Raw genomic sequence first — 47,024 nt, 5'->3', positions numbered from 1 at the left:
TTGAGGTACACGCCCCCTCGAGAGGCCGAGCGCAGGTTCTGCGCAGTGGGCAACCCGGCATGGATGCCGGGTTAGCCGCCCCCGGCCATGGATGGCCGATGGCGGCGGGCCCACGGAGCAGGACCGGAGCGAGGGCATGGCGAGCCTTAGCGAGCCACCGAACGAAAGGGGCAAAAGCGCTTGGTTACTTGGCGCTTCTCCAAGTGACTCGCCGTAAGGGCGAAACCCATATCAGCCGTCACCAAACCAATGGATATGTACACCAACCAAAACCCGTGCAACCCAGAATCCCCCACAACCCCAGCATTAATTCGAAACAATCTCGTCGCTCTTAACCGGCTAAAGTAGTCAAAATGCCTCTTTTTTGACCGCCATCCGAGTCGAGATCCCTCCATGCGAACCCATCTGCGTCTGGTCGCCCTGAGCGCCCTGTTCATTTCGTCCCTGGCCCAGGCCGCCGACCTCATCCCCATCGAGGTCCACCGCGATGCCAACTGCGGCTGCTGCAAAAAGTGGATCAGCCACCTGGAGGCCAATGGCTTCAAGGTCGAGGATCACGTCGAAGCCAACATGAGCGAATTCAAGCAACAACACGGCGTGCCGCCACGCCTGGCGTCCTGCCACACCGGTTTGATCAACGGCAAATTCGTCGAAGGCCATGTCCCGGCCGATCAGGTGCTGGCCTTGACCAAGCGTGACGATCTATTGGGCGTGGCCGCGCCCGGCATGCCGATGGGTTCGCCCGGCATGGAAATGGACGGCATGAGCGACGCCTATCAGGTGATCGGCCTGAAAAAGGACGGCGCTGACGTGGTGGTGGCGGACTACCCCGCCGCCCATTGATGTCTGCGGCGTACATCGGGCTGTTTTTCGCCGCATTCGGTGCGGCGACCCTGCTGCCGTTGCAGTCCGAAGCGGTCCTGGTGGGGCTGTTGCTCAGCGAGCAGTACTGGCTCTGGTCGCTGCTGGCAGTTGCGACGCTGGGCAACGTGCTCGGCTCGCTGCTGAACTGGTGGTTGGGTCGCGGTATCGAACGGTTTCGCGACCGGCGCTGGTTTCCGGTCAGCCCACGCCATCTGGACAAGGCCCGCATTCATTATCAGCGCTACGGGCATTGGTCGTTGCTGTTGAGTTGGGTGCCTGTCATCGGTGACCCACTGACGCTGGTCGCCGGCGTCATGCGCGAACCGCTGGGGCGCTTCCTGCTGATCGTGACGCTCGCCAAAGGCGCCCGTTACGGCGTGCTGGCCCTGGCGACTTTGGGCTGGATCGGTTGAACCATCACCCGCCGCGATGGCCTGTGCTTAATGCCGCCCTAATCATGCCGATCCAGCATCGCCGATTTCCTCTGGAGTTCCCCATGCCCCTCGCACGCTCCCGCTGGCTACCGAGCCTGCTGCTGACCGCCGCACTGCCGGCCATCTCGGCCGAAGGTCCGGAATATGGCCCCGAACTGCAAGGCTTCGAATACCCCTATACGCTCAAGCATTTCGCCTTTGAGTCCCAGGGCCAGTCACTGCAAATGGGCTACATGGACGTCGCCGCGCACGGCAAGGTCAACGGGCGCAGCATCGTGCTGATGCATGGCAAGAATTTCTGCGGCGCAACCTGGGACACGTCGATCAAGGCCTTGAGCGACGCCGGTTACCGGGTCATCGCGCCGGACCAGATCGGTTTCTGCACCTCCAGCAAACCGGACAATTATCAGTACAGCTTCCAGCAACTGGCGGCCAACACCCAACAACTGCTCAAAGCCCTCGGCATCCAGAAAGCCAGCCTGCTCGGGCATTCCACGGGCGGCATGCTCGCCACCCGCTATGCGCTGCAGTATCCCGAGCAGGTCGAACAACTGGCGATGGTCAACCCAATCGGTCTGGAGGACTGGAAAGCCCTCGGCGTGCCCTATCGCACGGTGGATCAATGGTACGAGCGTGAGCTCAAGGTGACGGCGCAAGGCATTCACGACTATCAGCGCAACACTTATTACGACGGCCGCTGGAAACCCGAATTCGACCGCTGGGTAGACATGTACGCAGGCATGGCCAAAGGCCCGGGCAAAACCCGGGTGGCGTGGAACTCGGCACTGATTTACGACATGATCTTCACCCAGCCGGTGTACTACGAATTCAAGGACCTGAAGGTGCCGACGCTGTTGCTGATCGGCACTGCCGACTCCACGGCCATCAACAAGGACATCGCCTCACCCGAGGTCAAAGCGAAAATCGGTCACTACGACGTACTCGGCAAACAGGTGGCGAAACTGATTCCTCACTCGACGCTGGTCGAATTCCCCGGCATGGGCCACGCGCCGCAAATGGAAGAACCGGCAAAATTCCACCAGGCCCTGCTCGCCTGGCTGAACAATTCCAACCCCGTTCATTGATGAGGTAAGGCGGATGGCTGTGCAGATTGCGGTACTCGATGACTGGCAGGATGTGGCGCGGCAGGTGGTTGACTGGTCGGCGCTGGACGCCATCGGCCAGGTGAGTTTCATCCATGACTATCCGGCGGATAACGAAACGCTGGCAGCACGGCTGGCCGGGTTTGAAGTGATCTGCGTAATGCGCGAGCGCACCCGCTTCGATGAAGACCTGCTGCGTCGGCTACCGACCCTCAAACTGCTGGTCACCGGCGGCATGCGCAACGCTGCCCTCGACCTGAAAGCCGCTGCCGCGCTTGGCATTCAGGTCAGCGGCACCGACAGTTACAAACACGCCGCGCCGGAACTGACCTGGGCGCTGATCATGGCCGCCACCCGCAACCTGGTCGTGGAAGCCAACGCCCTGCGTGCAGGTAAATGGCAACAAGGGCTGGGTGGCGACCTGCACGGCAAGACCCTGGCGATTCTCGGTTTGGGCAGCATTGGCCAGCGAGTCGCCCAGTTCGGCCAGGTGTTCGGCATGCGGGTGATCGCCTGGAGCGAAAACCTCACAGCCGAACGCGCCGCCGAAGTGGGCGTGACCTACGTCAGCAAGCAGGCGTTGTTCGAACAGGCCGACGTGTTGTCGGTGCATCTGGTGCTCAGCGACCGCAGTCGCGGCTTGGTCGACGCGCAAGCGCTGGACTGGATGAAACCCACCGCACTGCTGGTCAACACGGCTCGCGGGCCGATTGTCGATGAAGCGGCGCTGATCAAGGCGTTGCAAAAACGACGGCTGGCCGGTGCGGCACTGGACGTGTTCGAGCAGGAACCCTTGCCCGCTCATCACCCGTTCAGGACGCTGGAGAATGTGCTGGCGACGCCGCATGTCGGGTACGTCAGCCAGCAGAACTACCATCAGTTCTTTTCGCAAATGATCGAGGACATTCAGGCCTGGTCCGCTGGAGAGCCGATCCGGTTGCTCAGCTGAGACCCGGTCATCGTTCATCGCCGGCCAGCCGGCGATGAACGCACTACAAATCTAACTGGCCTTCATCGCGACAAACGCCGCCGTCACATCAGGCACCGTCACCACGTCCTTGCCCCGCAATTCGGGCTCAGCGGCGATCAGCACGCGAATTTGCCCATCCACCTTCGCCCTTCCTGCGCTGATAAAGCCGCGACAAAACGGGTGGACACCCAGATCGACCACGAACCTGTGCGCGCGTGCCTCGAAAAGACTGCCCGAAAGAAATGAATAATTGTTCACCCTGCGGTGTTCATGACAGCGAAGACTCATCATTTCGGCCTGCGGGATAACACCTTGCGTGCATGTTGCCGGGGCGTGGTTGAACTGAAACGAATAAGCCAGTGGAGATCATCCATGAATACCCGTCTTACTGTTTTTACCGTTCAGCTACTGCTCGCCTTTGCGTTGTCCGCTACCCTTGCATTGGCCAATGGTGACGATGACGCACCGGCCAGGCCCAACTGCCCGAAAGGCCAGGTCTTCGACTCCAGGTCGCAAAAATGCGTAAGGCAGACCAGCGGCGAGGTGTCCGATGCCGACCGTACCGATTACGCCTATCGGCTGGCAAAGGACGGTCGCTACGAGGAAGCCCTGGCACTGCTCGACACGCTGAAAGAACCCGACACCGCCAAGGCGCTCAACTATCGCGGCTACGCTACGCGTAAACTGGGGCGCACCGACGAGGGCATCGGTTACTACCTGCAATCGGTCAAACTCGACCCGCAATACGCGCAAGTCCGCGAGTACCTCGGCGAGGCGTATGTGATCAAGGGTCGGCTGGATCTCGCCCAGGAGCAGTTGCAGCAGATAAAATCGATCTGCGGCAGCACCTGCGAGGAGTACCAGGACCTGGCTGAAGCCATTAACGATTCATCGAAAACCTGACAGGACGGAGGTCGCCATCGCCAGCGATCAGGCAATACGGGCAGAGCTGGGCCAGCACCTGGCGCGCTTATGGCGCTACGGCCTGCTGCTGTCCCGGCAGCGGCATGTCGCCGAAGACCTGGTGCAGGCCACCTGCGTGCGGGCGCTGGAGTGTGCCGGGCAATTTGTCCCCGGCAGCCGCCTGGACCGCTGGCTGCTGAGCATTCTGCATTCGATCTGGCTCAACGAAGTGCGCTCGCGCCGGGTGCGTCAGGGCCAGGGGCTGGTGGATGCCGACAACGCCTTGTCGTTCGACGGTGAATACGCCGCGCAAACCCATGTGCTCGCCACGCAGGTGATTCGGCGCGTCGATGCGCTGCCTGAAGCGCAACGCGAAACGGTATTTCTGGCCTACGTGGAGGGCCTGTCCTATCGCGAAGTCGCCGAAGTCCTGGACGTGCCCATCGGCACGGTCATGAGCCGCCTGGCCGCGGCGCGGGCGAAACTGGCCGAGTACCCGCCCTTGCACGCGGTGTCGAACCCTTCCACAGGAGAACGTCGATGAACGATCACACGATGCCTACGGACGAGCAACTGGTGGCCTACCTCGACGACCAACTCGATAGCGATCAGCGCAGCCGCATCGACGCAGTCATCGCCCAAGACTCGATGCTCAACCTGCGCCTTCAATGGCTGGCCCGCAGCAGCCTGCCGTTCAAGGCCGCCTACGACGAACTGGCGCAACAGGCGCCCGTGGACCGCCTGCAAGCGATGCTCGACACCTTGCCCTCGCCTGCCCGGCCCGCGATAAATCGGCGCCGGTTCCTCGCGGCGGCAGCCGGCCTGGTGTTGAGCGGCGTGCTCGCGGACCGGTTGTTCCTTGGCTGGCAGGCGAGCCAGCACAAATCCAGCTGGCGAGGGCTGGTGGCGGACTACATGTCGATGTACGTGCCGCAAACCCTGGAACACTTGCCCAGCGACGAAGCCACTCAACGCGCGCAATTGCACACCATCGACGCACGCCTGGGGCTGCGCCTTTTGCCGGCACAATTGAGCCTGCCACGCGTTGAGCTCAAACGCGCACAAATCCTCGAATACGACGGCATGCCCATCGCCCAGATTACGTATCTGGACCCCGCGCACGGCCCCATGGCGTTGTGCGTCACCCGCTCAAACAGCGGCAGTCGCCACTTCGCCCACGAGCGTCGGCACGGAATGAACGTGGTGTATTGGGCGGACATGGAACATGCGTGGATGCTGATCGGACACAACCCGGCGTCGGAGCTGGAGGAGATGGCGAAGGTGTTGCGCAGTCGGCTAAGCGCGTGACCTGTAGGAGCCGGCTTGCTGGCGATGGGGCTATCAGACATTGCGTTGAATTCAAGGACGCCATCGCCGGCAAGCCGGCTCCTGCACAGGTTTTGCGGCGGTCATCAGGCCGGGACCGGTAACCACAAACGGAACCGTGCGCCGCCCAGCGGAGACGGTTCGACGGTGAGCGTGCCGCCCTGTGCCTCCAGCGCCCGCCGACTGATCGCCAATCCCAGGCCAAAGCCGCCCGTCGCCCGATCGCGACTGCGATCCAGTCGATAAAACGGCTCGAAAATCCGCTCGCGCTCGTCATCGGGAATGCCGATCCCATCGTCATCGACCCAGATTTCACACCCCTTGGCACAGACCTGAACCCCGATCTGAATACGCTTCTCGCAGTAGCGCATCGCGTTGCGCAGCAGGTTCTGAATCGCCCGGGCAGTCAGCCGTGGATCGAGTGTGAAGCGTTCGAGCTGGCCGTGAAGCAGCACGTCGATCACGATTTCAGGGGACTCCAGCTCCTCATCGACACTGCCCAGAATGCTGTCGATGAACTCATCCAGCGACACTTCCACCTGTTCCGGTAGCCGGGCCGGGTTTTGCAAGCGGCTATAAGACAACAGCTCCAGCACCAACTCATCCAGTTCACGAATGTGCGCGACCAGCCCTTGCAGGCGCTCCCGACTGGCCGCCGGCAAATCGTCGGACAGTGCCAGCGCGAGGCCAAAATCCAGGCGGGTCAGCGGTGTACGCAGTTCGTGAGAAACCGCGTTGAGCAAATCCCGCTGCTGGTTCAGCAGGTTTTCGATATCGCCGGCCATGGTGTCGAAAACGTTGGCCAGGCTACCAATGTTGGAATGGGTGGGGATCTGGGTTCGCTCGCTCAAATGCCCCTTGCCGAAGCGTTCAGCCGTGCCTTTGAGCCGCTCCAGGTCGCGCCAGTGCGGGCGCAGCCACAGCAACAGGCACGCGAGCATGGTCGCGCCGATCAGCACGTTGATGCTCCAGTACAGCAAATTCACGTCCAGCGGGTCCGGCGGCACGACCATTTGCACGACGGTTTGCGAGTTCAACGGTGCCACCGCCAGCGTGCGCCAGCCCCAGTCGCCGATGCGCACGACGTTCTCGCCACGCTGCAAACGTTTCTGTTCCGCCAGGGTCAGACCGTCATCGTCATTGCGGCTGAGGACGATGTGCAGCGGGTTGAATTCCTTGTCCATCTCCGCCGCCAACGCTGGCCACTGCGTTTCGGGCACGGCGTGAAACTGCTTGACGATCAGCGACTGCAACCCGCGCGAGTAATCGAGGTTGTAGGTGACAAAGCGCTCCTGGAAGACCTTGATCACCACGTCCGGCACCAGATAGATCGCCGCGCTGTACGAAATGATCGTCACCAGGTACAGGCGAAAGAGGATTCTGAACATCGCCTCAGCATTCCCACTCGGAACGGCTGAACAGGTAACCCTTGCCCCAAACAGTCTTGATCTTGCGCGCCTCGCCGGCGTGGTCGTCGAATTTGCGCCGCAGCTTGGAAATCGCCACGTCCACCGAGCGGTCGGTGCCGTTGAATTCGATGCCACGCAGGCGTTGCAGAATCTGGTCGCGGCTCAACACTTCGCCGGCATGTCGGGCCAGCACCACCAGCAAGTTGTATTCGCCGCTGGACAGCTCGACCAGTTGCTCACGCCAGGTCACGGTGCGTTCGGACAGGTCGATGCACAAATTGCCCATGAGGATGCGGTCGTTGGCGGTCTGCGGTTCGCTGAGGCTGCTGCGGCGCAACAGCGTACGAACGCGGGCCAGCAACACGCGGGGTTCGCAGGGTTTGGTGACGTAGTCATCGGCGCCCATTTCCAGGCCCAGCACCTGATCGTGGCTGTCGTCGCGGGCGGTGAGCATCAGGATCGGCAGCGTGGCCGAATCCGCGCGCAACAAGCGACAGACTTGCAGGCCGTCGAGCCCCGGCAACATCAGGTCGAGGATCACCAGGTCCGGCGGATTGACCCGCGCACGCTCGCGCACGTGGTCACCGCGGCTGATCACGCTGACGGAGTAGCCGTTGCGTTCCAGGTAGCTGGAAATCAACTCGGAGAGCGCGGTGTCGTCTTCGACCAGGAGGATGTTGGGCATGGGTGTTTCCAGAGAGTGCAGTGGCGGCTGTTATTCCGCCATCGCTAGCAGGCTAGCTCCCACAGGGGTTCAGTGGTGTTCACAATGTTTGTGTCCATATGAGATCCCTTGTGGGAGCTAGCCTGCTAGCGATGACTGCCTGACAGGCGCAATAAATTTCAAGCCGTGAAGGATATACGCCCTCACCCGTGCCTGAGCAAAACCATTACACAATTTCACACAGCACCAACAAAGCTTCACCGCTACCCTCGTCGCCTCCCCGTAGGATGCGGGAGTTCATTATTGGGGTATTTACATGTCAAAGAACCTGCTTGCCAAGCTCAGCCTGCTTGCCCTGGCGTTGTCGCTGAGCGCGTGTGACAAATCCACGAACGCTGAAGAGCAGGCGCCGCTGGCCACCGTGCGCATCGAGACCATCAAACCCCGGCCCCTGTCGATCACCAGCGAACTGAGCGGACGGATCGCCGCGCCACGGATTGCCGAAGTGCGCGCCCGGGTCGCCGGCGTAGTGTTGCAACGCGCCTTCCACGAAGGCAGCGACGTGAAAAAAGGCGATGTGCTGTTCCGCATCGATCCGGCACCGTTCAAGGCTGACCTGGACAGCGCCGAAGCCTCGCTGCGCAAGGCCGAGGCCAACGCCTTCCAGGCCAGGCTGCAAGAACAGCGCTACGCCCAGTTGATCGAAGGCAATGCCATCAGCGGCCAGGATTACGACAACGCCCGGGCTGCCGTACGGCAAACCGCCGCTGAAGTCGCGGCCAATAAAGCCGCCGTGGATCGAGCGAAATTGAATCTCGGGTACGCCACCGTCACCGCCCCCATTTCCGGGCGCATCGGCCGCGCACTGGTCACCGAAGGCGCATTGGTCGGGCAGAACGAAACCACGCCGCTGGCATTGATCCAGCAGTTGAACCCGATTCATGCCGACCTCACCCAGTCGACCCGCGAACTCAACGACCTGCGCCGCGCCTTCCGTTCCGGCCAGTTGCAGGAAGTGGGTCAGGGTCAGGCCAAAGCCACGCTGATTCAGGATGACGGCAGCCTCTATCCGCTGCCGGGCAAGCTGCTGTTCACCGACATCACCGTCGACCCGGGCACCGGCCAGATCATCCTGCGCAGCGAGTTTCCCAACCCGGACCTCGACTTGCTGCCGGGCAGCTTCGTGCGGGTGCGCCTTGAACAAGCGGTGAACCAGCAAGGCATCAGCGTGCCGCAACGCGCCATCCAACGCGACAGCGCGGGTGTTGCGCAGGTGCTGGTGCTCGATGCGGAATTGCGCGTCGGCCAGCAAACCGTAGAGCTGGGCGCCGTGCAAAACGATCGCTGGATCGTCACCGCAGGCCTCAAGTCTGGCGACCGCATCGTCATCGAAGGCCTGCAACACGCCAAGCCCGGCGAGAAAGTGCAGATCGACGACTCCCCTCTTCCACTTGCCCAGGTTTCTGGTCAGTAAGCAGGACGCTTTTCTATGCCGCAGTTCTTTATCGACCGCCCGGTGTTCGCCTGGGTGGTTGCCCTGTTCATCCTGCTGGCCGGTGCCCTGTCCATTCCGCAGTTGCCGGTGGCGCAGTACCCCGATGTCGCGCCACCGCAGATAGAAATCTACGCCGTGTACCCGGGCGCCTCGGCGCAAACCGTGGACGAAAGCGTGGTCAGCCTGATCGAGGAAGAGCTCAACGGCGCCGATCACCTGTTGTATTTCGAATCGCAAAGCAGCCTCGGCAGCGCCACGATCAAGGCGACTTTTCAACCGGGCACCAACCCGGAGATGGCCCAGGTGGATGTGCAAAACCGCCTGAAAGTCATCGAGTCGCGCCTGCCGCAAGCGGTCAACCAGCAAGGTTTGCAGGTGGAGAAAGTCTCCGCCGGTTTCCTGTTGCTGATCACCCTGACGTCTACTGACGGCAAACTCGACGACGTGGCGCTCAGCGATTACCTGGCGCGTAACGTGATGAACGAGATCAAGCGCCTGGACGGTGTCGGCAAGGCCCAGCTGTACGGCGCCGAGCGGGCGATGCGGATCTGGATCGACCCGCAGAAACTGATCGGTTTCAACCTGACACCGGCCGACGTCAACGCGGCCATCGTTGCGCAGAACGCCCAGGTTTCGGCCGGCAGCATCGGCGACCTGCCGACCCGCACCACCCAGGAAATCACCGCAACCGTTCTGGTCAAAGGCCAGCTGTCGACCCCGGAAGAATTCGCCGACATCGTGCTCAAGGCCAATCCGGACGGTTCCACCGTGCGCATCGGTGATGTGGCGCGGGTCGAGATCGGCAGCCAGGAATACCAGTTTGGCACGCGTCTGAACGGCAAGCCGTCCACCGCCGTCGGCGTGCAATTGTCGCCCGGCGCCAACGCCCTCAGCACTGCGACGCTGGTGCGGGCGAAGATGGATGAACTGGCGCGCTACTTCCCGGCCAATGTGGAATACAAGATCCCGTACGACACCTCGCCTTTCGTCAAAGTCTCGATCACCAAAGTGGTTTACACCCTGATCGAAGCGATGGTGCTGGTGTTCGCGGTGATGTTCCTGTTCCTGCAAAACTTCCGCTACACGCTGATTCCGACCCTCGTGGTGCCAGTGGCGCTGATGGGCACCTTTGCGACCATGCTCGCGCTGGGGTTCTCGATCAACGTACTGACCATGTTCGGCATGGTGCTGGCCATCGGCATTCTGGTGGACGACGCCATCGTGGTGGTGGAAAACGTCGAACGGATCATGGCCACCGAAGGCCTGTCGCCCAAAGAGGCGACGCGCAAAGCGATGAAGCAGATCACCGGGGCGATCATCGGCATCACTCTGGTGCTGGTCGCCGTGTTTATTCCAATGGCGTTCATGCAGGGTTCGGTCGGGGTGATCTACCGGCAATTCTCGCTGTCGATGGCCACCTCGATTCTGTTTTCGGCCTTCCTCGCCCTGACCTTGACCCCGGCGCTCTGCGCAACGCTGCTCAAGCCGATTGCCAAGGGTGAGCATCACGCCAAGGGCGGCTTCTTCGGCTGGTTCAACCGACGCTTCGAGCAACTGACCGAGCGCTATCAGGGCTGGGTCGCTTATGCGCTGAAACGCAGCGGTCGTTACCTGCTGATCTACGGCGTGCTGCTGATTGGGCTGGGGCTGTGCTTCAGTCGTCTGCCCTCTTCGTTTCTGCCGGTGGAGGATCAGGGTTACACCATCACTGACATTCAACTGCCACCCGGCGCGAGCAAAAATCGCACGGTGCAGGTGGTCGAGCAGATCGAAGCGCACAACGCCACCGAACCGGGCGTCGGCGACAGCACGGTGATTCTCGGCTTCAGCTTCTCCGGCAGCGGGCAAAACGCGGCGCTGGCGTTTACCACGTTGAAAGACTGGTCGGATCGCGGCAGCGACGACTCGGCGAGTTCGATTGCCGACCGCGCCAACATCGCGCTGAGCCAGATCAAGGACGCCATGGCGTTCTCGGTCCTGCCGCCGCCGGTGGACGGCCTCGGCACCTCCAGCGGTTTCGAGTTCCGCTTGCAGGACCGTGGCGGCCTCGGCCATGCCACGCTGATGCAGGCGCGTACCGCGTTGCTGGCGGCCGCCGAGAAAAGTCCGATCCTGATGAACGTGCGCGAAAGCGCGCTGGCCGAAGCGCCGCAAGTGCAACTGATCGTCGACCGTAAACAGGCGAATGCGCTGGGGGTTTCGTTTACCGACATCGGCAGCGTGCTGTCCACCGCAGTCGGTTCGGCTTACATCAACGACTTCCCCAATCAGGGGCGGATGCAGCGGGTGGTGGTTCAGGCTGAAGGCGATCAACGCAGTCAGGTCGCCGACCTGCTGAAGATCCACGTGCGCAACAGCAGCGGGAAAATGGTGCCGCTGTCCGCCTTCGTCCAGGCCAAATGGACTCAGGGCCCGGCGCAGTTGACCCGTTACAACGGCTATCCGGCAATCAGTATTTCCGGTGAACCGACGCCAGGTCACAGCACCGGTGAAGCCATGGCGGAAATCGAGCGACTGGTCGCGCAAGGGCCAGCGGGCCTGGGCCAGGAATGGACCGGGTTATCGCTGCAGGAACGGCTGTCCGGCAGCCAGGCGCCGATCCTGCTCGGGTTGTCGCTGTTGATCGTGTTCCTGTGCCTGGCAGCGTTGTATGAGAGCTGGTCGATTCCGACTTCGGTGCTGCTGGTGGTGCCGCTCGGAGTGCTCGGCGCCGTGTTGGCCGTGACCTTGCGCGGGATGCCCAACGACGTGTTCTTCAAGGTCGGGCTGATCACCATCATCGGCCTGTCGGCGAAGAACGCGATCCTGATCATCGAGTTCGCCAAGAGCCTGTACGACGAAGGCCACGACCTGATCGACGCCACCCTGCAAGCCGCGCGCCTGCGCCTGCGGCCAATCGTCATGACGTCCCTGGCGTTCATCCTCGGTGTCGTGCCGCTGGCGATCGCCACTGGCGCAAGCTCGGCAAGCCAGCAAGCCATCGGCACCGGGGTGATTGGCGGGATGATCACCGCGACACTGGCGGTGGTGTTTGTGCCGGTGTTTTTTGTGGTGGTGATGAAACTGGTGCGTAAACGCCACAAGAAAACCTGACCGCACACATCCCCCTTGTAGGAGCGAGGCTTGCCCGCGAAGGCGCTGTAACAGTCAATACTTCACTCGACTGACACACCGCCTTCGCGGGCAAGCCTCGCTCCTACAGGGAATTGTGTGGGCCCGACGGTCCACGCTGGGCTAAGGTGTTTGCATACACTGGCCCATCGAGTTCACATGCCCTTCCTCGCCCGCACCCACCCTCGCCTGTCCGCTGCTGCGACCCTCGGTGTTGCGGTGGGCATTCTGGCTCCGGCCGATTCGATCATCAGCAAAATCCTCTTCGGCTGGAACGCCGGGGTCTGGTCGTATCTGGTGCTGATGCTCTGGCTCGCCGCCCGCGCCAAAGCGCCGGATGTGAAACGCATTGCCGAAGTCGAAGACGAGAACGCCGGGCTGGTGCTGTTCGTGGTGTGCATCGCCGCCATCGCCAGCCTAGCGACCATCACTTTCGAACTGGCCGGCAGCAAGGACCTGGAAACCACCCGCAAGCTGTTGCATTACGGGTATACCGCACTGACCGTCATCGGTTCATGGCTGTTGATCGGGGTGATTTTCAGCGTGCATTACGCCCGCCTGTTCTACACCTGGGCCGGCAAAGACCCGGCTTTGCGCTTCGCTGAAGGGCTGACCACCCCCAATTATTGGGACTTCCTGTATTTCTCGTTCACCATCAGCGCAGCCGTGCAGACCTCCGATGTCGGCGTGGCCACTCGGGAATTGCGCAAGATTGTGCTCGCGCAGTCGCTGATCGGTTTTCTGTTCAACACCGCGATTCTCGGGTTCTCGATCAACATCGCTGCGGGCCTGTTCAACTGAGCCGTGCACAAACGTTCTAGGCATTGCCCTCGCCACGGGCGTTAAATAACCCGGCAATCCGTCTCGCAGGTGCAGCATGACCACTCACAACTGGATCGACCTGGCCCAGGACGCCGACACCGGCATCGAGACGCTGCGCGCGCATTTCGAGGGCCACGCCTACGATCCGCACTGGCATGACAGCTATCTGGTGGGCGTCACCGAGCAAGGGGTGCAGCAATTCAACTGCCGGCGGGCCCGGCACCAGAGCACGCCGGGCAAGGTGTTTTTGCTCGAACCGGGTGACATCCATGATGGCGAAGCACCGACGGCAGACGGTTTCACCTACCGCATGCTGTACCTCGACCCGCAATGGTTGAAGCGCGAACTCAGTGCCGTGTTCGACAACGCGCCGGACAACAGTCAATTGAGCTTCGCCAATACCCTGGCCACCGACGTGCGCCTGGCCCACGCCACCAGCCTGGCGTTTCAGGCCCTGCACAACGGCGAGCTGAAAATCGTCCGCCAGACTGCCCTCGACGGACTGCTCGAGCGCCTCACCACTCACCTGCACTGGCGTGCCCGTTATGGCGAAGACCCGCGATTGCCGTTGGTGGCGCAGAAAGCTCGGGAGTATCTGCACGCCCATGCCCACGAGGACATCGGCCTCGACCAACTGGCCGCCGCAACGGGCGTCGATCGCTTTCGCCTGACCCGCGCCTTCAAGGCTGCTTACGGCATCGCCCCGCACGCCTATCTGGTGCAATTGCGCCTGGCCACGGCCCGCAGAATGCTGGCCCGAGGCGAACAACCGGCCACGGTGGCCATGACGCTGGGGTTCGCCGACCAGAGTCATCTGGGCCGTTGGTTCGTGCGGGCCTACGGCCTGACGCCCGCGTTGTATCGCAAGCGCTGCTCAAATCTTCCAGACAGTTGACCGTGGAATTGTGAAGATCGACTTCAAAGATCTTCACCGGAGTTTGCCCGCGATGCTGTCCACTTTCCCGACGTTACTGCCCTTCCTGTTGTTTGCGTTCGTGGCGTCGATCACGCCCGGCCCGACCAACATTCTGGTGTTGAGCAACAGTGCCCGATACGGCTTGGTGGCCGCCGTGCCGATCATCTTCGGCGCCTGTGCCAGCGCCGCGACAATTGTGTTGTTGGTCGGCAGCGGTGCCGGAGCGTCGTTGACCGCTTGGCCCTTCGTGCAAACCGCCATGCAGTGGATCGGCGTGGCTTGGCTGAGTTACCTCGCCTGGCAAATTTTCAACGCCCCGGCAGAAGCCGTCACCACCCAAGATGCCGACGCCCGGCTCGGTCTTTTGGGCGCTGCCGGCCTGCAACTGATCAACCCGAAAACCTGGATGATGGCGCTGGCGGTTGTCAGTGTCTTTGCCGGGGGCGGCGAACAGCGCCTGGCCCATGTGATGGTGTTGTCGCTGGCGTTCTTTCTGATTTCCCTGCCCTGCCTTGGGGTCTGGGCGTTGCTCGGCGCGGGCTCCACGCGCTGGTTGCGCTCACCTCGCTCAATGCAACGCTTCAATCGCTGCATGGCCCTGTTGCTGTTGGGATCGGCCTGGTTGAGTCTTTGGGCCTGAATCCCATTCGTCGGCCATTGTCGGACAATCGACGATGCGGGGCTTGACGGCGTATTTGCTTTTGGTGTCTTCTGAAACCGGTTTCAGTGCGATCTCAAACGCACGGACCTTATAACTCCAATAAGAAGGTTTCAGACCGTGAACGATTTCTCCGCCGCCCAGCGCAGCCGCGTGACCATGCTTGATGTCGCCGAACACGCCAAGGTCTCCAAGGCCAGCGTGTCGCGGTTCATCGGCGAGGATCGCGCCTTGCTGTCCGATGCGATTGCGTTGCGCATCGAACAGTCGATTGCCGAACTGGGCTATCGCCCGAACCAGATGGCTCGCGGTCTGAAACGTGGACGAACCCGCCTGATCGGCATGCTGGTCGCCGACATCCGCAACCCTTATTCGATTGCCGTGATGCACGGGGTGGAAACCGCCTGCCGTCAACACGGCTACAGCCTGGTGGTGTGCAACACCGACCGCGATGACGAGCAGGAATGCCAGCACCTGGCCCTGCTGCGCTCGTACAACATCGAAGGGCTGATCGTGAACACCCTCGGCCACCACCGCGACGAATTGCAGGAACTGCATCGCGAGATGCCGCTGGTGCTGGTGGACCGCAAGGTCGAGCACCTCGAAAGTGACATGGTCGGGCTGGACAACCCGGCAGCGGTCGAGATCGCCATCGCCCACCTTGAAGAACGCGGATACCGCGATGTGCTGCTGGTTACCGAACCGTTTGACGGCACCAGCTCACGGATCGAACGAGTCAGCAGTTTCAAGGCGCAGATCGCCCGGCGTTCGGCGCTGCGCGGAACGATGAGCGAAACCGGCAGTGACCTCACGGCAAATCTCAAAACCTTTCTCGATACACCCGGCCCCGGCCCGAAGGCGCTGTTCTGCGCGAACGGGATTGCGGCGCTGGCCGCGACCCATGCGTTGCGCGAATTGCAGTGCACGTTGTTCGAGGATGTCGGCTTGATCGCCCTCGATGACCTGGATTGGTACCCGCTGGTGGGCAGCGGCATCACCGCCCTCGCCCAACCGACGACCGAGATGGGTGCGAGTGCATTTGAATGCTTGCTCAAGCGTTTGCGCGGGGATGACGGGCCGGTGCGGACGATGGATTTTTCGGCTCGGTTGATTGTGCGTGGGTCGACCCTGGGAAATTCTCGGTGAATGTTTCGGCCCCTTCGCGGGCAAGCCTCGCTCCTACAGAGGCTCGCGATACCTCTGTAGGAGCGAGGCTTGCCCGCGAAGGGGCCCAAAAGATCACCACAAAACCTCATCCTTTTTTTTGAACAAAAATGAAACCGGTTTCAGAGGTCCATGACAATGCATAAACCACCCGTTTCCATCAGCCTCTCCAGCTACGGCGCCGACCTCGTCCGCCAGCGCGGTCAAGGCAGTTTCATCGATATCCTCGCGGCTGCGGGCGCCAGCCACATCGAATGGCGCGAAGAACTGCTGACCGTTGAAGACCCCGCCCAACTGGCCGATGCCACCCAGGCGCAAGGCCTCGAAAGCGTGTATTCCTCGCCGATGGAACTGTGGCTGGCCGGCCAGTCGAAACCCAATCCGCAACTGATCACCGCCCTGCAACGCGCCCAGGCCTTCGGCGCCAAATGGCTGAAGGTGTCCCTCGGTTACTTCACCGACACCAGCGACCTGCAAACCCTCGCCCGGATCCTGGGCAAAAGCGCCGTGCAACTGTTGGTGGAAAACGATCAGACCCTGCACGGCGGTCGCATCGAACCGTTCCAGCGTTTTTTCGCAGCGGTCGAGCAACACAATCTGCCGATCAAAATGACCTTCGACATCGGCAACTGGCACTGGCAGGACCAGTCCGCCAGCAGCGCCGCGCGCCTGCTAGGGCGCCACGTTGGCTACGTGCACTGCAAAGCCGTGTCGCGCCGGGCCGATGGCAAACTGGTCGCCATGCCGCCTGCTGCCAGCGACCTGCATTCGTGGGAACAACTGCTGCGGCACATGGCCCAAGGCGTGATGCGGGCCGCGGAATATCCACTGCAAGCCGATGACCTGGTGCAGCTCACCACCGAGCATGTCGCCGCCCTCGCCCACTTGGGGCAAGCACGCCTGGAGAGCGCTCATGTCTGAGATCGATATCCTGTCGTTCGGCGAAACCATGGCGATGTTTGTCGCCGATCAAAATGGCGACCTCGCCAACGTCGACCACTTCCACAAACGCATTGCCGGGGCCGACAGCAACGTCGCCATCGGTTTATCGCGACTGGGGTTCAAGGTGACGTGGCTGAGCCGGGTCGGTGACGACTCTCTGGGGCACTTCGTGATCGACACCTTGAAAAAGGAAGGCCTGGATTGCAGTAACGTTGCCCTCGATGCCGCACACCCGACCGGGTTTCAGCTCAAGTCACGCACCGACGATGGCGACGATCCCAGGGTCGAGTACTTTCGGCGCGGCTCGGCGGCGAGTCATCTGTCGCCCCGGTCGATCATCCCCGAACTGCTCAAGGCGCGGCACTTGCACGCCACCGGCATTCCTCCGGCGCTCTCGGAAACGGCGCGACAGATGTCTTTCGAACTGATGACGCGCATGCGTGAAGCCGGGCGCAGCGTGTCCTTCGACCCGAACCTGCGCCCGAGCCTGTGGGCCAGCACGCAACAGATGATCAGCGAAATCAACCGCCTCGCCGCCCTCGCCGACTGGGTGCTGCCGGGTTTGAGTGAAGGTCGCTTGCTGACCGGCTATGAAGACCCGGCTGACATCGCCGCGTTTTACCTCGACCAGGGCGCCGAAGCGGTGGCGATCAAGCTCGGCCCGCACGGCGCGTATTACCGCACGCATCTGGATGACGGTTTCGTGGCGGGCGTGCCCGTGGAAACGGTGGTCGACACGGTCGGTGCCGGTGACGGGTTTGCCGTCGGCATGATCAGCGCGCTGCTGGAAAACCACAGCGTTGCCGACGCCGTGAAACGCGCCAACTGGATTGGTAGCCGTGCGGTACAGAGTCGTGGGGATATGGAGGGTTTGCCGACCCGATCCGAAATGTCCATCGAATTCGAGACCGCTATCGCCAGCAGGCTGGCTCCCACAGGGGATTTGTGTCGCCTATAGATCCAGTGTGGGAGCTAGCCTGCTAGCGATGAGGCCCGCTCAATCACCGAAGATTTAAACCCGTTACCTGCTGCGACAAAAACAACAAGCTCAGGAGCACCACTCATGAAAACCGCAACGCTCGCCACCCGCCGCTGGTGGTACATCATGCCCATCGTATTCATCACCTACAGCCTGGCGTACCTGGACCGCGCCAACTACGGATTCGCCGCCGCCTCCGGGATGGCCGCCGACCTGATGATCACGCCAGGCCTGTCGTCGATGCTCGGCGCACTGTTCTTCCTCGGCTACTTTTTCTTCCAGGTGCCCGGCGCGATCTACGCGCAAAAACACAGTGTGAAGAAACTGATTTTCGTCAGCCTGATCCTCTGGGGCAGTCTGGCGACGCTCACCGGGATCGTCTCCAACGCCTACTGGCTGATAGTCATTCGCTTCATGCTCGGCGTGGTCGAAGCCGCGGTGATGCCGGCCATGCTGATCTACCTGTGCCACTGGTTCACCCGTGCCGAACGCTCGCGGGCCAACACTTTTCTGATCCTCGGCAACCCGGTGACCATGCTCTGGATGTCGGTGGTGTCGGGCTATCTGGTGCAGCATTACAGCTGGCGCTGGATGTTTATCATCGAAGGTTTGCCGGCAGTGCTCTGGGCGTTTATCTGGTGGCGCCTGGCGGATGATCGTCCGGCCCAGGCCAAGTGGCTCAGCGACGCCGAAAAGCACGATCTGGAAAGCGCCCTCGCCGCCGAACAGGTGGGCATCAAGGCGGTGAAGAACTACGCCGAGGCCTTCCGCTCGCCGAAAGTGATCATCCTGGCCCTGCAGTTTTTCTGCTGGAGCATTGGCGTCTACGGCTTCGTGCTGTGGCTGCCGTCGATCCTCAAGGCCGGCGCGCAAATGGACATGGTCGAAGCCGGCTGGCTGTCGGCGCTGCCGTATCTGGCGGCGGTGATCGGGATGCTGCTGGTGTCCTGGGGCTCGGACAAACTGCAAAAGCGCAAACGCTTTGTCTGGCCGCCGCTGCTGATCGCCTCGATTGCGTTCTACGGATCATACGCGCTGGGCGCCGAACATTTCTGGTGGTCGTACACCCTGCTGGTGATTGCCGGGGCCTGCATGTACGCGCCTTACGGACCGTTCTTCGCGATCATCCCGGAAATCCTCCCGGCCAACGTCGCCGGTGGCGCCATGGCGTTGATCAACAGCATGGGCGCGCTGGGCTCGTTTGGCGGCTCTTATCTGGTCGGTTACCTGAACAGCTCCACCGGTTCGCCGGGCGCGTCGTACCTGCTGATGAGCGGCGCGCTGATGTTTTCGGTGGTGCTGACGATTCTCCTCAAGCCCGGCGCCAGCGACCGGGAACGTCCTGCGGTTGCGCAAACACGCCCGACCGCCGCCCATCCTTGAATTGATGCAGAGATGAATACGATGAAAAAGCAGGTCGTGCTGTACAAGAAACTCTCGCCGTTGCTGATGGCTCGCCTGCATGAGCAGACCGACGTGACGTTGATCGACAACCTCGACGCCGATGGCCTGGCGCAACTGCGCGAGACCCTGCCCCGCGCTCACGGGTTGCTCGGTGCCAGTCTGAAACTGGACGCGGGCCTGCTGGATCTGGCGCCGAATCTACGCGCCATTGCCAGCGTTTCGGTGGGCGTCGACAACTACGACATCGACTACCTGACCGAGCGGCGAATCCTGCTCAGCAACACCCCGGACGTGCTCACCGAAACCACCGCCGACACCGGTTTTGCGCTGATCCTCGCGACGGCCCGGCGCGTGGTGGAACTGGCGAACATGGTTCGTGCCGGCCAGTGGAACCGCAACATCGGCCCCGTGCATTTCGGCAGCGATGTGCACGGCAAAACCCTGGGCATCATTGGCATGGGGCGGATCGGCGAAGCGTTGGCCCAACGCGGGCATTTCGGTTTCGGCATGCCGGTGATCTATCACAGCCACTCGCCGAAACCGGCGGTGGAACAGCGCTTCAATGCGCAATACCGCAGCCTGCCGGAGCTGTTGCAGCAGGCCGATTTCGTTTGCCTGACGTTGCCGCTGACAGTGGAAACCGAGGGGCTGATCGGTGCTGAACAGTTTGCGCTGATGCGTCCAGAGACGATCTTCATCAACATTTCACGGGGCAAAGTGGTGGACGAGACAGCGCTGATCGAAGCGTTGCGTTCCGGGCAGATTCGCGCAGCGGGGCTGGATGTGTTCGAACGCGAACCGCTGAACCCGGACTCGCCGCTGTTGCAACTGAACAACGTGGTGGCGACGCCGCACATTGGCTCAGCGACCCATGAAACGCGCGAAGCGATGGCGACGTGTGCGGTGGACAATCTGCTGGCAGCGTTGGCGGGTGAGCGGCCGAAGAATCTGGTGAATACCCGGGCGTGGAAGGATTAAGAGATGTAGCGCCTGTCAGTCAGTCTTCGCGGGCAAGTCGAATCGTCGCACCGCTCGCTCCTACAGAGGAATCGCGAACTTCTGTAGGAGCGAGGCTTGCCCGCGAAGAGGCCCTCAGGCGCGCCGGGCCTCCAAAAGATCCGCCGCACACAACGCAATCCGCCGACACGCATCCGCCAGTTTCCGTTGATCCACCACCAACCCGATCCGGATGTGCCCCGCAGCGCTCGGCCCGAACGCTTCGCCGGCCAGCACCGAAACGCCATAGCCCTCCAGCAGCCGCTCGGCGAAGTGCTGGGCAGACAACCCGGTCTGGCGCACATCGACCATCACAAACATCCCGCCATCGGGCCGAACCGCCCGCACCCCCGGGCACGCACTCAGGCTCGCGCACACCAGGTCACGGCGTTGACGGTATTCTTCGCGCATCATCGCCACTTCCGGCAGATCACCCTCCAGCGCAACTTGCGCCGCCTTCTGCACAAAGTCCGGAATGCCGAACAGCATGCACAACGACAGATGTTCCAGATGGTCAATCAAGGGCTTGGGCCCGATCACCCAACCGACCCGCCAGCCGCTCATGGCGTGGGATTTGGACAGGCTGTTGAGCGTCGCGGTGCGCTCGGCCATGCCCGGCAGGCTGGCCGGGCTGATGTGCTCGCCCTCGTACAACAGATCGCTGTAAACCTCGTCACTGATCAGCCACAGGTTGTGCCGAATGCACAGCGACGCCAGTTCCTGCCAGATCTTCAGCGACAGACTGGCACCGGAAGGGTTGTTTGGACTGTTGAGCAAAAGCGCGCGGGTTTTCGGCGTGATCAGCGCCGCGACATCCGCCGGATCAACGCGAAAGCCGTTCTCCGGACGCACCGCCACCGGCACCGCTTTCGCCCCGCAGGCGCCGAACACGCCTTCATAAGTCACGTACATCGGTTCGGCGACGATCACTTCATCGCCCGGATCGAGCAGGCATTGCACGACCGAATACACCCCGCACTGGGCGCCGGGCGTCACAATCACCTGATCCGCATCGACCTCCTGACCACTGCAACGCCGGTGACGGTTGACGATGCTGTCGCGTAGCCCGCGACTGCCGCGCACTTGCGAGTAATGCGTGTCGCCAGCCAGCAGGCTGTCAATGCACGCCTGGACGATGGGACGCGGCGTATCGAAGTCCGGATCGCCCACCGACAACAGCAACACATCGACGCCCTGCTCTCGTAATTCCAATGCTCGGTAATGAATCTGCCAGGCCGCAGCGCCGTCTCCGGCAATTCGTTGGGTCAAGGCTGAATAGCGCATGTATTTCTCCAATCGCGCGTGTTCCTAGTCTCAACCCTATCTCAAATCACGAAACGCGCCACCTGCGCGGCATCACCGCGCACTGTGACACCCCTTGCAGAAAACGACCACCTGTCATATCTGACAGTAGACGGGTGCCACGCTATTTCGTTTAACTGGCCTCGATACCTCTGCAGTCGAGACGTGAGGTTCCACTTACCTTTTACTCAGAGCACTTAAATGTCGAATTTAAATCTGCAAATACAAGAACTCGAAGCCCCTGGAATTCTGGGTGCACTGCCAGATCTTCCCGGCGGCCAGGAAAACCTGCTGCCCGTCGAACAGCTTTACAAACCCCTTCTTATGTCAGTTCCTGACTGGGATGGAGTGTTTCCAACGCCACCAAACCAACGAGTACGTTTGGAGCTGCTAGTAAATGATGTTCGCGTCTATCAATTTGATTTCATAACACCCATTGACCCAAAAATATTCCCTCTCCAGCTTCCAATCGAGCCAAAGTACTTCATGGCCGAGGGCCGTTACAAAGCGAGCTACTCCCTGACCATCTCAGCAAGCTCGATGTTCTCCCAAGCGAGTTTTTTTACCGTTGATAAAACACCGCCAAACGCAGGAAACCCGGGCCAACAGGTGGGTATTCCAGATGAAGTCGAACAAAACGGAATCACCACTGCATACTTGGCTGAAAACAATGATTCAGTACCGATCGTCGTTTCTAAATATATTGATCAGCGAGCCGGCGATGTGATTTCACTGCACCTGGGTAACTTCGCCAGCCCTCCTGTAGTGAATTGCACCGTGCATGACTCGAATTCCGACACGGTCATACCTGTGAAAGGAGAAATTATCCGCGTGATCGGTAATGGATTACATTACTTTTTTTACAGCCTGAAAGACCGTTCTGGACACGTCGGCCCGATCTCTCAGTACCGTGCTGTCAACATTGTTTTGGATCAAAAATAGAAATCGCATTGCAGATGGCATTTGGCACTGGTTGCTTCCATGATGTGGCGGAACCGCCAGTGCCACGCAGCGATTCAAATCACAAACCGCGCCACCATGGCATTCAAATCAACGGCCAGGCGCGACAGCTCGTGGGTGGCAGCGCTGGTCTGATTGGCCCCGGCAGCGGACTGGGTCGCCAGGTCGCGAATGTTCACCAGGTTGCGGTCGACTTCGCGGGACACCTGCGCCTGCTCTTCGGACGCGCTGGCGATCACCAGGTTGCGTTCGTTGATCAGATGGATCGACTGGGTGATCTGCTCCAGCGCGACACCGGCGGCTCGGGCCATTTCCAGGGTGCTGTGGGTGCGCTGATTGCTTTGCTGCATCGACGACACCGCCTCCCCCGTACCGTTCTGGATGCCGGCCACCATCTTCTCGATTTCCTGAGTCGATTGCGCCGTGCGATGCGCCAGCGCCCGCACCTCGTCCGCCACCACCGCAAAACCACGCCCGGCTTCACCGGCACGGGCCGCTTCAATCGCGGCGTTCAGTGCCAGCAGGTTGGTCTGCTCGGCAATGGCGCGAATCACGTCCAGCACCTTGCCGATGTCCCGGCCCTGAGCGGCCAGGCCTTCGATCATCAGCGAAGTGTTCTGCACGTCGTGGGTCATGGTCTGGATCGCATCGACGGTTTCCACCACGCGGTCGCGACCTTCACGAGCAGCCTGGGTCGACTGGTTCGAGGCTTCGGAGGTCGACACGGCGTTGCGCGCCACCTCTTCCACGGCAGCGGTCATTTCGTTGACAGCGGTGGCGGCTTGTTCGATTTCATTGTTTTGCTGTTGCAGACCGCGGGACGCTTCTTGCGTGACCGTGCTCAGCTCTTCGGCAGCGGCGCCCAACTGCGTGGCGGAACCGGCGATCTGCTCGATGGTTTTGCGCAAACTGGCCTGCATCGCGGACAACGCGCCGAGCAAACGGGCCGGTTCATCCTTGCCATCGACTTCGATGACGTTGCGCAGGTTGCCGCCCGCGATGGTTTCAGCAGCCTGCAATGCACGGTTCAGCGGGGTGACGATGCTGCGGGTCAACAGCCAGGCCAGCAACACGGTCATCAGTGCGGCAATCACCGCAACGACCACGATGCCGGTGATGGCATTGCTGTAGTGTTCGCCCGCTTCGGCCGATGCGGTCTTGGCATCGGTGGTGTTGAGTGCCACCAGTTTATTGAGCTGCTCGCCCATCTGGTCGGTGCCGTCCTTGATCCGCGTATTGATCAGGGTGCGCATCTCATCCAGCTTGTTCTGCCGCGACAGTTCCATCATCTGGTTCTGCGCTTGCATGTAGTTGTCGAGGGTGGCCATGAACGTCTTGTACAGCGCGGCTTCTTCTGGCTGGGCGGGCAAAGCTGCGTAGCTGGCCTGAGCGCTGCGCAGCTTGTCGGTGAGGACGCTGATGCGAGTCTGGGCTTCCTGCAACGCGGCGGGTTCGCGGTTGACCAACACCCGGAACGAGAGGATGCGCATGCGCAGGACGTTTTCCGTCATGTTGCCCAAAAACCCGATGCTGGGCAGTTGCGTCGTCTCCATATCGACCGATGCCTGGCGAATGGTCGTCATGCGGCTCACGGCAAATACACCCAGCACGATGACCAGCAAGGCAATGAAAGCAAAACCCAGGAAAGCTCGAGGCGCGATGTTCAGATTACGCAGGGACATAGGACGATACTCGGGTGATTGAGTCTTCGAGCGTCCTTGCCGTGATCACTGGCGGGCGGGCATTGAGGCGCACCGCTCAGGCTGGCGCCACTGTTGTAATAGGTTTGTGTGCGCCTGATATCTGTATCGGCTGGGGTTGAGGATTTTTGCGGGGATTTGCGAAATATATTTCAAGGGATTACGAGTGTTTCATCCGTGAAACACTGATCTTTGGTTCGCCGCATCCCCCTGTAGGAGCGAAGCTTGCTCGCGAAGGTCGTGAGGGCAACGCGTTCATACAGACAACCTGCGTCATCGTTGACGTCCTTCGCGAGCAAGCTTCGCTCCTACAATGGCCGTGGGGTATCAGGTTTTGCGTTTGGCGATACGCCAGACCCGGGCGATGTCGCTCGCACGCTCACGCAACAACCGTGGCGCCTCGGTGCACGCCTGCTCCAGGGTCATCGGCCCGCTCGCCAAGGCAAACGCGGCGTCGATGCCATGCGCGTACAGGGCCTGATAGCTCTCGCCCAAGGTGCCGGCGATGACGATGACCGGCACGCCGTGTTGCCCGGCGATGCGTGCGACACCAAACGGTGTCTTGCCGCGCAGGGTTTGTGCATCGAAGCGGCCTTCGCCGGTGATCACCAGGTCGGCGCCCTTGACCGCATCGGCCAGGCCGACCAATTCGGCGACCACTTCAACCCCGGCCTTGAACTGCGCGCCCAGGAAGGCCTTGGCGGCAAACCCCAGGCCACCCGCCGCGCCGCTGCCCGGCTCGTCACGCACGTCATTGCCGAGGACCTGGGCGCAAAGCCCGGCGAAGTGCCCGAGGGCGCGATCCAGCTGCTCGACCTGCGCAGGCGTTGCGCCTTTTTGCGGACCGAAAATCGCAGAGGCGCCGTGGGGGCCGCACAGTGGATTGTTGACGTCGGCGGCGATGTCGAAGCGCACGTCGGTCAGACGCGGATCGATGCCACTGAGATCGATGCGCGCCAGTTGCGCCAGTGCCAACCCGCCGGGTTCCAGGGTTTGGCCTTGTGCATCGAGCAGTTTCACGCCCAGCGCTTGCATCGCCCCTGCACCGCCGTCGTTGGTGGCGCTGCCGCCAATCGCCAGGATCACCCGTTGCGCTCCGGCGTCGAGTGCCGCGCGGATCAACTCACCGGTGCCGAAGGTGCTGCTGATGCACGCATCGCGTTGCCCCGGCGGAACGAGTTGCAGGCCGCTGGCCTCGGCCATCTCGATGATGGCGGTGAGGCTCTGGGGCAACCAGCCCCACGCGGCGTCGACCGTTGTGCCCAGCGGCCCTTTGACGCGGGTGCGACGCAGTTGACCTTCGCAGGCGGCCAGAATCGACTCGACCGTGCCTTCGCCCCCATCGGCCATCGGGCATTTGACCAGTTGCGCATCGGGCCAGACTTCAACCAGACCAAGGGCAATGGCATCGGCCACGCCTTGTGCGCTGAGGCTGTCCTTGAACGAATCGGGGGCGATGACGATTTTCATGCGAATTCTCCAGTTCCAATGCCCCCATGCTGCCAGCCGGCCTGAACAATAACGCCGGTCCGCTGCACAAGTGGCACGGAGGATTATTGTTCATTTTCACAAAACGACAGGTTTACGCATCCCCTGTAGGAGCCGGCTTGCTGGCGATTGCGTACGACGCGGTGGATCAGGAACACCGCGTTAAGTGGATCGCCAGCAAGCCGGCTCCTACAGGGGCGGTGTTGTTTCGGTTTGTGGGAGTAGCTGCACGCCGAGGTACAGCGCCAGCATGCCATCGAGGCGCAACGGGTCGACGCCGCTGAGCTCGGCAATCCGCTCCATCCGGTAACGCAGGCTGTTGCGGTGAATGCCCAGCGCATCGGCGCAGGCCTGGCTCTGGCCGTCGTGATCGCACCAACTGCGCAACGTCGCCAGCAATTGGCCGTTGCCGTCCTTGGCGATGACTTTGCGCAAGGGCTTGAGTAATTCGTCCAGCGCATCATCGTTGCGATGGCGCCAGAGCATCACCGGCAATCGATAACGGGTCAGCGTCAACAGACGAGAATGCGGCAGCACATCGCGCCCATAGGCCAGCAAGTCGCCGACCCGCCGATAGCAACGGCGCAAACCCGACAAGCCATCGGCCTGTCCGCCCACGGCGATGCGCAAGATATTCCAGCCGAGGCCGTCGAGCTTTTCCAGCAAGCGGTCGTTCTCGATCGCCTGGTTGGCCGGCCGGCACCACAGCAACGACGACTTGGCCGAACTCACGCACCAACTGTCCGGGTAGCGCGAGGTCAGCCAGGCGCTGAGTGCGTCGACGGTTTGCCCCGGACCGTGCTCCATTCCCAGCTCGAACAAATACGGCACCCGCGTCAGTTGCGGTTTGAGCCCGAGCTGTTGCGCCTCATCGATCAAGCGCGGCGAATCCCCTGCCTCGCTGAGCAGCAACGCCAGCAAATCATCGCAACGCTGGCGCCGCCATTGCTGCTCGGCCTGCTGATTGCGCTGGCCCACCAGCATCTCGGCGGTCATGCGCACCAGTTCGGCGTAGGTGCGCAATTGCTCGGGTTCGCCGGTGATGCCGAGCACGCCAATCAGCCGTTGATCGAGCAACAGCGGCAGGTTGATGCCCGGTTGTACGCCCTTGAGGTGGATAGCGGTTTGCGCATCGATTTCCACCACCCGCCCGTTGGCCAGCACCAGTTGCGCGCCTTCGTGCCGGGTGTTGACCCGCTCCGGTTCACCACTGCCGAGAATCAACCCCTGGCTGTCCATGACGTTGACGTTGTAAGGCAGGATGGCCATCGCCCGGTCGACGATGTCCTGGGCCAGGTCGTGATCGAGTTCGAACATTGTGGTGGTCCTTCAAAGCGCGGTTGTTCACCCGCACAGGGCTTGGTTGCAAACCCTGTGCTCAGGCACAAAGACAGCAGCCCTGAGGGTGGTCGAGACTCTCAGGGCGATCAACGTTACCCTTTGCATCGCAAAAAATCATAATAAAGAGAGAGCCCGCCATGTCACAGAGCGCCGCCGCTACCCAGGCCATCGTTGACGAAAAAAACGCCGTCTACAAACGCATTACCCTGCGTTTGATCCCCTTCATCTTCATCTGCTACCTGTTCAACTACCTCGACCGGGTGAACGTTGGATTTGCCAAGCTGCAGATGCTCGACGCGCTGAAATTCAGTGAAACCGTGTACGGCCTCGGCGCCGGGATCTTCTTTATCGGCTACGTGCTGTGCGGCGTACCGAGCAACCTGGCGCTGACCAAGTTCGGCCCGCGCCGCTGGATCGCGCTGATGATGATCACCTGGGGCACGCTGTCGACCTGCCTGTTGTTCGTCACCACCCCGACCGAGTTCTACACCTTGCGCCTGTTCACCGGCGCGGCCGAAGCCGGGTTCTTCCCGGGCGTGGTGTTGTACCTCTCGCAGTGGTTCCCGACCTTCCGCCGTGGCCGCATCATGGCGCTGTTCATGTCGGCGATCCCGGTGTCCGGCCTGCTCGGCAGCCCGTTCTCTGGCTGGATCCTCAACCACTTCGCTGCGGGCCAGGGTGGCCTGGCCGGCTGGCAGTGGATGTTCCTGCTGCAAGGCATCCCGACCGTGATCCTCGGCGCCCTCGCCTACTTCCTGCTGAGCGACAGTTACGCCAACGCCAAATGGCTCACGCCGTTCGAACGCTCGGTGCTGGAAGCCGACCACGCTGAAGACCTGGCCAACAAACCGAAAACCACCACCGACTCGCTGCTGGCGGTGTTCAAGAACCCGGCAATCTGGGCGTTCGGTTTGATTTACTTCTGCATCCAGAGCGGGGTCTACGCGATCAACTTCTGGCTACCGTCGATCATCAAGAACCTGGGCTTCAACGATAACCTGGTGATCGGCTGGTTGAGTGCGATCCCGTACCTGCTGGCGGCCGTGTTCATGTTGATGGTCGGCCGCTCGGCGGACTTGCGCAAAGAACGTCGCTGGCATTTGGTGGTGCCCATGTTGATGGGCGCAGTGGGCCTGCTGATCGCCGTGAACTTCGCCACCACGCCAGCCATTGCCATCCTTGGCCTGACGATCGCCACCATGGGCGCCCTCACCGGCCTGCCGATGTTCTGGCCGGTGCCGACCGCACTGCTGAGCGCCGGCGCGGCTGCCGGTGGCCTGGCGTTGATCAACTCGATGGGCCAGATGGCCGGCTTCCTCAGCCCGTACCTGGTCGGTTGGGTCAAGGACACTACTGGCTCGACCGATGCCGCGTTGTACTTGCTGGCGGGCGTGATTGTCTGCGGCAGCCTGCTGGCGTTGCGCATGACCCGCACCCTGCGCGTCTGACACCTGTCCCCTGTGGGAGCGAGCCTGCTCGCGATAGCGGAGTGTCAGTCAACATAGCTGTTGAATGTTGAACCGCAATCGCGAGCAGGCTCGCTCCCACATTTGATTGTGGGGGGGGGCAATAATTGTGTTTGCCCCATGCGGTTGTTCTGGTATTTGATTGAGCCTTTCCCACTGGTAAAAGGATTTCGTCATGAGCTACCGCACGCTGGGTCACTCGGGATTGCAGGTGTCCACCCTGACCCTGGGGACCATGATGTTCGGCGAACAGACCAGCACCGAAGATTCCCTGCGGATCATCGACAAGGCCTGGGACCAGGGCATCAATTTCATCGACACCGCCGACGTCTACACCAACGGTCGCTCTGAAGAGATCGTCGGCGAAGCGATCGCCGGCAACCGCCACGAATGGGTGCTCGCCACCAAGGTCGGTTTCGGCCCGGTGGACGGTGTGCCGAACCGCAGCGGCCTGAGCCGCAAGCACATTTTCAATGGCATCGATGCCAGCCTCACGCGCCTGGGCACCGACTACGTCGACCTTTATTACCTGCACCGCGAAGACCACAACACGCCGCTGGAAGTGACGGTGTCGGCCATCGGCGACCTGATTCGCCAGGGCAAAATCCGCAACTGGGGGTTGTCGAACTACCGTGGCTGGCGCATCGCCGAGGTCATTCGCGTGGCGGACAAACTGGGTGTCGACCGCCCTGTCATCAGCCAGCCGCTGTACAACATCGTCAATCGCCAGGCCGAAACCGAACAGATCACCGCCGCGCAGAACTACGGTTTGGGCGTTGTGCCTTACAGCCCGCTGGCGCGCGGCGTGCTCAGCGGCAAATATGCGCCGGATGTAAAACCGGATGCCAACAGCCGCGCCGGGCGCGCCGACAAACGTATTCTGGAAACCGAATGGCGCGTCGAATCCCTGCGCATCGCCCAGCAGATCCAGCAATACACGCAAGATCGCGGCGTCGGTATCGTCGAATTCGCGATTGCCTGGGTGCTGAACAACAGCGCCGTCACCTCGGCCATTGTCGGGCCGCGTACCGAAGAGCAATGGGATGCCTACACTAAGGCGCAGGCGGTGAAGATCACGGCGCAGGATGAAGCGTTTATCGACTCGCTGGTGACACCGGGGCATGCGTCCACGCCAGGGTTCAATGACGTGAGCCATTTCGTGTCGGGCCGTAAACCGCGCAACGCCTGAATCAACACAAGACTACTGTAGGAGTGAGCCTGCTCGCTCCCACAGGGTGTCGGGTGTTGTAAATATTGATCATCCGGACAATATTCAGCACAAAAACCACGTATCCTCCGCACCCCGTTTCACGTTCAACTTCGCGAGGACAGTTTGTCTAAAGGTATCGCTCTATCGGTTTCAGCCTCTGTGCTGTTTGCCGTCATGTATTACTACACCTCACTGCTCAACCCGTTGAGCGGTGTGGAAATTTTTGGCTGGCGCATGCTGCTGACAGTGCCGTGCATGACCGTGTTCATGGTGGTCTCCAGCGAATGGAAGCGTGTGGTCGAGCTCGTTCGCCGAGCCATCGCCCAGCCAAAACTGATTGCCGCCCTGATCGCCTCTTCGGCCCTGCTGGGCGTGCAACTCTGGCTGTTCATGTGGGCGCCGCTCAACGGCTACAGCCTTGATGTGTCGCTGGGCTATTTCCTGTTGCCACTGACCATGGTCCTGACCGGACGGCTCGCCTACGGTGAGCGCCTCTCCTATCTACAGAAAATTGCCGTGTTTTTTGCCTGCCTCGGTGTGATCAACGAGGTGTATCAGGTCGGTGGTTTTTCCTGGGCGACGTTGCTGGTGTGCATCGGCTATCCAACGTATTTCATCCTGCGCAAGCGTCTGGCGACGGACAACCTCGGCGGCTTGTGGCTGGACATGGCGTTGACGCTGCCGGTGGCCTTCTGGTTCGTACAGACCGGCGAGCAAGGTTTCAATGTGTTTGATCAGCATCCGTGGCTGTCACTGTTGATCCCGCTACTCGGCGTGATCAGTGCGTCGGCGCTGGTGATCTACATCATCGCCAGCCGGCTGTTGCCCTTCAGCCTGTTCGGGCTGTTGAGCTACGTCGAGCCGGTGCTGTTGCTTGGCGTTGCGTTGTTGCTCGGGGAAAGCATCAAGACCGGGGAATGGCTGACCTACATTCCGATCTGGATGGCGGTGCTGGTGCTGATGTTCGAAGGGTTCAAGCACATGATGCGACAACGCCGCCCTTAACAGACACACAAAACAAATGTGGGAGCGAGCCTGCTCGCGATAGCGTCGTCAAACGCAACATTGATGTTGGCTGACAGACCGCTATCGCGAGCAGGCTCGCTCCCACAGTTTTATCGGTGAATCAACTTAGTCGGTGGAGAGCACACCACGACGAACCTGGTCACGTTCGATCGATTCGAACAACGCCTTGAAGTTACCCTCGCCGAACCCGTCGTCGCCTTTACGCTGGATGAATTCGAAGAACACCGGGCCCATCAGGGTTTCCGAGAAGATCTGCAACAGCAGACGCTTGTCGCCCGACTCGGACGAACCGTCCAGCAGGATGCCTCGCGCTTGCAGTTGATCAACCGGTTCGCCGTGGTTCGGCAAGCGGCCTTCAAGCATTTCGTAATAGGTTTCCGGTGGCGCGGTCATGAAGCGCATGCCGATGCTTTTCAGGTGATCCCAGGTCTTGATCAGATCATCGCTGAGGAACGCCACGTGCTGGATGCCCTCGCCGTTGAACTGCATCAGGAACTCTTCGATCTGCCCGGCGCCCTTGGAGGACTCTTCGTTCAACGGGATGCGGATCATGCCGTCCGGCGCGGTCATCGCCTTGGAGGTCAGGCCGGTGTATTCGCCCTTGATGTCGAAGTAGCGGATTTCACGGAAGTTGAACAGCTTCTCGTAGAAGTTCGCCCAGTACGCCATGCGGCCGCGATACACGTTGTGAGTCAGGTGGTCGATGATCTTCAGGCCGGCACCGACCGGGTTGCGGTCAACGCCTTCGATGAACACGAAGTCGATGTCGTAGATCGAGCTGCCTTCACCGAAACGGTCGATCAGGTACAGCGGCGCGCCGCCGATGCCTTTGATCGCCGGCAGGTGCAGTTCCATCGGGCCAGTTTCGATGTGGATCGGCTGCGCGCCGAGTTCCAGTGCACGCTTGTAGGCCTTTTGCGAATCCTTGACGCGGAACGCCATGCCGCACACCGACGGGCCGTGCTCGGCCGCGAAGTAGGAAGCGACGCTGTGAGGTTCGTTGTTGAGGATCAGGTTGATCGCGCCCTGGCGATACAGGTGCACGTCTTTGGAACGGTGGGTCGCGACTTTGGTGAAGCCCATGATCTTGAAGATCGGCTCCAGTGTGTTCGGGGTTGGCGATGCGAATTCAATGAATTCAAAGCCCATCAGGCCCATCGGGTTTTCGTATAAATCTGCCATGGTCGGCGCCTCATCATTTTCTGGTCAATTAACGAATCGTTAGTTGCTGGCAATGCTGAGACCGGCGGGTGGCGCGCAGGAGATGCCCCGCACGCTGCGCGCGAGGAAGTCACCGTAGATCAATTGAAACCCAAAACTCTTCATTGTCGACCCAAGGCTATTACGGGCGAGGCTTCTGCTGCCAGAAGCCATTTATTCTTATATGCGTAACCGGATTCTACACAGCGTAAATAGATTTGTCCGCCTTCTGTATCAAATCCCCTTTTTCCCTGCTCGCGCAAGGGGTTTGTTGCAGAGGAAAATCCCCGCCAGAATCAGCCCGCCGCCCAGACACATCGTCAGGGTCAATTGCTCGCCGAGCAGCAACGCACCCAGGATGACAGCGGTCAGCGGATTCAAGGCGATGAACACCCCGGAACGGGTCGCGCCGATTTTGCGCAGGCCGTCGTAATAGCCAATATACGCCAGCGCCGAGCCCAACACGCCCAGATACATCAGGCTCAACCATTGCGCCGGGTCAAGGCTGACCAGCGCCGCAACACTCACCTCGCCCCTGACGGCACTGGCCACCCAGAGCATCACCGTGCCCAGCAAAATCGAATACGTCACCGTTTGCACCGGCCCCAGGGTTTGATTCAGATCCTTGGAGAACAGTGAGTAAATGCCCCAACCGAGCACGCAGCCGAAAATCAACAGATCGCCGAACCAGGCATCCGCCTGACCGGCCAGCAACTGCGGATGACGACTGACAATCACCAGGCTTGCCCCGGCAATGCAGATCGCGATGCCGATGACTTTCGCTCGACTCAAGCGCTCCTTGAACAGCAGCCACGAGGCCAGTCCGATCACGGCCGGGTTCAGCGCCACGATCAATGACGCCCGCGAGGCATTGATGTAGTGCAGGCCATAGAAGAAGCACAGGTTGTAGAAAAAAATCCCGAAAAAGCCCAACAGCGCCAGTTGCAACCATTGCCGAGGGCTCGGTCGGGCCAGTGGAATGCGCGCGAGCAGCAGAAACAGCAGCAGCGCCACGCTGGCCAGCAAAAAACGCAGGCTGGCAGCGAACAACGGGCTGAGGCTGTCCGCCAGAAACCGCCCCGCGACGAAAGTGCCGCCCCAAATCATGGTGACCGCCGCGAGTTTGAAATAAACCGCGACATCGGAAGGCTCCGACAGGCTTTGCTCATATGCAGTCATAAGTCTCCAGAACGACAGATCGATTCGATGGCGTATCATTTCGCTAATATTCGATCATCGTAAAATGAGTAAAAGCTCATGACCCTCACTCAGCTGGAGATCTTCTCGCTCGTTGCCGAACTTCACGGCTTTACGGCAGCGGCCAATCGCCTGGGCATTTCTCAATCCGCGGTGTCTCACGCCCTCAAGTCGTTGGAACAGGAACTGGGCGTCGAGCTGCTGCGGCGGCATCAGTCTCAGGTCGAGCTCAGTGACATCGGCCAACAGCTGCTGTTGCGCGCCCGGGCAATGCTCGGGCTGGCCAACACCTTGCGCCAGGAAGCAGCGGATGCCCGCGGCATGAAACGCGGCACATTGCGCATCGGCTCGTTCGGCCCGACCTCATCGATCAAGTTGCTGCCGACGATTCTGCAGCACTACCGCGCCGCGCACCCCGGCATCGAGGTGCACATTGATGAAGGCCCCGACCGCCAGGTGATCCAGTGGCTGGAAGAGCGACGCATCGACATCGGCTTCGTGGTGTTGCCCGAGGAGCGCTTCGACACCTTTGCGTTGTTCGAGGACCAGATGGTCGCGTTGCTGCCCGCCCATCATCCGCTGGCGGCTCGCACCAGCCTGACCCTGGGCGATTTGTGTCACGACCCGTTCGTGCTGACCGAGGCCGGCTCTTCGGAGCTGGTGTCCCGCTTGTTCAGTGCCGCGCGGTTGACGCCCAACATCCGTTATCGCTGCTCGCAGTTGCTCAGCACGCTGGATACCGTTGGCCGGGGCGATGCCTTGACCGTGGTCGCCGAAGGCTCGCTGCCCACGCATCACGACGACCGCTACCTGAAAAAACCGCTATCGCCAGCGATCGCACGCCAGGTCGGCCTGGCCGTGCTCGACCAACGCCAGAGCTCACCGGCGGCACTGGCCTTTATCAAACTGGCCACAAGCCTGGCCTACCGTTGAGCGGCATAAGCCACAAAGGCCAACTATCATGGCCTCTGACCGAACTCTTTTGGGGAGGCGTGCCGTTGTCCTGCCTGCATTTGAGAGCCCTATTTCATCGCTACAGGTTTCGCAAATGCCACTGACTGTAAAAACCCGCCGCCAACGTGGCAGACGGATTATTGTCACCGTATTGAGTGGTTTGCTCCCGATGTTGCTCGGGTTCGCCATTCTTTACCTGCAAGCTGAGCGCGCGCTTGAGCAAAGCACCCGACTGACCGCCGAAGAAGCCATCCGCCAATTCGAACTGATGCTCGACAACACCGCGCAGGCCGCACGCGAATTGCTGCCGCTGGCCGGGAAAAGTTGTATTGACGTCAATCTGGCCTTGCGCGAGCAAGTCACCCGCCGTCCGTTTGTGCGCTCGACCAATCTGGTGTGGGACGACACCAATTACTGCAGTTCTTTGTTCGGCGACTTCCGCGAAAAAATCGAGGCAGGCGACTACAGCAACGGCACGTTGCAACTGATGAAAGGCAATCTGGTCACGCCCGATTCCGCAGTGTTGGTGTATCGCATCGGCGAAGGAAAAAAGGGCGCGCTGAGCACGCTGGACGGTTATCACTTGAGCAACGTACTGCGCATGATCGGCCGCTCGACAATACTGATGCTGCAAGTCGGCCCCCATTGGCTGACCGCCGATGGCCAGTTCCATCAAGACCCCCTCCCCACTTTGCCCGTGGCGCAAACCAGACTCGGCTCCTCGCGCTACGCGTTCTCTGTAACAGCCGGATTTCCCGAAGGCGAAACGTGGCGCTACATGAGTAGCGAATATCCGCCGCTGTTCAGCTTGCTGATCTTCTTCGGCGTGGTGTCAGGTTCCATCGGGCACATTCTGCAGAAGCGCTCTTCATCGCCGAGTCACGAGCTACAGCGTGCGCTGGAAGCGGCGGAGTTCATTCCTTACTTTCAGCCGGTGGTTCATGGCGACAGCAAGAAATGGTCAGGCACCGAGGTGCTGATGCGCTGGAAGCACCCGAAGGAAGGGCTGGTTCGTCCCGATCTGTTTATTCCGTTCGCCGAGCACTCCGGGCTTATCGTGCCCATGACCCGTTCTTTAATGCAGCAAACCGCCGCATTGCTGGCGCCCTTGTCGACCTCATTCGAAAGCCCGTTTCACGTGGGCATCAACATCACCGCCAGCCACTGCAAGAACCTGGAATTGGTCGAAGATTGCCGGACATTTCTGGGCAACTTTGCGCCAGGCTCCATTCACCTGGTACTGGAGCTGACCGAGCGTGAACTGATCGAGCCCACCGCCATCACGCTGCAGTTGTTCGAGCAACTTCACGCGCTGGGCGTGATGATCGCCATCGATGACTTCGGCACCGGCCATTCAAGCCTGGGTTATCTGCGCCAGTTCAATGTCGACTTCCTGAAAATCGACCAGAGCTTTGTCGCCCTGATCGGCGCCGACGCCCTCTCCCGGCACATTCTGGACACCATCATCGAACTCTCGGCCAAGCTCGATCTGGGCATCGTCGCCGAAGGCGTGGAAACCGAAGAGCAAAGTGACTACCTCACCGCCCATGGCGTGAACTTTCTGCAAGGATATCTGTTCGGCCGGCCGATGCCCGGTGAAGACTTCATTAAGGCATTAAGTCACCATTAACTAATGGCATTAAGCGACGAGACAACGGCGATGCGCACCAAATTGAATCAAAAGACTACTCTCGTTACATGAAGAAAAAGTCAGGATTTACTCTTTGCTCATTAACTACTACAATTTTTCATGCCTGCTATAAATTGGCAGGTGAGCCACTATCACCGAGTCGCTACAAGGCTCTTGGCTTATAGCTTTGTTTGCGGTTGGTATCAGCCAAACACACTATTGGAGTAAAGATATTGTCCAGACTCGCTGAATTTCGTGCAGCTGAAAAGGCCCTTCAAGAGCAGCTCAAGCAGCTGGAATCCCTGAAGAATGATGCCGGGCTCAAGAAAGAAATCGAATTCGAAGAAAAGCTCCAGGGGCTGATGAAAACCTACGGCAAGAGCTTGCGCGACATCATCGCCATTCTCGATCCGAACCCGGCAAAATCCGGTCTGCAGCAGGCCGCCGCGCCGAAAACCCGCCGCGCTCGCGTGGTCAAGGTTTATCAGAATCCGCACACCGGTGAACTGATTGAAACCAAGGGCGGCAACCACCGCGGCCTGAAAGCCTGGAAGGAACAATACGGTGCTTCCACCGTTGACTCCTGGCTTCGCGGCTAAGCACTCGCGGTGACAAAAAAAGCCCTGCATCAAGCAGGGCTTTTTTTATGGATACCTGTTAAATGCAACGATTGAAATCGATCAATTCGCTACATATCGACTAACTTTGTGCTTAATCCCTTTGGGTATCTAAACATTGCGAAATGCACGACCGTGCAAACCGTTATCTAAAGTTTCAAGCTGTTACGAGCAGCCTCTATTTCACCCAGGCTTGCCTTGTAAGCCTCTGCCTGCCCTGCGTACGAAAGAACATAAGCCTTATCGGCATCCACCGCCGCGACCAATGTTTGCGAAAGCACGTGGCGTCCGTTCTGCGTAATGGTGCAGGTAGTTTCCAGTGCCGCCAGACGACTCAACGTTGCCGGATGGATTTTGTTGCACACGCTTTGATAGCCGCCCTGAAAGAAGTCCTTCTGCACGGACTTGCGCATTTCCAGCAGCACACCTTGCAGATTGACCTGATGACCGCTTTCCACTGTCGTCATGGTCAACTCCATGACCATCAACGGCGCACCGCCCTGATCGTTTTTCACCGCGCGCTGCCGGGACACCTGAGGCGTGGCCTGATCTGGCGGGGTCGCTTCGACTTCCCAGCCATCTGGCCAGGTCACGATTGGGGCATCCGCATGAGCACAGGTAACGCCTGACAACAGGAAAATCAGAACGAACAGCGATTTACAGGATCGGATCATTGCAATGAATACTCACGGATTGAGCGATAAAGTCTGAGCCTCGTCCGCCTGTCAGGCAATAGCGGGTGGTTTGGGTTTGGTGATGCCTGCGCCCTTGCGTATCATTGACGCCATTCGTTAGCCCCACTTATTTTCCGGAGGGCCCATGAGCCTGCACGAATTGAACACCTTCCCAGGCGTCACCGCCCAACCTGACACCGCGACACAGAGCTTCGTGTTCAACCACACAATGCTGCGGGTCAAAGACATCACCAAGTCCCTGGATTTCTACACGCGGGTCCTCGGTTTCTCGCTGGTGGAAAAGCGCGACTTCCCGGAAGCCGAGTTCAGCCTGTATTTCCTGGCGCTGGTCGACAAGAACCAGATCCCGGTCGATGCCGCAGCCCGCACCCAATGGATGAAATCGATCCCTGGTATCCTTGAGCTGACCCACAACCACGGCACCGAAAACGATGCGGATTTCGCCTACCACAACGGCAACACCGACCCGCGCGGTTTCGGCCACATTTGCATCTCGGTCCCGGACATCGTCGCTGCGTGCGAACGCTTCGAAGCGCTGGGCTGCGATTTCCAGAAGCGCCTGAACGACGGCCGCATGAAGAGCCTGGCATTCATCAAGGACCCGGATGCTTACTGGGTCGAGATCATCCAGCCAGCGCCACTCTGAAACACACCGCCCTACTGTAGGAGCCGGCTTGCTGGCGATCCGTCGCAAAGCGGCGGCCATCCCAATGGTTGTAACAGTGAAATCGCCATCGCCAGCAAGCCGGCTCCTACAGGGATCTGCTGCGCATACAAAAAACCCCATGATCACTCATGGGGTTTTGTGTTTTCAGCGTCCGGTTTATGCCGGGGCCGATGTCCGGATCAAGTGATCGAATGCGCTCAGGGAAGCCTTGGCGCCCTCGCCTACCGCAATCACGATCTGCTTGTACGGCACGGTCGTCACGTCACCGGCGGCGAACACGCCCGGCATCGAGGTTTCACCACGAGCATCGACGATGATCTCGCCGCGAGGCGACAACTCGATGGTGCCTTTGAGCCAGTCGGTGTTGGGCAGCAGACCGATCTGCACGAAGATACCTTCAAGGTTCACCGTGTTGAACTCACCCGAATCGCGATCCTTGTAGACCAGGCCGGTCACCTTCTGGCCGTCACCCTTCACTTCACTGGTCAGTGCGCTGGTGATGACATCGACGTTGGGCAGGCTGAACAACTTGCGTTGCAACACCGCATCGGCGCGCAGCTTGCTGTCGAATTCCAGCAGCGTGACGTGGCTGACAATACCGGCCAGATCGATCGCCGCTTCAACGCCGGAGTTACCGCCGCCGATCACCGCTACGCGCTTGCCTTTGAACAGCGGACCATCGCAGTGCGGGCAGAAACACACGCCTTTGGCTTTGTATTCCTGCTCGCCCGGCACGCCCATTTCACGCCAGCGGGCGCCGGTGGCGAGGATCAGTGCCTTGGTCTTGAGGGTCGCGCCACTTTCGAAGCGAACCTCGTGCAACTCGCCTGGATTCTTCGCCGGGATCAGCGCGGTGGCCCGTTGCAGGTTCATGATATCGACGTCGTATTGCTTGACGTGCTCTTCGAGCGCGCTGGCCAGTTTCGGCCCTTCGGTCTCCTGCACGGAGATGAAGTTCTCGATGGCCATGGTGTCCAGCACCTGCCCACCAAAACGTTCAGCTGCCACACCGGTGCGAATGCCTTTACGGGCGGCGTAGATCGCTGCCGAAGCACCTGCCGGGCCACCGCCGACCACCAGCACGTCAAAGGCTTCTTTGGCGCTGATTTTCTCGGCCTGACGCTCGGCGCCACTGGTGTCGATCTTGGCGAGGATTTCTTCCAGGCCCATACGGCCCTGGCCGAAAATCTCGCCGTTCAGGTAAATGCTTGGCACGGCCATGATCTTGCGATCATCGACTTCGGCCTGGAACAACGCGCCGTCGATAGCGACGTGACGGATGTTCGGGTTGAGCACGGCCATCAGGTTCAGCGCTTGAACGACGTCCGGGCAGTTCTGGCAGGACAGCGAGAAGTAAGTCTCGAAGCTGAACTGGCCTTTGAGCGAGCGGATCTGTTCGATCACTTCCGCACTGGCTTTCGAAGGGTGGCCACCGACTTGCAGCAGGGCCAGCACCAGCGAGGTAAATTCGTGGCCCATCGGGATGCCGGCGAAACGCAGGCTTATGTCGGCACCGGGGCGATTGATCGAGAACGATGGTTTACGAGTGTCGTCACCGTTGTCGAGCAAAGTAATTTGGCTGGAAAGACTGGCAACGTCTTTCAGCAGTTCGAGCATTTCCCGGGATTTCGCACCGTCGTCGAGGGATGCAACGATCTCGATCGGCTGGGTGACCCGTTCCAGGTACGATTTCAACTGGGCTTTAAGATTGGCGTCCAACATACGGGCGATTTCCTTTGCTTTTCTTGAGGCGAAAAAAAGCCCGAGCGAATCTCGCCCGGGCTTTTCTATTGGGCGGTGCAGCTTACTGAGTAGGTGCGGAGTTCCGCCCTTTGAAGCGTGTCACAGACTTAGATCTTGCCGACCAGGTCCAGGGACGGAGCCAGAGTGGCCTCGCCTTCTTTCCACTTGGCTGGGCAAACCTGGCCTGGGTGAGCAGCAACGTACTGGGCAGCCTTGATTTTGCGCAGCAGCTCGGAAGCGTCACGGCCAACGCCGCCATCGTTCAGTTCAACGATTTTGATCTGGCCTTCTGGGTTGATCACGAAGGTGCCACGGTCAGCCAGACCAGCTTCTTCGATCAGTACGTCGAAGTTGCGGGAGATAGCGTGGGTCGGGTCGCCGATCATGGTGTACTGGATTTTGCCGATGGCTGGCGAAGTGTTGTGCCAGGCAGCGTGGGCAAAATGGGTGTCAGTGGAAACGCTGTAGATCTCGACGCCCAGTTTCTGGAACGCGTCGTAGTTGTCAGCCAGGTCTTCCAGTTCGGTCGGGCAAACGAAGGTGAAGTCTGCTGGGTAGAAGAATACAACCGACCACTTGCCTTTCAGGTCCGCGTCCGAGACTTTTACGAAGTCGCCGTTTTTGAATGCGTCAGCTTTGAATGGTTTAACTTGGCTGTTGATGATAGGCATCGTTGACTCTCCGTCAGGGGTTAAGAAGTTGATGGAGTGAACTCTACCCACTCGACGGACGGATGGCTCATTGGCAAACCTCATGCTGCTGATTGGTTTTCGCTATTAGCAGACAGTATTAATAGAAGGAAAAGGTATCTAGGGCGCCAACGGCTTTTCCGAAATCCGCGTCATCCCCAGAAACGGACTGGCTTCTACGTAACGCATGGCCGATTTCATATCCTTCCAGCCGACGTAACTCATCAGCGATTTCAAATCCCAACCGCTTTGATGGGCCCACGTGGCAAAACCCCGTCGCAACGAATGGCTGGTGTAGTGCTCGGCCGCAATGCCGGCGCGCTCCAGTGCCTGGCGCAATAACGGGATGATGCTGTTGGCGTGCAAGCCCTCTTCGCTCAAATGACCCCAGCGGTCGATGCCACGGAACACCGGCCCGCGCACCAATGCGGCCTCGGTCATCCAGTCGATGTATGCCTGCACCGGACACAATCGCTGCAACGCCGGCGTCTGGTAAGTCTTGCCAAGATTTTCGCGGTCGCTCTTGCTGCGAGGCAGATACAGGGTGATGCCTGAACCGGCACTGGCCTGTACGTGTTCAATTTGCAGGCGGCATAACTCGTCGCTGCGGAAACCGCGCCAGAAACCCAGCAAGATCAGCGCTGCGTCACGTCGTGCCCGCAGCAGCGCCGGTCGGTCGTCTTTTGATTTCGCGGTTTGTGCCTCCTGCTCAAGCCAGGCCACCACTTGCTCCAGATGCTGAAGCTGCAATGGCTCAGCCTGCTTCTCCTGCGCCGGGTGCAGCGCGCGAATGCCTTTGAAGACTTTACGCACCACGGGCGCCTTGGTCGGATCGGCAAACCCCTGGCTGTTGTGCCACTGCGCCAGGGCCGACAACCGCAGCTTTAACGTATTGATCGATAACTCACCCGCATACGCCACCAGATAGCGCGCAACGCTGTCAGCCGTGGCCGGTAGAAACCCGCCCCAATCGACTTCGAAATGTTCGATGGCCGCCCGGTAGCTTCGGCGAGTGTTGTCGCGCGTGGCGGCTTGCAGGTAACGATCCAGATCGCTCATGGCGGTGACTCCTGTAGGAGCGAGCTTGCTCGCGATGGACGTAAACGATGACGCTAACTGCCTGAGTGATCGCGGTGCCTGGAGGTTTTTCGCGAGCAGGCTCGCTCCTACAGGAGGGTTGTGTACGGAAATGGAGCTGCGAACAATTCAGGATCGCTGTCACACGGGGTAATACCAGTATATCCCGTGTGAATACTTAGCGTATTTAATGTTGTTTATTGGCGTGGTACATTGTGTACTTTGGTGGTATGTACCACAGTACGAAATCGTAGGAGAGTTCATGGCACGCGGTGGTGTTAACAAAGCAGTGGTGCAAGCGGCACGCTTGGCAATTCTGGCTCGCGGTGAAAACCCCAGCATCGATGCAGTACGGATCGAAATGGGCAATACCGGCTCGAAAACCACTATTCACCGGTACTTGAAGGAGCTGGATGACGGCGCCGAGCCGGTAGCGCCCTCCTCCGAACCCATCGACGACGAGCTGGCCGGGCTGGTCTCGCGCCTTGCGCAACGACTCAAAGAGCAGGCGCAGGAACCCATCGATCAGGCACGCGCGCAGTTCGAACAGCAACGAAAAGACCTGGAAAGCCAGCTGACAGACGCCCAGGAAGCCAACAGCGAATTGCAGCAGCAGTACGAGATTCAAACCCTGGCGCTGACGCAGGAGTCCGACACCCTGCACAACACCCTGTCGATGCTGCAGACCGAGCAAACCCGTAACGCCGGAATGAATCAGGCGCTGGCCGATTTCGAGTTGCGCTTGCAGGACAAGGACGAGCAGATCCGCTCCCTTGAGGAAAAACACCTGCACGCCCGTGACGCACTTGAGCACTATCGCAACGCCGTCAAAGAGCAGCGCGAGCAGGAACAAAGCCGCCATGAAGGCCAGGTGCAACAGATTCAAATGGAGTTGCGCCAGGCCCAGCAAAGCGCTCTGGTGCGCCAGGATGAAATCACCCAACTGCATCGCGACAACGAACGCTTGCTGACTGAAAACCGCGGCACATTGCGCGAGCTGAGCCTGTTGCAGGAACAACTCAAGCACACCCATACCCGCCAGGATCAACTGCTGGAACAGGTCAACCGGATCGACAGCGAACGCACCCTCCTCCAGGAACGCCTGCGCGCAGCACTGCTGGAGAGCCAGTCGCTGAAGCAGAACGTCGAGGAACAGTCGCAGATAAACAAAGCGCTGGAAATTGAATTACTGAAGACTCAGGCGAGCCTTGATGAAAGCGTGCGCCTGGCAGCGGTCATTGCGACAGCGCCAGACGCAGCCAAGGCCGATTAACCCGCGACCGGTGTACGCATGGTGACGAACTCTTCGGCGGCCGTCGGGTGCACGCCGATGGTTTCGTCGAAGTCGCGCTTGGTAGCGCCCGCCTTCAAGGCAATCGCCAGACCTTGCACGATCTCGCCGGCATCCGGTCCGACCATGTGGCAACCCAACACCTTGTCGGTTTTGCCGTCCACCACGAGCTTCATCAGCGTGCGCTCCTGACATTCGGTCAGGGTCAGCTTCATCGGGCGGAAACGGCTTTCGAAGATCACCACGTCATGGCCGGCCTCGCGAGCCTCTTCTTCCGTGAGGCCGACTGTGCCGATGTTCGGCAAGCTGAAAACGGCCGTCGGGATCATCTTGTAATCCACCGGGCGATACTGCTCAGGCTTGAACAAGCGACGCGCAATGGCCATGCCTTCAGCCAGCGCAACCGGCGTGAGCTGAACCCGACCGATCACATCACCCAGTGCGAGGATCGACGGTTCGGCGGTCTGGTATTGCTCATCGACCTCGACGAAGCCTTTCTTGTCGAGTTTGACCCCGGTGTTTTCCAGCCCCAGGTTGTCCAGCATCGGACGTCGGCCAGTGGCGTAGAACACGCAATCCGCCTCCAGTTCGCGACCGTCCTTGAGCATAGCCTTCAAGCTGCCGTCGGCGAGTTTTTCAATGCGCTCGATGTCGGCATTGAATTGCAGGTTCATGCCACGCTTGGTCAGTTCTTCCTGCAAGTGCTTGCGCACCGCGCCGTCGAAACCGCGCAGGAACATGTCACCGCGATACAGCAAGGTGGTTTCGGCGCCCAGGCCGTGGAAAATACCGGCGAACTCAACGGCGATGTAACCGCCACCGACAACCAGCACACGTTTTGGCAGCTCTTTGAGGAAGAATGCCTGGTTGGAGCTGATCGCGTGTTCATGCCCCGGAATCTCCGGAATCTGCGGCCAGCCACCGGTGGCGATCAGGATGTTCTTTGCAGTGAAGCGCTCGCCATTAATCTCGACCGTATTAGGATCGACGATCTTCGCGTGGCCTTCATGCAAGGTCACACCGCTGTTGACCAGCAGGTTGCGATAGATGCCATTCAGGCGATTGATCTCGCGATCCTTGTTGGCAATCAGCGTCGCCCAATCAAACTGTGCTTCGCCCGGCGTCCAGCCAAAGCCCGAAGATTGCTCGAAGTCTTCGGCGAAGTGCGCACCGTAGACCAGCAACTTCTTCGGCACGCAGCCGACGTTCACGCACGTACCGCCCAGATAACGACTCTCGGCCACGGCCACTTTCGCGCCAAACCCGGCCGCGAATCGCGCAGCCCGCACACCGCCGGAACCGGCACCAATCACATAAAGGTCAAAATCGTAGGCCATTTTCAATCTCCTCGGCAGGCAAACAGCATACCCGCAGACGTCCGTTGGGCAAGCGCTGCAAACGATATGGGGCCGGAAAATGAAAAAGCCACCCGAAGGTGGCTTTTAAGAAACAAGCAGGTCAAACGCTATTAGTAAGCCTTGCCAGTCTTGTAGAAGTTCTCGAAGCAGAAGTTGGTTGCTTCGATGTAGCCTTCAGCGCCACCGCAGTCAAAACGCTTGCCTTTGAATTTGTAGGCAATGACGCAACCGTTTTGCGCCTGTTTCATCAGGGCGTCGGTGATCTGGATCTCGCCGCCCTTGCCTGGTTCGGTTTGCTTGATCAGGTCGAAGATGTCCGGGGTCAGGATGTAACGACCGATGATCGCCAGGTTCGACGGCGCGTCTTCCGGGGCTGGTTTCTCGACCATGTTGCGAACGCGGTAGAGGTCATCACCGATCAGGTCACCGGCAATTACGCCGTACTTGTTGGTTTCCTGCGGATCGACTTCCTGGATCGCAATGATCGAGCAGCGGTACTGTTTGTACAGCTTGACCATCTGCGTCAGTACGCCGTCACCGTCGAGGTTGACGCACAAGTCATCCGCCAACACCACGGCGAAAGGTTCGTCGCCGATCAGCGGACGACCGGTCAGGATGGCATGACCCAGGCCTTTCATTTCGGTCTGGCGAGTGTAGGAGAAAGAGCACTCGTCGAGCAGTTTGCGGATACCGACCAGGTATTTCTCTTTGTCGGTGCCCTTGATCTGGTTTTCCAGCTCGTAGCTGATGTCGAAGTGGTCTTCCAGGGCGCGCTTGCCACGACCGGTAACGATGGAGATTTCGGTCAAACCGGCATCCAGAGCTTCTTCGACGCCGTACTGGATCAGTGGCTTGTTTACCACCGGCAGCATTTCTTTGGGCATGGCTTTAGTCGCTGGCAGGAAGCGAGTACCGTAACCGGCTGCTGGGAACAAGCATTTCTTGATCATAAAAGTCCTTGAAAGGGCTGTGTGTACGAGTTTCGGCGCAGTCTAATCAGGCGGCGTGCACCTTACAATGCCCCGCACTGGCTAACCGATGCCAACATAGAGAAATATTCTTGCGGATAGTTCCGCAGAACGTCGCGATGCCTCTTATAGATAGCAGATTTTCGGGGCTGCACAGGCGACAACCGAGCATGCAATCGCACCCACCCTACACCCATCAACACCGGTTGCGTGCGTTTGGCGTTATCATTGCGCAATTGAACCAGCCAACGAGGCAGATACATGTCGGTAGCAAAAAGTGTCAACGGGTTCCTGATCAATCAGGCGAAAGACGGCCAGTGGTGGGTAGCCAGCGTCAGCGGCGAGAATATCGCCGGGCCATTCCCGACTGAAGCGTTGGCGATTGAAGTGGCGTCTGTATTGGAACTCGAACACCCGGAGCCCAAGCGTCGCGGCAAGGACAAGTCCTGATCCGGAGCCGATTTGCATGACCAAGCCCTGCCTCGCGCAGGGCTTTTTTGTGATTGGATGAAACGAAGTGGCCTTTCGCTATAACCTTTTGATTCCGGCGCTGTCACAGGCTTAGCCCATCACCCTGACGACGACCACGACATGAATAGATTTTTGCCTTTGATTGCGATATTGGCCCTGAGTGGCTGCGCCACCTCTGAAAAGACTTACCTGGGCAATGGCGAAACAGGCCTGTCCATCGACTGCTCCGGCGAAGCCAATTCCTGGGCCTCCTGCTATGAAAAAGCCGATGCCTCCTGCGCCGGCACCGGCTATCGAATCGTCGGCACTGACGGAACCCCGTCGACCAAGGAGAGCGACAAGACCCTCGGCGTCGACGTAGGCAACTACAAAAACCGCAGCGTCGTGGTGGTCTGCAAGTAAGGCGCCCTGCCCTACATGTGAATTTCGGCGAACTTGATCCCGAGACCGCGCACGGTCTCGATCAGATCGTCGAGACGACTGAAGGATTCGACTTCATCGTTATCGTCCACCAGAAAATAGCTGCGTCCGGCGCTTTTCTTGAAAAACACGATCCATTCCCCCGGATCAGCCGGATTTTGAATCACATGGGTAGCAGAGATGTGACCCTCTGCGTGCCGTTCCCGTACCTGCTCTCGCTTCATGCTCGACTCCAGAAATGACAATGCCGCCAAAGCGTTGCTTTGACGGCATCGATGCTGACTGTCGCCAGTCTATCAGCCGGAAATGCACGCCGTGGCGGCATCGCGCACATCCATGGGGCGTAACGGCACATTGGAGATGCGCTCATGCAGCTTGATGCTGCTGCCACTGGAGCGTTCTTCGATATCAAATACAGCGGCCGGCCCCGAGGAGAACTTCTGCGGCACAATGACCCGCACACCGTCTTTGCCCTGCGGCTCGACTTGCAGGGCGCCGCGGCTGCTGGCCAGTTTTTCGGTCAGGCATTGTGCGTACTCATGGGGCTTCTTGCCTGAAATCACGCTCATGGTGGGCAGCGTCTCGTTGATTTCCGAAACGCTCGCACAACCACTCATCGCCAACGCCAATGGCAAAACCCACGCACCCCACTTCATAAAAAACCTCCGATAAAGCCCCTCCGACAGCACAAATGCTGGTTTTCTCCGAGGCCCACTGCTTTTATCGCTCATAGAATTCCGAATAACTGTTTTTAATTGTCAAAGCGGAGCCCGACGACCGGATAATAACCCGTTCGGGCTGATAAACTGCGCCCATCGCCCATGCTATCGTTTTGATTTTGTAGAAAAAGCCCTTCTGGAGGCGCCTCATGAAATTTATCCACCAGCGCGAGCACCTCAACGAAGACGACATCGTCGTCATCCAGTGCTCGCAAATGTGCAACATCCGCTTGATGAACGACGCCAATTTCCGCAGCTTCAAGAATGGCGGCCGTCACACTTACCATGGTGGTGCATTCGACACCTTCCCGGCCCGTATTACTGCACCAAGCACCGGTTTCTGGAACATCACCATCGACACCGTCAACCGTCGGGCGATCAGCGTGACCCGCAAACCGACCTTGTCCCACTCGATCAAGATCATCCGCCGCTCCACCACGAAACTGAGCTGAGCACCGCCCGACTCGAACACAGGCAGATATGACCGTGACCCAAACAACCAAGTACGTCATCAAATACAAACTCAACGGCGAACGCCGCTTCGAATTTGCCCAGCTTGAAAACGGCACCGAAGCAGAAGCCAAAGCCGCGCTGGACGCCATTCATGGCCAGGGCGAAGACGTCATCAGCGAGATCAGCGTCAGCAAAGCGCTGTAACGGGATTCGGAGCGACAA

The 47,024-nt window shown here is 59.9% G+C and carries 47 protein-coding genes; 30 read left to right on the top strand and 17 right to left on the bottom strand.

Going from position 1 to position 47,024, the window contains the following annotated elements; genetic code table 11:
- Positions 1-393: 393 nt before the first annotated feature.
- From KGA82_RS06125 to KGA82_RS06110, 4 genes are all read left to right on the top strand, one after another.
- The gene (locus KGA82_RS06125; protein WP_008036830.1) at positions 394-843 is read left to right on the top strand and encodes a DUF411 domain-containing protein; all 450 of its coding nucleotides are present in this window, start codon (positions 394-396) and stop codon (positions 841-843) included.
- Positions 843-1,277, top strand: a complete 435-nt coding sequence (locus tag KGA82_RS06120) for a YqaA family protein (RefSeq protein WP_192227077.1) — start codon at positions 843-845, stop codon at positions 1,275-1,277. The genes KGA82_RS06125 and KGA82_RS06120 overlap by 1 nt, the downstream gene beginning before the upstream one ends.
- A gap of 83 nt (positions 1,278-1,360) precedes the next feature.
- Complete coding sequence (locus KGA82_RS06115; RefSeq protein ID WP_223449943.1) at positions 1,361-2,383, top strand: alpha/beta fold hydrolase; 1,023 nt, start codon at positions 1,361-1,363, stop codon at positions 2,381-2,383.
- Positions 2,384-2,396: 13 nt separating this feature from the next.
- A complete protein-coding gene (locus KGA82_RS06110) occupies positions 2,397-3,350 on the top strand; it encodes a D-2-hydroxyacid dehydrogenase family protein (RefSeq protein ID WP_008036836.1) in 954 nt (317 codons plus the stop codon).
- 51 nt (positions 3,351-3,401) lie between these two features.
- Here the strand turns inward: KGA82_RS06110 and KGA82_RS06105 are convergent, their stop codons facing one another.
- Positions 3,402-3,629: a hypothetical protein gene (locus KGA82_RS06105; protein WP_223449945.1), complete on the bottom strand. Its 228-nt coding sequence runs from the start codon at positions 3,627-3,629 to the stop codon at positions 3,402-3,404.
- Positions 3,630-3,743: 114 nt separating this feature from the next.
- On the opposite strand from KGA82_RS06105, the gene KGA82_RS06100 reads away from it, so the two are divergent.
- The 3 genes from KGA82_RS06100 to KGA82_RS06090 are packed head-to-tail and all read left to right on the top strand — an operon-like array spanning position 3,744 to position 5,582.
- Positions 3,744-4,274: a tetratricopeptide repeat protein gene (locus KGA82_RS06100; protein ID WP_223449942.1), complete on the top strand. Its 531-nt coding sequence runs from the start codon at positions 3,744-3,746 to the stop codon at positions 4,272-4,274.
- Between the two features lie 46 nt (positions 4,275-4,320).
- The gene (locus tag KGA82_RS06095; protein ID WP_202949142.1) at positions 4,321-4,818 is read left to right on the top strand and encodes an RNA polymerase sigma factor; all 498 of its coding nucleotides are present in this window, start codon (positions 4,321-4,323) and stop codon (positions 4,816-4,818) included.
- Positions 4,815-5,582, top strand: coding sequence for an anti-sigma factor family protein (locus KGA82_RS06090; RefSeq protein ID WP_223449941.1), 768 nt, complete (start codon positions 4,815-4,817; stop codon positions 5,580-5,582). The genes KGA82_RS06095 and KGA82_RS06090 overlap by 4 nt, the downstream gene beginning before the upstream one ends.
- Before the next feature lie 104 nt (positions 5,583-5,686).
- Here KGA82_RS06090 and KGA82_RS06085 read toward each other — a convergent pair whose 3' ends face one another.
- Positions 5,687-6,988 (bottom strand): ATP-binding protein, encoded by a 1,302-nt coding sequence (locus KGA82_RS06085; RefSeq protein WP_008036839.1) that lies wholly within the window; start codon positions 6,986-6,988, stop codon positions 5,687-5,689.
- A gap of 4 nt (positions 6,989-6,992) precedes the next feature.
- A complete protein-coding gene (locus KGA82_RS06080) occupies positions 6,993-7,694 on the bottom strand; it encodes a response regulator transcription factor (RefSeq protein WP_008031130.1) in 702 nt (233 codons plus the stop codon).
- Positions 7,695-7,989: 295 nt separating this feature from the next.
- Between KGA82_RS06080 and KGA82_RS06075 the strand changes: the two genes are divergently transcribed.
- The 10 genes from KGA82_RS06075 to KGA82_RS06030 all read left to right on the top strand — a co-directional run bounded on the left by KGA82_RS06075 (position 7,990) and on the right by KGA82_RS06030 (position 20,142).
- Entirely contained in the window at positions 7,990-9,147 is a 1,158-nt protein-coding gene (locus KGA82_RS06075; protein WP_223449940.1) for an efflux RND transporter periplasmic adaptor subunit, read from the top strand.
- A 15-nt stretch (positions 9,148-9,162) separates the two neighbouring features.
- Complete coding sequence (locus KGA82_RS06070) at positions 9,163-12,261, top strand: efflux RND transporter permease subunit (RefSeq protein ID WP_223449939.1); 3,099 nt, start codon at positions 9,163-9,165, stop codon at positions 12,259-12,261.
- A gap of 177 nt (positions 12,262-12,438) precedes the next feature.
- The gene (locus KGA82_RS06065) at positions 12,439-13,080 is read left to right on the top strand and encodes a DUF1345 domain-containing protein (RefSeq protein WP_207284400.1); all 642 of its coding nucleotides are present in this window, start codon (positions 12,439-12,441) and stop codon (positions 13,078-13,080) included.
- 76 nt (positions 13,081-13,156) lie between these two features.
- A complete protein-coding gene (locus tag KGA82_RS06060; RefSeq protein ID WP_008036846.1) occupies positions 13,157-13,996 on the top strand; it encodes an AraC family transcriptional regulator in 840 nt (279 codons plus the stop codon).
- A 52-nt stretch (positions 13,997-14,048) separates the two neighbouring features.
- Positions 14,049-14,657: a LysE family translocator gene (locus KGA82_RS06055; protein ID WP_223449938.1), complete on the top strand. Its 609-nt coding sequence runs from the start codon at positions 14,049-14,051 to the stop codon at positions 14,655-14,657.
- A 138-nt stretch (positions 14,658-14,795) separates the two neighbouring features.
- Positions 14,796-15,821: a LacI family DNA-binding transcriptional regulator gene (locus KGA82_RS06050; protein ID WP_317850748.1), complete on the top strand. Its 1,026-nt coding sequence runs from the start codon at positions 14,796-14,798 to the stop codon at positions 15,819-15,821.
- Between the two features lie 156 nt (positions 15,822-15,977).
- Positions 15,978-16,760, top strand: a complete 783-nt coding sequence (locus KGA82_RS06045) for a sugar phosphate isomerase/epimerase family protein (protein ID WP_192227067.1) — start codon at positions 15,978-15,980, stop codon at positions 16,758-16,760.
- Positions 16,753-17,739: a sugar kinase gene (locus tag KGA82_RS06040; protein ID WP_223449937.1), complete on the top strand. Its 987-nt coding sequence runs from the start codon at positions 16,753-16,755 to the stop codon at positions 17,737-17,739. Before KGA82_RS06045 ends, KGA82_RS06040 begins: the two co-directional genes overlap by 8 nt.
- Positions 17,740-17,844: 105 nt before the next feature.
- Complete coding sequence (locus tag KGA82_RS06035) at positions 17,845-19,143, top strand: MFS transporter (RefSeq protein WP_008036856.1); 1,299 nt, start codon at positions 17,845-17,847, stop codon at positions 19,141-19,143.
- A gap of 21 nt (positions 19,144-19,164) precedes the next feature.
- The gene (locus KGA82_RS06030; protein WP_223449944.1) at positions 19,165-20,142 is read left to right on the top strand and encodes an NAD(P)-dependent oxidoreductase; all 978 of its coding nucleotides are present in this window, start codon (positions 19,165-19,167) and stop codon (positions 20,140-20,142) included.
- Between the two features lie 114 nt (positions 20,143-20,256).
- Here KGA82_RS06030 and KGA82_RS06025 read toward each other — a convergent pair whose 3' ends face one another.
- Positions 20,257-21,444 carry a pyridoxal phosphate-dependent aminotransferase gene (locus tag KGA82_RS06025; RefSeq protein WP_008036860.1) on the bottom strand — a complete coding sequence of 396 codons (1,188 nt, stop codon included), beginning with the start codon at positions 21,442-21,444 and terminating at the stop codon, positions 20,257-20,259.
- Between the two features lie 219 nt (positions 21,445-21,663).
- Between KGA82_RS06025 and KGA82_RS06020 the strand changes: the two genes are divergently transcribed.
- Positions 21,664-22,404, top strand: coding sequence for a hypothetical protein (locus KGA82_RS06020; protein WP_223449936.1), 741 nt, complete (start codon positions 21,664-21,666; stop codon positions 22,402-22,404).
- Positions 22,405-22,478: 74 nt separating this feature from the next.
- On the opposite strand, the gene KGA82_RS06015 is transcribed toward KGA82_RS06020, so the two are convergent.
- The 3 genes from KGA82_RS06015 to KGA82_RS06005 all read right to left on the bottom strand — a co-directional run bounded on the left by KGA82_RS06015 (position 22,479) and on the right by KGA82_RS06005 (position 26,927).
- Positions 22,479-24,104 (bottom strand): methyl-accepting chemotaxis protein, encoded by a 1,626-nt coding sequence (locus KGA82_RS06015; RefSeq protein ID WP_223449935.1) that lies wholly within the window; start codon positions 24,102-24,104, stop codon positions 22,479-22,481.
- A gap of 345 nt (positions 24,105-24,449) precedes the next feature.
- On the bottom strand, positions 24,450-25,592 hold the full coding sequence (locus KGA82_RS06010; protein WP_223449934.1) for a glycerate kinase: 1,143 nt from the start codon (positions 25,590-25,592) through the stop codon (positions 24,450-24,452).
- A gap of 207 nt (positions 25,593-25,799) precedes the next feature.
- Positions 25,800-26,927, bottom strand: coding sequence for a sugar diacid recognition domain-containing protein (locus KGA82_RS06005; RefSeq protein WP_008031099.1), 1,128 nt, complete (start codon positions 26,925-26,927; stop codon positions 25,800-25,802).
- 161 nt (positions 26,928-27,088) lie between these two features.
- Here KGA82_RS06005 and KGA82_RS06000 point away from each other — a divergent pair, with 161 nt between their 5' ends.
- The 3 genes from KGA82_RS06000 to rarD all read left to right on the top strand — a co-directional run bounded on the left by KGA82_RS06000 (position 27,089) and on the right by rarD (position 30,632).
- A complete protein-coding gene (locus KGA82_RS06000) occupies positions 27,089-28,399 on the top strand; it encodes an MFS transporter (RefSeq protein WP_008031098.1) in 1,311 nt (436 codons plus the stop codon).
- A 193-nt stretch (positions 28,400-28,592) separates the two neighbouring features.
- A complete protein-coding gene (locus KGA82_RS05995) occupies positions 28,593-29,606 on the top strand; it encodes an aldo/keto reductase (RefSeq protein WP_223449933.1) in 1,014 nt (337 codons plus the stop codon).
- Between the two features lie 144 nt (positions 29,607-29,750).
- Positions 29,751-30,632, top strand: coding sequence for an EamA family transporter RarD (rarD, locus tag KGA82_RS05990; protein WP_192416230.1), 882 nt, complete (start codon positions 29,751-29,753; stop codon positions 30,630-30,632).
- A gap of 126 nt (positions 30,633-30,758) precedes the next feature.
- On the opposite strand, the gene hppD is transcribed toward rarD, so the two are convergent.
- A complete protein-coding gene (gene hppD, locus KGA82_RS05985) occupies positions 30,759-31,835 on the bottom strand; it encodes a 4-hydroxyphenylpyruvate dioxygenase (protein ID WP_008031092.1) in 1,077 nt (358 codons plus the stop codon).
- Positions 31,836-32,087: 252 nt separating this feature from the next.
- Positions 32,088-33,032, bottom strand: a complete 945-nt coding sequence (locus tag KGA82_RS05980; protein ID WP_223449932.1) for a DMT family transporter — start codon at positions 33,030-33,032, stop codon at positions 32,088-32,090.
- A gap of 78 nt (positions 33,033-33,110) precedes the next feature.
- Between KGA82_RS05980 and KGA82_RS05975 the strand changes: the two genes are divergently transcribed.
- The 3 genes from KGA82_RS05975 to KGA82_RS05965 all read left to right on the top strand — a co-directional run bounded on the left by KGA82_RS05975 (position 33,111) and on the right by KGA82_RS05965 (position 36,233).
- On the top strand, positions 33,111-33,983 hold the full coding sequence (locus KGA82_RS05975) for a LysR family transcriptional regulator (protein WP_207284410.1): 873 nt from the start codon (positions 33,111-33,113) through the stop codon (positions 33,981-33,983).
- Between the two features lie 115 nt (positions 33,984-34,098).
- The gene (locus KGA82_RS05970; protein ID WP_223449931.1) at positions 34,099-35,634 is read left to right on the top strand and encodes an EAL domain-containing protein; all 1,536 of its coding nucleotides are present in this window, start codon (positions 34,099-34,101) and stop codon (positions 35,632-35,634) included.
- Positions 35,635-35,867: 233 nt separating this feature from the next.
- On the top strand, positions 35,868-36,233 hold the full coding sequence (locus KGA82_RS05965) for a histone-like nucleoid-structuring protein, MvaT/MvaU family (RefSeq protein WP_008031084.1): 366 nt from the start codon (positions 35,868-35,870) through the stop codon (positions 36,231-36,233).
- A gap of 167 nt (positions 36,234-36,400) precedes the next feature.
- Here the strand turns inward: KGA82_RS05965 and KGA82_RS05960 are convergent, their stop codons facing one another.
- A complete protein-coding gene (locus tag KGA82_RS05960; RefSeq protein ID WP_223449930.1) occupies positions 36,401-36,925 on the bottom strand; it encodes a DUF4946 domain-containing protein in 525 nt (174 codons plus the stop codon).
- A gap of 145 nt (positions 36,926-37,070) precedes the next feature.
- On the opposite strand from KGA82_RS05960, the gene gloA reads away from it, so the two are divergent.
- The gene (gene gloA / locus KGA82_RS05955) at positions 37,071-37,592 is read left to right on the top strand and encodes a lactoylglutathione lyase (RefSeq protein WP_223449929.1); all 522 of its coding nucleotides are present in this window, start codon (positions 37,071-37,073) and stop codon (positions 37,590-37,592) included.
- A 177-nt stretch (positions 37,593-37,769) separates the two neighbouring features.
- On the opposite strand, the gene ahpF is transcribed toward gloA, so the two are convergent.
- From ahpF to KGA82_RS05940, 3 genes are all read right to left on the bottom strand, one after another.
- The gene (gene ahpF / locus KGA82_RS05950) at positions 37,770-39,335 is read right to left on the bottom strand and encodes an alkyl hydroperoxide reductase subunit F (protein ID WP_223449928.1); all 1,566 of its coding nucleotides are present in this window, start codon (positions 39,333-39,335) and stop codon (positions 37,770-37,772) included.
- A gap of 128 nt (positions 39,336-39,463) precedes the next feature.
- Positions 39,464-40,027 carry an alkyl hydroperoxide reductase subunit C gene (gene ahpC, locus KGA82_RS05945; protein ID WP_007975937.1) on the bottom strand — a complete coding sequence of 188 codons (564 nt, stop codon included), beginning with the start codon at positions 40,025-40,027 and terminating at the stop codon, positions 39,464-39,466.
- Between the two features lie 138 nt (positions 40,028-40,165).
- Positions 40,166-41,104 (bottom strand): site-specific integrase, encoded by a 939-nt coding sequence (locus tag KGA82_RS05940; protein ID WP_223449927.1) that lies wholly within the window; start codon positions 41,102-41,104, stop codon positions 40,166-40,168.
- Between the two features lie 280 nt (positions 41,105-41,384).
- On the opposite strand from KGA82_RS05940, the gene KGA82_RS05935 reads away from it, so the two are divergent.
- Positions 41,385-42,395, top strand: a complete 1,011-nt coding sequence (locus KGA82_RS05935) for a DNA-binding protein (protein ID WP_192227055.1) — start codon at positions 41,385-41,387, stop codon at positions 42,393-42,395.
- Here the strand turns inward: KGA82_RS05935 and gorA are convergent.
- Together gorA and galU are read right to left on the bottom strand one after the other, a co-directional pair.
- A complete protein-coding gene (gene gorA / locus KGA82_RS05930) occupies positions 42,392-43,750 on the bottom strand; it encodes a glutathione-disulfide reductase (protein ID WP_223449926.1) in 1,359 nt (452 codons plus the stop codon). The genes KGA82_RS05935 and gorA overlap by 4 nt on opposite strands.
- Before the next feature lie 131 nt (positions 43,751-43,881).
- The gene (gene galU / locus KGA82_RS05925; protein WP_008036893.1) at positions 43,882-44,721 is read right to left on the bottom strand and encodes a UTP--glucose-1-phosphate uridylyltransferase GalU; all 840 of its coding nucleotides are present in this window, start codon (positions 44,719-44,721) and stop codon (positions 43,882-43,884) included.
- A gap of 279 nt (positions 44,722-45,000) precedes the next feature.
- Between galU and KGA82_RS05920 the strand changes: the two genes are divergently transcribed.
- Both KGA82_RS05920 and KGA82_RS05915 read left to right on the top strand, forming a co-directional pair.
- A complete protein-coding gene (locus KGA82_RS05920) occupies positions 45,001-45,189 on the top strand; it encodes a hypothetical protein (protein ID WP_008036894.1) in 189 nt (62 codons plus the stop codon).
- A gap of 141 nt (positions 45,190-45,330) precedes the next feature.
- On the top strand, positions 45,331-45,612 hold the full coding sequence (locus tag KGA82_RS05915; RefSeq protein ID WP_008036896.1) for a hypothetical protein: 282 nt from the start codon (positions 45,331-45,333) through the stop codon (positions 45,610-45,612).
- Positions 45,613-45,623: 11 nt separating this feature from the next.
- Here the strand turns inward: KGA82_RS05915 and KGA82_RS05910 are convergent, their stop codons facing one another.
- Together KGA82_RS05910 and KGA82_RS05905 are read right to left on the bottom strand one after the other, a co-directional pair.
- Positions 45,624-45,854 (bottom strand): hypothetical protein, encoded by a 231-nt coding sequence (locus tag KGA82_RS05910; protein ID WP_008031064.1) that lies wholly within the window; start codon positions 45,852-45,854, stop codon positions 45,624-45,626.
- 72 nt (positions 45,855-45,926) lie between these two features.
- Complete coding sequence (locus KGA82_RS05905) at positions 45,927-46,286, bottom strand: hypothetical protein (protein ID WP_223449925.1); 360 nt, start codon at positions 46,284-46,286, stop codon at positions 45,927-45,929.
- 212 nt (positions 46,287-46,498) lie between these two features.
- Between KGA82_RS05905 and KGA82_RS05900 the strand changes: the two genes are divergently transcribed.
- Positions 46,499-46,801: a DUF1883 domain-containing protein gene (locus tag KGA82_RS05900; RefSeq protein WP_008031060.1), complete on the top strand. Its 303-nt coding sequence runs from the start codon at positions 46,499-46,501 to the stop codon at positions 46,799-46,801.
- 34 nt (positions 46,802-46,835) lie between these two features.
- The gene (locus KGA82_RS05895; RefSeq protein WP_162130704.1) at positions 46,836-47,006 is read left to right on the top strand and encodes a hypothetical protein; all 171 of its coding nucleotides are present in this window, start codon (positions 46,836-46,838) and stop codon (positions 47,004-47,006) included.
- The last annotated feature ends 18 nt before the right edge of the window (positions 47,007-47,024 follow it).

It is taken from the genome of Pseudomonas sp. BF-RE-22 (assembly GCF_019956155.1).
Lineage (GTDB): Bacteria > Pseudomonadota > Gammaproteobacteria > Pseudomonadales > Pseudomonadaceae > Aquipseudomonas > Aquipseudomonas migulae.
Note: the sequence above shows the minus strand (reverse complement) of the source record. Positions and strands in the feature narration are given on the sequence as shown.

What these genes read in the sequence shown, in the direction of transcription:
- KGA82_RS06075 (WP_223449940.1), top strand. Translation starts at nt 7,990, where the DNA reads ATGTCAAAGAACCTGCTTGCCAAGCTCAGCCTGCTTGCCCTGGCGTTG.
- ahpC (WP_007975937.1), bottom strand. Translation starts at nt 40,027, where the DNA reads ATGCCTATCATCAACAGCCAAGTTAAACCATTCAAAGCTGACGCATTC.
- galU (WP_008036893.1), bottom strand. Translation starts at nt 44,721, where the DNA reads ATGATCAAGAAATGCTTGTTCCCAGCAGCCGGTTACGGTACTCGCTTC.
- KGA82_RS06045 (WP_192227067.1), top strand. Translation starts at nt 15,978, where the DNA reads ATGCATAAACCACCCGTTTCCATCAGCCTCTCCAGCTACGGCGCCGAC.
- KGA82_RS06100 (WP_223449942.1), top strand. Translation starts at nt 3,744, where the DNA reads ATGAATACCCGTCTTACTGTTTTTACCGTTCAGCTACTGCTCGCCTTT.
- KGA82_RS05940 (WP_223449927.1), bottom strand. Translation starts at nt 41,104, where the DNA reads ATGAGCGATCTGGATCGTTACCTGCAAGCCGCCACGCGCGACAACACT.
- KGA82_RS06120 (WP_192227077.1), top strand. Translation starts at nt 843, where the DNA reads ATGTCTGCGGCGTACATCGGGCTGTTTTTCGCCGCATTCGGTGCGGCG.
- KGA82_RS05975 (WP_207284410.1), top strand. Translation starts at nt 33,111, where the DNA reads ATGACCCTCACTCAGCTGGAGATCTTCTCGCTCGTTGCCGAACTTCAC.
- KGA82_RS05995 (WP_223449933.1), top strand. Translation starts at nt 28,593, where the DNA reads ATGAGCTACCGCACGCTGGGTCACTCGGGATTGCAGGTGTCCACCCTG.
- KGA82_RS06020 (WP_223449936.1), top strand. Translation starts at nt 21,664, where the DNA reads ATGTCGAATTTAAATCTGCAAATACAAGAACTCGAAGCCCCTGGAATT.
- KGA82_RS06125 (WP_008036830.1), top strand. Translation starts at nt 394, where the DNA reads ATGCGAACCCATCTGCGTCTGGTCGCCCTGAGCGCCCTGTTCATTTCG.
- KGA82_RS05910 (WP_008031064.1), bottom strand. Translation starts at nt 45,854, where the DNA reads ATGAAGCGAGAGCAGGTACGGGAACGGCACGCAGAGGGTCACATCTCT.
- KGA82_RS05980 (WP_223449932.1), bottom strand. Translation starts at nt 33,032, where the DNA reads ATGACTGCATATGAGCAAAGCCTGTCGGAGCCTTCCGATGTCGCGGTT.
- hppD (WP_008031092.1), bottom strand. Translation starts at nt 31,835, where the DNA reads ATGGCAGATTTATACGAAAACCCGATGGGCCTGATGGGCTTTGAATTC.
- KGA82_RS06110 (WP_008036836.1), top strand. Translation starts at nt 2,397, where the DNA reads ATGGCTGTGCAGATTGCGGTACTCGATGACTGGCAGGATGTGGCGCGG.
- KGA82_RS06060 (WP_008036846.1), top strand. Translation starts at nt 13,157, where the DNA reads ATGACCACTCACAACTGGATCGACCTGGCCCAGGACGCCGACACCGGC.
- KGA82_RS05900 (WP_008031060.1), top strand. Translation starts at nt 46,499, where the DNA reads ATGAAATTTATCCACCAGCGCGAGCACCTCAACGAAGACGACATCGTC.
- KGA82_RS05915 (WP_008036896.1), top strand. Translation starts at nt 45,331, where the DNA reads ATGAATAGATTTTTGCCTTTGATTGCGATATTGGCCCTGAGTGGCTGC.
- gorA (WP_223449926.1), bottom strand. Translation starts at nt 43,750, where the DNA reads ATGGCCTACGATTTTGACCTTTATGTGATTGGTGCCGGTTCCGGCGGT.
- KGA82_RS05970 (WP_223449931.1), top strand. Translation starts at nt 34,099, where the DNA reads ATGCCACTGACTGTAAAAACCCGCCGCCAACGTGGCAGACGGATTATT.
- KGA82_RS06030 (WP_223449944.1), top strand. Translation starts at nt 19,165, where the DNA reads ATGAAAAAGCAGGTCGTGCTGTACAAGAAACTCTCGCCGTTGCTGATG.
- KGA82_RS06015 (WP_223449935.1), bottom strand. Translation starts at nt 24,104, where the DNA reads ATGTCCCTGCGTAATCTGAACATCGCGCCTCGAGCTTTCCTGGGTTTT.
- KGA82_RS06080 (WP_008031130.1), bottom strand. Translation starts at nt 7,694, where the DNA reads ATGCCCAACATCCTCCTGGTCGAAGACGACACCGCGCTCTCCGAGTTG.
- KGA82_RS06115 (WP_223449943.1), top strand. Translation starts at nt 1,361, where the DNA reads ATGCCCCTCGCACGCTCCCGCTGGCTACCGAGCCTGCTGCTGACCGCC.
- KGA82_RS05920 (WP_008036894.1), top strand. Translation starts at nt 45,001, where the DNA reads ATGTCGGTAGCAAAAAGTGTCAACGGGTTCCTGATCAATCAGGCGAAA.
- KGA82_RS05935 (WP_192227055.1), top strand. Translation starts at nt 41,385, where the DNA reads ATGGCACGCGGTGGTGTTAACAAAGCAGTGGTGCAAGCGGCACGCTTG.
- KGA82_RS05905 (WP_223449925.1), bottom strand. Translation starts at nt 46,286, where the DNA reads ATGAAGTGGGGTGCGTGGGTTTTGCCATTGGCGTTGGCGATGAGTGGT.
- KGA82_RS06055 (WP_223449938.1), top strand. Translation starts at nt 14,049, where the DNA reads ATGCTGTCCACTTTCCCGACGTTACTGCCCTTCCTGTTGTTTGCGTTC.
- KGA82_RS06010 (WP_223449934.1), bottom strand. Translation starts at nt 25,592, where the DNA reads ATGAAAATCGTCATCGCCCCCGATTCGTTCAAGGACAGCCTCAGCGCA.
- KGA82_RS05960 (WP_223449930.1), bottom strand. Translation starts at nt 36,925, where the DNA reads ATGATCCGATCCTGTAAATCGCTGTTCGTTCTGATTTTCCTGTTGTCA.
- KGA82_RS06065 (WP_207284400.1), top strand. Translation starts at nt 12,439, where the DNA reads ATGCCCTTCCTCGCCCGCACCCACCCTCGCCTGTCCGCTGCTGCGACC.
- KGA82_RS06005 (WP_008031099.1), bottom strand. Translation starts at nt 26,927, where the DNA reads ATGTTCGAACTCGATCACGACCTGGCCCAGGACATCGTCGACCGGGCG.
- KGA82_RS06025 (WP_008036860.1), bottom strand. Translation starts at nt 21,444, where the DNA reads ATGCGCTATTCAGCCTTGACCCAACGAATTGCCGGAGACGGCGCTGCG.
- ahpF (WP_223449928.1), bottom strand. Translation starts at nt 39,335, where the DNA reads ATGTTGGACGCCAATCTTAAAGCCCAGTTGAAATCGTACCTGGAACGG.
- KGA82_RS06040 (WP_223449937.1), top strand. Translation starts at nt 16,753, where the DNA reads ATGTCTGAGATCGATATCCTGTCGTTCGGCGAAACCATGGCGATGTTT.
- KGA82_RS06000 (WP_008031098.1), top strand. Translation starts at nt 27,089, where the DNA reads ATGTCACAGAGCGCCGCCGCTACCCAGGCCATCGTTGACGAAAAAAAC.
- KGA82_RS06085 (WP_008036839.1), bottom strand. Translation starts at nt 6,988, where the DNA reads ATGTTCAGAATCCTCTTTCGCCTGTACCTGGTGACGATCATTTCGTAC.
- gloA (WP_223449929.1), top strand. Translation starts at nt 37,071, where the DNA reads ATGAGCCTGCACGAATTGAACACCTTCCCAGGCGTCACCGCCCAACCT.
- KGA82_RS06090 (WP_223449941.1), top strand. Translation starts at nt 4,815, where the DNA reads ATGAACGATCACACGATGCCTACGGACGAGCAACTGGTGGCCTACCTC.
- KGA82_RS06035 (WP_008036856.1), top strand. Translation starts at nt 17,845, where the DNA reads ATGAAAACCGCAACGCTCGCCACCCGCCGCTGGTGGTACATCATGCCC.
- KGA82_RS06070 (WP_223449939.1), top strand. Translation starts at nt 9,163, where the DNA reads ATGCCGCAGTTCTTTATCGACCGCCCGGTGTTCGCCTGGGTGGTTGCC.